This is a genomic window from Pseudomonas sp. VMV1 (assembly GCF_056790235.1).
In genome coordinates, this window is sequence record NZ_JBXGSE010000002.1 from 1 (window position 1) to 55750 (window position 55750).

The following is a 55750-nucleotide window of genomic DNA, read 5'->3' on the forward strand; positions in this document are numbered from 1 at the left end:
CGTTTGGCGGGATGCCAAGGGGCTTGGGCGGAGGGCCTGTCAGCGGAAGCCGGTAAGCCATGAGCTTGAGGCTGCCCTCACCCTAACCCTCTCCCGGGGGGAGAGGGGACTAGAAGCCGTGCAGCTGAGGTTTAAGCGGCGCTGCTGGATCAGGTGCGGCTTGAGGTCTGCAAGAGCAAAAGCAAAAACAGCCCGGCTACGCCGGGCTGTTGTGGCCCTCGCGGCCATGGCCCTGATCATATAGCTGGATGTTGGGCCTCGCTGTGCTCAGCCCAACCTACGGCGGCGTTACGAGATCAAATAAGAGAGCAATAAAAAGCCCGGCATCTGCCGGGCTTTTTGCGTTCAGGGTTTGCGGGCTATGAGGGTCGCGCGCAAGGGGGCGGGAAGGCCTTCGACGGTGCGGCTGGGATCCTCAGGATGGAGGAAGTCGGGTAGCGACTGAAAGCCCATCCACTCGGTGGAGCGCTGTTCGTCCACGGTCGTCGGGGTAAGGTCCACCAGACGGATATCACGATAGCCGGCGCGTTGCAGCCAGAGTTGTAGGGCGGCAGCGGAGGGCAGGAACCAGACATTGCGCATCTGAGCGTAACGGTCCTCGGGCACCAGAACGGTAGTGGCGTCGCCGTCGACGACCAGGGTTTCCAGGACCAACTCGCCACCGCTGTCGAGGCAGTTCTTCAGGTCCAGGAGATGGTCGATGGGCGAGCGACGGTGATAGAGCACGCCCATGGAAAAGACCGTATCGAAGCCACCTTCCAATGGTGGCAGCTCTTCCAGGGTCAGCGGCAAGTGCCAGGTGGGCAGCTCGGGTAGATAGCGGCGCAGGGTCTGGAATTGGCAGTGGAAGAGCCAGTTGGGATCGACACCTATCACCAGGCCGGCTCCGGCACCTAGCATGCGCCACTGGTAGTAGCCGTTGCCGCTGCCGACGTCCAGGACACGTTTACCCTGCAGATCCAGGTGGGGGGCGACCCGGTCCCATTTCCAGTCCGAACGCCATTCGGTATCCAGGTGCACGTCGAACAACTGGAAGGGGCCCTTGCGCCAGGGCCGCAGCTGCAGCAGCGCTTCGCGCAGCGCCTGCTGTTGCTCCATCGATGGAGTGCCATCGAGGCGCACGGCCTCATGCAGCTCGACGCCTTCCACCTTGATGTCGGGCAAGGCATCGACACCGGCTTGCCAGCGCTGGAGGTCGCCATGGCCGCGCGCGTATTTGGCGGCAAGAACGCCTTCGAGGTCTCGAGACCAGGGGGCCAGTGGCGTATCTGCCAGCGCCTGTTGCAGTGTTGCGAGATAGGCCGGTTGGGTCATGGCAGGGCGATCAGGGAGGTGAAGTTGAGGCATTGGAACCAGGGGACGACGGTGGCGAAGCCGGAGGCCTGCAGGCGCGCCCGGTGTTCGTCCAGGGTGTCGGTCAGCATGACGTTTTCCAGCGCGGTACGTTTCTGGGCGATTTCCAGTTCGCTGTAGCCATTGGCACGCTTGAAGTCCAGGTGCAGGCCATTGAGCAGCTCCTGGTTGGTCGCTTCCGGGAAACGAATCTTTTCCGACAGTAGCAGGGCGCCACCGGGCAGCAGGCTGGCACGCAGGCGGCTGAGCAGGTCCAGCCGTTGTTCCGGTGGGATGAACTGCAGGGTGAAGTTGAGCGCGATCACCGAAGCCGCTTCGAGCGGAGCCTCAAGGATGTCGGCTTCCACCACCTCAACCGGTAGCAACTCCTCATGCATGGAATCCTGGGCGCTCAGGTATTCGCGGCAGCGGGTGACCATGGCGGAGGAATTATCGATGGCTACCACGCGGGTGCCTTCGACGCGGACATGGCGGCGCAGTGCCTGGGTGACGGCGCCAAGGGAACAGCCAAGATCGTAGAGACGGCTGTTGGGCTGGGCGAAGCGCGCGGCGATGACGCCGAGGTTTTCGACGATGGTGGGGTAGCCCGGCACGGATCTCTTGATCATGTCGGGAAAGACACGCACTACATCTTCGTTGAAAGTGAAGTCGGCAGGAGGCTGCGGCGACGCGAACAGGCGGTCGGCTTCGCTCATGGGCGGTACCTGGAAAATCGAAAGGGGGCATTGTACCCCCGGCAGGTAGTAGGGGACGCGGCTTTAGCGGATTTCGATGCGGCAGTCGAAGCGCGCCTGGGGCTCGGCCTCGGCATCCCAGGGTTGGCGGGCCTGGAGTTCGAGGTGGGCGCTGCCGGCGCTCTCGGCGCGGAAACGCCAGAGGGACTGGCCGGCGCTACCGATGCCGCCCTGGTCCTGGCGTCTTTCGCGGAAGACTTCCGGGCCGAGCTGCCTGAGGTTGTCGCTGCGCTGGAGGATGGCCCAGCGGTAGCCGCTGGTAGGGTCGCTGGGCAGGGTCAGGGTCAGCTCCTGGCCGGTATGCATGGCCAGCGGCGTGCAGTCGCTGTCATCTCCGAGAACCAGGTTGCCGCTCGGCTGGGTACTACTGCAACTGGCCAGCAACAGGCAGCTGCAGAACAGGAGACGCGGGGACATGGGAACCTCCAGGGTATGACGGCAAAACGCAGAGCATACCCCAAGAGGTCGAACGGTCAGACTAGAAGAGCACCTTGGCCACGTCGGCGAAGCGGCGAGCGAAGTGCACGGTCAGGCCCTCCCTGAGATAGGCCGGCAACTCCTCGAAGTCGCCACGGTTAGGCTCCGGCAGGATCAGCTCGCTGATCTTCTGCCGCCGTGCCGCGATGACCTTTTCCCGTACCCCGCCGATGGGCAGCACCTGGCCGGTCAGGGTCAGCTCCCCGGTCATGGCCACGTTCTTCTTCGGGGCCTGGTTGCGGGCCAGTGACAGCAGGGCGGAGGCCATGGTGATACCGGCACTGGGCCCGTCCTTCGGGGTAGCGCCTTCGGGGACGTGCAGGTGAACGAAGGCCTGGTCGAAGAAGTTCGGATCGCCCTTGAAGTCCTTGAGATGCGCGGTGACATAGCTATAGGCGATCTCGGCGGACTCCTTCATGACATCACCCAGCTTACCGGTGAGCTTGAAGCCCCGATTCAGCGTATGGATGCGCGTCGCCTCGATCGGTAGGGTGGCCCCGCCCATGCTGGTCCAGGCCAGGCCGGTAATGACGCCGACGCCGGACAGCAGCTGTTCCTTGCGGAAGGGCGGCTTGCCCAGATAGTCCTCGAGGTCCGACGCGCCGATCTTGATCTTGAGCTTGGGTTCCTCGATGAGCTTGACCACCGCCTTGCGCACCAGCTTGCCCAGTTGCTTCTCCAGCTGGCGCACGCCGGCCTCGCGGGCATAGCCTTCCACCAGCGCCTTGAGGGCGCTGTCGGTCAGGGTCAGACGGTCCTTGGGTACCCCGGCCTTGTCCAGCTGCTTGGGCCAGAGATGGCGCTTGGTGATGGCCTGCTTCTCTTCGGCGATGTAGCCGGAAAGGCGGATGACCTCCATGCGATCCAGCAGGGGACCGGGGATCGAATCTAGGGTGTTGGCTGTGCAGACGAACAGCACCTTGGACAGATCCAGGCGCAGATCCAGGTAGTGGTCGAGGAAGTCGACGTTCTGTTCCGGATCCAGAGTCTCCAATAGCGCTGAGGCCGGATCGCCCTGGTAGCTCTGGCCCATCTTGTCGATCTCGTCGAGCATGATGACCGGGTTCATGACCTTGACGTCGCGCAGGGCCTGAACGAGCTTGCCGGGCATGGCGCCAATGTAGGTGCGTCGGTGACCCTTGATCTCCGCCTCGTCGCGCATGCCGCCGACACTGAAGCGATAAAAGGGGCGGCCGAGGGATTCAGCAATGGATTTGCCGATGCTGGTCTTGCCCACGCCGGGCGGGCCCACCAGCAGCACAATGGAGCCGGCTACCTCGCCCTTGAAGGCACCCACGGCGAGAAATTCGAGGATGCGGTTCTTGATGTCGTCGAGCCCGGCATGGTGGCGATCCAGCACCTTGCGTGCGTGCTTGAGATCGAGCTTGTCCTGACCATGGACGCCCCAGGGGAGGTCGGTGGCCCAGTCCAGGTAGTTGCGGGTGACACCGTATTCCGGCGAGCCGGTTTCGAGGATGGACAGCTTGTTCAGCTCGTCGTCGATACGCTTCTGCGCTGCTTCGGGCAGAAGCTTGCCTTCCAACCGTTGACGGAAGCTTTCGATATCGCTGCTGCGATCGTCCTTGGTGATGCCCAGCTCCTGCTGGATCAGCTTGAGCTGTTCCTTGAGGAAGAATTCGCGCTGGCGTTCGTTGATCTTGCGATTGACCTCGGCGGAGAGCTCCTTCTGCAGGCGAGCGACCTCGACTTCCTTGCGCAGCAGCGGCAGGACCTTTTCCATGCGTTGCAGCATGGGCACGGTATCGAGCACCTGCTGCAGTTCATCGCCCGGGGCAGTGGTGAGGGCGGCGGCGAAGTCGGTCAGCGGCGAGGGATCGTTGGGACTGAAGCGGTTGAGATAGTTCTTCAGCTCTTCGCTGTAGAGCGGATTGAGCGGCAAGAGCTCCTTGATGGCGTTGATCAGCGCCATGCCGTAGGCCTTTACCTCGTCGCTGGGATCGGGGTTGGGGCGCAGGTGTTCGACTTCCACCAGATAGGGCGGGCGCTGGCGACGGAGCCAGCCGCGGATGCGTACCCGCGACAGCCCCTGGGCGACGAACTGCAGCTTGCCGTCCTGACGAGTGGCATGGTGGATACGTACCAGGGTTCCATGCTGAGGGAGCTGGTCGGGATCGAAGCCTTCGGGATCCTCGGGCGGCTGATCCATGTAGAACAGCGCCAGGCAGTGGTGATCGGTCTTGGCCACCAGCTCCAGGGTTTCGGCCCAGGGCTCTTCGTTGACGATGACCGGCAGGACCTGTGCCGGGAAGAAGGGCCGGTTGTGGATAGGGATGACGTAGAGCTTGTCGGGAAGATTCTGGCCAGGCAGCACCAGACCGGTCTGGCCGGCTTCTTCGCTGAGGATGTCCGCTTGATTGTCCTGATCGCTCATTGGCGTACCTTGGGCTTGGATGTGAAGCCAACATGGGGCGAGGGCGCCGCTTTTTCAACGCAGGCATGGACCTGTCCTTCTTGACCGCCAGGTACCACTCGAAGTGCGACGACCGGGCAAACGAGAAGGCTCTGCCACGATAAAGATTCGTTCCTGACTGCCGCTAAAGCTGAAGTCACGCCGCGAAGCCGGCGAGAGATCCGAAGGTCACGCGGTGGAGAGCAGTGGGTGAACAAGCAACGGGTAGTGGCGGGATTGTTGGCCTTGGGGCTGGGGACCGCGCAGGCGGCAGAGATCAAGGTCCAGGTAACTGATAGCCAGGGCGCGCCCCTGGTCGATGCGGTGGTGATGCTGTCAGGGCAGGGCCTGGTACCCGAGCGACAGCCGGCGGCCATCGACCAGCAGAATCGTCGCTTCGTGCCCCATGTCCTGGCCGTGTCTGCCGGGACGGCGGTGAGCTTTCCCAATTCCGACGATATCCGTCACCAGGTCTATTCCTTTTCCTCGCCCAAGCACTTCGAGCTGCCGCTGTATCACGGCATTCCCAGCGCGCCGGTGGTATTCGACCAGCCCGGCGTGGTGGTGGTCGGCTGCAACATCCACGACTGGATGGTGGGCTATATCTATGTGACCGCTGCGGGACGTTCTGCCGTGACCGACAGTCAGGGTCAGGCGCGGCTGGAGGCGCCGGAGGGTCATTATCGGCTGGCGCTCTGGCATCCCGACCTCAGTGACAAGCAGGAAGTGGCCCAGCCCGACCTGGACGTGAAGGGCCAGCCCGTGACCCTGGCACTCCAGCTGGCGGTCCAGCCGAAGCCTCAGTCCGCGGAACCGGCAAACACGGCATTCGAGGACGCCTTCCACAAGGCGGCGCACGATGAAGCTCATCCATAGTTTCCAGACCCGCATCGCCGGCAGCCTCTTCCTGCTGATGCTGGTGGTGATCACCCTGGTCTATCTGACGGTCAAGGCCGCCACCGAGGCCAGTGCGATCCGTCAGTCCTACGATCAGCTCGACACCGGCGCCCGGGTGTTCCGCCAGGTGCTGGACGGTCGTTGCCGCCGGCTGAACGATGCCGTGCGCGTGCTCGCCGCCGACTTCGGCTTTCGCGATGCGGTGGCCAATGGCGATGTGCCAACCCTGAGGTCGGTGCTGGCCAACCATGGCGCGCGGGTCGGCGCGGGCGATACCTATCTGCTGGATATGGACGGTCGACTGATCGCCAGCACCGTTGCGGCCCATAGCGAGGGCGAGCGTTTGCCCGCGTCGGTACCGGCGGCCAATGACGGCAGCTGCGTGCTGGCAGGTACCGGCTTGCCCCAATTGCGGGTCACCGTTCCGGTGCGGGCGCCGCTGCCCATCGCCCAGGTGGTGATGAGTTTCGTCATGGATCAGGCCATGGCCCGGGAATTTCGCTCGCTGATCAACCTGGACGTGGTCTTTCTTGGCGAAGCTACGATCATGGCCAGCACGCTGCCGGACGAGCAAGGGCGGTTGCTGGTGAAGGAGCTGACGAGTTCAACCCAGGCAGGCGACACCTGGCAGATGACGCTGGGCGGTCGGCTCTATCAGGTCAAGCGCCTGACCCTGGGTACCCGCGAAAGCCCGGTCTACGTCTATCTGTTACGTTCCCTCGACGTGGCCCTGGCCGAATTCGAACCCCTGCTCAGGCAGCTTGCGCTGATCGCCTGCGGGGCGCTGCTGGCGGCCTTGCTGGGCGCGCTGTGGCTGGCTCGCAATCTGGTCCAGCCGCTGCGTCAGCTTTCCGTGGTGTCCTGGCGGATCGGCCAGGGCGACTATGGGGTCAAGGTGGATGTACAGCGGCAGGACGAGTTCGGGCGGCTGGCGCAGGTGCTCGAGGACATGCGCCAGGGGATCGCCGAGCGTGAGCAGCGACTCAAGCACAACGCCCTGCACGATCCCCTGACCGGGCTGCCCAATCGCATCCTGGCCGAGGAACGACTGCGGGTCTTCATCGCTAGCCAGTCCCAGGTGTCGCTGCTGTACCTGGGGCTGGACGGTTTCCAGGCGATCAACGAGTCCGCCGGGGTGGCCGGTGGCGACCGGATCCTCAGGATGGTAGCCGAACGGGCACAGGTCCTGCTGGCCGGTCGTGGCTGCGTGTCGCGCCCGGTGGGCGACGAGTTTCTCGTTCAGGTCTGCCGTATGGGGCTGGAGGGCGCGGTGGGGCTCGCTGAGCAGCTGCGGCTATCGCTGGCGGAGCCGATCGAGTGGGAAGGGCAGCTGTTCCGCCTCAGTTGCCGCATCGGCCTCGCCGAGTATCCGCGCCACAGTGACGACCCGACCCAGCTGATCGAGCGGGCGCGTAGCGCCATGCTCGATGCCGGCCAGATGCCGGATCGCCTGCGGGTCTATGATGAAGGTCGGGATGCGGCCCAGCAGCGACGGCTCCAGCTGGTACACGATCTGCCGCTGGCGGGCGAGCGGGGCGAATTGATGCTGGTGTTCCAGCCCAAGATTGCCCTGCATGGCAGCGGCCCCTATCAAGCCGAGGTCCTGCTGCGCTGGCGCCACGCCGAACTGGGCATGGTCTCGCCGGGCGAGTTCATTCCCCTGGCCGAGCGGAGCGGCAGCATGGCCGGTCTCACCCGCTGGGTGATCCAGGCGGCGATCCGGCAGCTGGCGCTTTGGCAGACCCAGGGACGCGAGGTAAAGGTGTCGTTGAACGTGTCCGCCGTCGACCTGGCCGATAACCGCCTGCCCGAGCGGGTGATCGGCTGGCTCGATGACGCCGGCGTCTCGGCGCGGCAACTGACCTTCGAGATCACCGAGAGCGCCATCATGGCCGATCCCGAGGCCGCCATCGCCTTGCTCACCCGGCTGTCCGTTCTGGGCATAAGGCTGTCGGTGGACGACTACGGAACCGGCCAGGCATCCCTGGCCCACCTCAAGCGACTGCCGGTGGACGAATTGAAGATCGACCAGTCCTTCGTGAAGGAATTGGCGCCGGACAACGACGATGCCGTCATCGTCCGCTCGACCATCGAGATGGGCCATAACCTGGGCCTGGAGGTGGTCGCCGAGGGCGTCGAAGAGGCGCAAGCGCTGGCTCTGCTGCGCAACTGGGGGTGCGATGTGATTCAGGGCTACTACATCAGCCGTCCGGTGCCGGCCGCGGAGTTCGAAGCCTGGATGGAGCGGCAGAGCGTACCGGCGGCGGAGCTGCTCTCGTGACCCGTGCCTGGGGCGTTGGCTTGTTGCTGCTGGCCGCAGGGGCGCAGGCCGATGGCGGCAAGTTGCTGGCCACCGGCGGGGCCAGCAGTCTAGAAGGCGCGGCGGGCGGTGGCATTACCCCCTGGGCGGTGATTGGTGGCTACGGGGAAAGCGGTCAGCCCGGCGCGACGGCCTTCGCCACTCGGGTCTGGACCGGTGACTACCGCCTGGATGTGACGGGCGCGGCGGTGGCCTACGACAATCGGGTGGAACTGTCCTACGCACGTCAGCGCCTGGAGATGCCGACCCTGCGCCGGCGCCTGAACCTTGCCGAGGACAGCCTCAGCCAGGACGTCGTTGGCGCCAAGGTGCGTCTCGCCGGTGACCTGATCTATGACCGGTTGCCACAGCTGGCGCTGGGGATCCAGTACAAGCACCAGCGCGATTTCGCCATTCCTGCCGCGGTGGGGGCCCGCCGCGACAGCGACGTCGAAGGCTACCTGGGCGCCAGCCGGCTGTTTCTGGGCGGTGCCTTCGGCTACAACCTGCTGGTCAATGCCGGACTCAGATACAGCCGCGCCAACGAGATGGGCCTGCTGGGCTTCGGTGGCGATCGCAACGATCATCGTCAGTGGCTCAAGGAAGGCTCGGCCGCGGTGTTCTTCAATCCGCGCTGGGCGGCTGGGGCGGAATATCGCCAGAAGCCGCACAATCTGTCTTTCACCGGGGAGAGCGACTGGATGGATACCTTCGTCGGTTACTTCCCTAACAAGCATCTATCGGTGGTGCTGGCCTACGCCTGGTTGGGTGAGATCGCCACCCTAGACCGTCAGCAGGGCCTCTATCTGTCGCTGCAGGGGAGTTACTGATGAAGGCGAGCCCCTTGGCGCTGCTGGCCCTGCTGCTGACGCTGCTGGGGTGCACGCCCCAGCAACCCTCAGGTGATCGGCTCTATCAGGAGCTGGGCGGCCAACCGGGCATCACTCGGATCGTCGAGGGAATGCTGCTCAATGTGGCGCGTGATGACCGAATCCGGCACTACTTCGTCCGGGTCGACATCGCCCGGCTGCGTGGCCAGCTGATCCAGAAATTCTGCGCTGACGCTGGCGGGCCCTGTCGCTATACCGGGGCAAGCATGGCGGAAAGTCATAAGGGTCTAAATCTGCAACCAGCCGACTTCAATGCGCTGGTGGAAGACCTGCAGCTGGCCATGCGGCACGAGGGTATTGCGGAGCGGGCACAGAATGCCCTGCTGGCGCGACTCGCGCCGCAGCGCGGCCAGGTGATTCGCCAGTAGCCTGCCAGTCGTCGCCGGTTTCGAACCAGGCCTGATCGGAGTCCTCCCTAGGCTATACACCCTCGGGAGGGATGCTTCTTGAGCAAGACGACTTCGGCGGCCGACCTCGGCCTGACCCTCACCGCTGACGATGAACAGGCGTTCTTCGGCTGGTTTCTGGCGAGCTATCTGTTCGGCAAGCGCATTTCCCAGAGCATCGCCGCCCAGGCGTGGTCAGTGCTCTATCGCAAATACGGCCGCGATACACCGCGCAAGCTGCTCAACCTGAGCTGGCAGCAACTGGTCAACTATCTGGGAGAAGGTCACTACCGGCGTTATGACGAGAGCACCGCGACGCGCTTGCTGGGCGCCTGCCATTGGTTGCAAGAGGAACATGGCGGCAGCTTCGCTCGGCTGCGTGATGCCAGTGCTGACCGTAAAGATTTCGAGCGACGCCTACAGACACTGAAGGGCGTAGGCCCCAAGACCTGCGAGATCTTCATGCGCGAGGCGGGCCCCTTGCTGTTTCCCGGCTGAAGGTACGCCGCCGGCACAGGGGCCGGCGGTGGTCGAGACGAGCAGGTCAGCGCTATTTTTTATCCAGGTCGGCCTTGAGTCGGCTGCCGGCATAGGCCTGGGCGTCCTTGGCCTTCTGCACGACCGCAGCGGTACCAAAGAACTCGTGGGTGACGCCTGGATAGACCTTGCGCTCCACCTGGACTCCGGCCTGGCGCAGGGCGGTTTCCAGGAAGCCACCGTCATCACGCAGGGGGTCGATCTCGGCGTTGACGATGGTGACCGGCGGCAGCCCGTTGAGATCGGCCTTGGTCAGGTCCAGGCGCGGGTCCTTGAGGTCATCGGACGACCGGGTCACCTTATCGATGAACCACAGCATCATGGGGCGATTGAGCGGCTTGGCGTCGTCGTACTGCTCGTAGGATTGGGTATGGGTGTTGGTCTGGGCCACCGGATAGACCGACAGCACGTGCTTGGGCGCGGTGAGACCGGCTTTGCGTGCGGCGACAGCGGTCGCCACCGCCAGGTTGCCGCCAGCGCTTTCGCCCGCCAGCGCCAGGCGCTGGGGATCGCCATTGAGCGAGCCGGCGTGGGTGGTCACCCAGCGATAGGCCGCCAGGGCATCATCGTGAGCGGCAGGAAACTTGTATTCCGGGGCCTGGCGATAGCCCACCGAGACCACAATGGCATTGGCCTGCTTGGCCAGGCCGCGGGCGCCAGCATCGTAGACGTTACGGTCAGCGAAGACCCAGCCGCCACCGTGGAAATAGAGGATGACCGGGAAGGGGCCTTGACCTTCAGGGGTGTAGATGCGAGCGGGCAGCACGCCAGCAGCGCCGTCCACGGCACGGTCGACGCTGGTCACGCCAGGCACCAGTGCCTCGGCCTGGGTGGGTCGGCCTTCGTCCTGCAGGACGCCTTTGACGGCATCGGCGATGGTAGGCTGTTGCCGGGCCTGCTGGGCGGTCAGCTTTTCGATCGCCTTGGGATCGAAGCTGGCGTACTTGTTCAGTACCTTCTGCATGTCGGCATCGGTACGTGCCATGCTCTTGGCATTGCTGACCGCCTCGGCACCCAGCGAACGTTTATCCGGATCACGGGCGCAGCCGGCCAGGGCGATGCCAGCGCCCACCAGGGCCAGGGCGAGGAGGGTAGGTTTGCTACGCAAGACGGAAAGCGGCATGGCGGAAATCCTGTGCGAATTCGAGAGGCTTACCTCTAAACCGACAGGGTTAGCGCGCGAGAGGTTCCGGCGGAATGCTGGCAAGACACTGGCCATCGCGCTGCTGGGACTGCTGGCGACGGACGTCCTGGCCGGGCCTGCTGCCTACTGGCGCTGGCGCAGCACCACGGACAATCAGGAATTCTGCACCCAGACCCCGCCGGGGCCGGGTTGGATCAAGGTGGCGGGGCCCTTTCGCGACCTGCAATGCCGTGAACCGGGTAGCGTGTCGCTGCGCCGTTGGGCGGAGCCACCGCAGCAGCGATTCTAGTTCGAGCTTTCCGCTGCCTTGATCAGCGAGGCGCCGATCTCAACTTCGTAGTGCTGCCAGACCGGACGCATGGCCTCGCGCCAGCGCGCCCGCTGCTCGGGGGTGAGGGTCAGGATCTCGCTGCTGCCGGCGGCGACCAGGCGCGCGCGATCACGCTGGTTTTCCGCCTCGGATTGCTTCTTCACTTCGAAGGTCACCTGGTCGATGATTTCTTCCAGGGCGCTGCGCACGGCGAAGGGCAGGGTACGCCAGCGGTCGGCCTTGACGATCAGCATGTAGTCCAGAGCACCATGGTTGCTTTCGGTGAAGTAGCGCTGCTGCTGATCGAGGCGCTGGCTCCAGTAGTTGGACCAGGTGTTCTCGGTGGCGTTGACGGTGCCGCTGGCCATTGCCTTCGGGGTCTGGTTGAAGGGCAGCTTGACCGCCGTGGCGCCGAGCGCCTCGAACTGGCTCTGCAGCACATCGGAATTCTGGATGCGGAACACCAGGCCCTTGGCGTCACCGGGTTCGCGCAGTGGCTTGCGCGCCGACAACTGCTTGAGACCGTTGGGCCAATAGGCCAGGCCAATGATGCCGCTTGGTTCCAGGCTCAGCAGCAGTTGCCGGCCGCTGGGCCGGGACTGGAAGTGGTCGAGGGCGGCACGGCTCTCGAAGAGGAAGGGCAGGTCGAACAGCTTGAGCTTGGGGCTGAGGTCGGTGAGCTTGCTGATCGCCGGTGCCAGGATGTCCACCTTGCCATCCTGCAGGGCCTGCAGTTCGTTGGCATCGGTGAAGGCGGTGCCGCTGGGCATCACTTCCAGCTGTACCTGACCGGCGAGGCGCTGCGCCACCAGCTGCTGGAACAGCAGGGCGCCCTTGCCCTTGGCGTGTCCGGCGCTACCACATGGGAAAACCTCAGGGTGATGACGTCGGCCTGAGCGGCCGTCAGGGGCAGGGCAACGGACAGCAGGGCGCAGAGGCCCAGGATAGACGACTTCATGAGAGCTCCTGGAGGCTGTTTTGGATTCCTTGTCGGGGCGTACTTTACCAGTGCGACGTCGGGTCGCAGGGCCTGTGGGAAGCCTCTGGCTGCCGTTTGGCGGATGACCGGGAGAATCGGCGGCGCGCTGACGTTCCAACAAGGCACACCCATAAGAAGGATGCGTCCATGAATACCGCTCAAACCGTTCGTTTGCCCGATGGCACTACCGTTCCGGCGCTGGGACAGGGTACCTGGCGCATGGGCGAGAACGCCGACCTGCATCGTCAGGAGGTCAGCGCCCTGCGTCAGGGCCTGGACCTGGGGCTCACCCTGATCGACACCGCTGAAATGTACGGCGAAGGCCGCGCCGAAGAACTGGTCGGCGAGGCCATTGCCGGGCGGCGTGACGAGGTCTTCCTGGTCAGCAAGTTCTATCCCAAGAACGCCACCGAGGCAGGGGTTCCGCTGGCCTGCGAGCGTAGCCTCAAGCGGCTGGGCACCGATGTCATCGATCTCTATCTGCTGCACTGGCGGGGCCAGGTGCCATTGATCGAGACGGTCATGGCGCTGGAGAAGCTGCGCGACGAAGGCAAGATCCGCCACTGGGGTGTTTCCAATCTCGATACCAGCGACATGCTGGAACTCGGCGACGACCGTTGCAGCGCCAACCAGGTGCTCTACAACCTGGAGCAGCGTGGCATCGAGCATGACCTGCTGCCCTGGTGCCAACGTCAGCAGATGCCGGTGATGGCCTACTGTCCGCTGGGGCAGGGCGGTGACCTCCTGCGCCATCCTACGTTGGCCACCCTGGCGGAGCGACACCAGGCCACGCCTGCGCAGATCGCCCTGGCCTGGGTGTTGCGCCAACCGGGGGTGATCGCCATTCCCAAAGCGGGCGATGCCGGTCACCTCGAGGAAAACGCTCGCGCCCTGGATCTGCGTCTGACTGATGACGATCTGGCGCTGCTCGATGGTGCCTTCCCGCCACCTCAGAGCAAGACGCCGCTGGCGATCATCTAGCCGCCGCGGATCAACCGACGCAGGGGAAAGCGGTTGGGGTGGCAGGCTTCGGCCACCCGCCGTGCCACGGGCAGGGGTTCGTCGTCCAGCCAGGCCGCCAGCAGTTCGGCGGCCAGTGGCGTGGTGACTAGACCGCGCGAGCCGTGGGCCAGATTGAGATAGAGGCCCGCGCGCCAGGGAGCCGCCTGCTCGGGTACCTGGCGGGCATCGTAGGCCAGCGCCTGGTATCGCTGGGCGAAAAGCGCTTCGTCCACGACCGGGCCCACCAGGGGTAGGTAGTCCGGCGACGTGCAGCGGAAAGCGACGCGGCCTTCCAGGGCGTGCGCCTCATGACTGGCCGCCAGTTCTGACGACAGCTCGGCGAGCAGTTGCAGGTTGCTGAGGTGCTCCGCCTGACTGGGCTCGGTGTCGTCGCGATCGAAGACGAAGCTGGCGCCCAGACAGTGGCGGCCTTCACGCGCCGGGGCAAGATAGCCTTCGCCACACACTACGGTTGCCAGCGCTTGACTGGCTGGGGTTTCCGGCAGATTGGACAGCTGTCCGCGAATCGCCTTGAGCGGCAGCTCGGGTAGCAGTGTTCTGGCCTGGGCGGCACTGGCCACCACGACGACCGTCGCCTGCAGGTCCGCACGAGCAGTGACTACCTGCCAACCGGTCGCGGTTTGCTGCAACGCGGTCACGACGGTCCCGGTGATCAGCTCGATGTTGGGATGCGCCAGCCAGTGCGCGCACAGCGCCGGTGGATGGACCCAGCCGCCTTCTGGAAAGAACAGGCCGCTTGCGGTCAGGCCGATCCCTGCACGGGCGCTGGCGGCGTTGCGGTCCAGCGGTTGCAGCAGATCACCGGGAAAGTGCGCCGCCAATTGGGCCTGGCGCTGGGCATCCTTGGCGGTTAGCGCCAGTTGCAATACCCCACAGGGCGACCAGGCCGCTCCCGGCGGCAGGGCCTGCAACTCACGCAGGGTCAGGCCGAACCCGTCCAGGATCAGCCGGCTGAGCGAGGTGTCATGGGCCGACAGCTTGAGGTAGAGCACGCCCTGGGGATTGCCGGAGGCCTCCTGCGCGGGCGCCCCGTGGCGCTCGATGACCCTGACCTGCCAACCGCGGCGGGCAAGGCTGGCCGCGGTGGCGCACCCGGCGAGGCCTGCGCCTATCACGATCGCCGTTCGCGGACCCTGGCACCGCGGCGGACGCCTATACCAGGGGACGCTCGCGCCGACGGCAGGACGCTCCAGCGCGCCGGCCAGCATCTCCCGCTTGTGGCCGAAACCCGGCACCTTGGCCATGGCGAAGCCCGCTTCGTTGAGGCCTCGACGGACGAAGCCGGCGCAGGTAAAGGTGGCCAGGGTGGTGCCGGGATGGGACAGGCGCACCAGCTCGCCGAACAGCGCGGGCGTCCACATTTCGGGATTCTTCGCTGGGGCGAAGCCATCCAGGAACCAGGCGTCACAACGGGCATCCAGCTCGGGCAGGCGCTCCAGCACATCGCCGATCAGCAGGGTGAGGGTGATACGGCCGTTACCCAGAATCAGGCGCTGAAAGCCTGGGTGGATGGCCTGGTACTGCTGCTGCAGCGCCGTGCTGTAGGCGGCCAGTTCCGGCCAGAGGGCCAGCGCCTGGGCGAGATCGGCGGCGGTCAGCGGAAAGCGCTCGACACTGACGAAGTGCAGGCGCGCACCCTGGGGTGCCAGGGCCTCGAACAGCTGCCAGGCGCACAGAAAGTTGAGGCCGGTGCCGAAGCCCGTCTCGCCGATGGTGAAGACGTCGCCCGGCGACAGCGCCGCGAAGCGCTCGGGCAGCCGATTCTGTTGCAGGAAGACGTAGCGGGTCTCTTCCAGGCCGCTGGCGCGGGAGAAATAGACATCGCCATAGGCGCGGGAGAGGGGTTGCCCGGAGGCATCCCAGTCGAGCTGGGCGTGCTGGAAATCGGTCATGAGCGGCGCGGCCTGGAATTCAGGGCGCGCAGTCTAATGGATCAGGGGCAGCCGGTCAGACGTTGCTGACGGATTGGCGCATCAGGCCCTGTGCGGTTTGCAACCGTTCGACATAGCGGTCGATCTGGTTGAGGGCTTCTTCGCGACTGAAGAAGGGGCCTTCCAGAGTGCCTTCGCGGGTGGTGAAGAAGAATTGACCGTTGACCACGCTGACGCGCTCGCTACGGAAATGGGTGCTGGCACCGGGGTCGTCATTGCGTTTGCCGAACATGAGAATCTCCTCCTCGTCTTGCCAACAGACCATGCCGAGCGCTGCGGGTTGCCCCGCTCGGCCGATTTCCTGTCCGTTGGTCTTCCTTAGGTGTAGCACCCTAGCGGCCGCTGCGCTTGGGTGGAAAAAGCCCGCCGAAATTGTGAGAGTGGTCACGCGGCACAGGACCTCGCCGGGTGGAGATAGCCCTGAACCAGGTGGCTTTCGCGTTATAACCACAGCGTGATCCGATCTTTCCCGCTCGCTCTGGCGAGCGGCATAGTGCCGCTATCCCTACCTGCATCAGGAGAACTGCCAATGACCATCCGTCTGGGCGATATCGCCCCCGATTTCGAACAGGATTCCAGCCTGGGCCGCATCCGCTTTCATGAGTGGCTGGGCGACAGCTGGGGCGTGCTCTTCTCCCATCCCGCCGACTTTACCCCGGTGTGCACCACCGAGCTGGGCCTCACCGCCAAGCTCAAGGACGAATTCGCCAAGCGCGACGTCAAGGTGATCGCCCTCTCGGTGGACGGCCTGGAATCGCACCAGGGCTGGATCAAGGACATCGAGGAAACCCAGGCCACCGCCGTGGGCTTTCCGATCCTGGCCGACGCCGACCGCAGCGTGTCGACCCTCTACGACATGATCCATCCCAATGCCAACGACACCCTGACGGTGCGTTCGCTGTTCATCATCGATCCGCAGAAGAAGGTGCGGCTGTCGATCACCTATCCGGCCAGCACCGGTCGCAACTTCGACGAGATCCTGCGGGTGATCGATTCCCTGCAGCTCACCGACAATCACAAGGTTGCGACCCCGGGCAACTGGAAGGATGGCGATGACGTGGTCATCGTGCCGTCGCTCAAGGACGAGGAAGAACTCAAGCGGCGCTTTCCCAAGGGCTATACCGCGGTCAAACCTTATCTACGCCTGACCCCCCAGCCCAATCGCTGACATCTCGGGTGACAAGAAAACCCCGGCTCAGGCCGGGGTTTTGTTTTTCTGGTTATAACCAAGTGCCTAAAGGATATTTTTAGGGAATAAGAAGCCCTTGCTAAGGTCCGCTCAATCCTTTTCGAGCGGCGCGACACCGCTCCTTTTTATCCTGGAGGCGGCGATGCAGGTGGTGACTTTGGCGGGCAGTCCGGGAGCGCGGTCGCGCTCCACCGGCGTGCTGGATCTGGCGGCGAACTGGCTACAAGCACGCGGCGTGGAGTTGTCGCGCTGGCGTATCCAGGACTTTCCCGCTGCCGACCTCATCGGTGCCCGCTTCGACAGCCCACCGGTGGTGGAGCTGATCGCCCAGCTGCAGGCCGCCGATGGCCTGGTGATCGCCACTCCTGTCTACAAGGCCTCCCTGGCCGGCGCCCTCAAGACCCTGCTGGACCTGCTGCCCGAGCGCGCCCTGAGCCACAAGGTGGTGCTGCCCCTCGCCACCGCCGGCTCCAGCGGTCATCTCCTGGCCATCGACTATGCGCTGAAGCCGGTGCTCTCGGCGCTCAAGGCCCAGGAAATCCTCAACGGCGTCTTCGCCGACGACAGCCAGGTCAGCTACACCGAGACCGGTGTCGCCCTGATCCCGGCGCTGGAGCAGCGTCTCTACGAATCTCTCGAACAATTCCACGCGGCCCTGGCGCGGCGTCCCCGGCCCCTGACCCCCGAGCTCCTGGCCGATCGCATCGGCCAGGCACGCTGGGGCATCTGACCCGGAGCCTCAACCATGCAGTTCTCCTTCAAGCGTTCGCTGCTCGCCGTTTCCCTGCTGACCCTGGCCACCGGCCTGGCGCAGGCGCAAGAGACGGTCCGTATCGGTTACCAGAAGTACGGCACCCTCATCACTCTCAAGGCCCGTGGCACCCTGGAGCAGCGGCTGGCCAGGGACGGCGTCAAGGTGCAATGGACCGAATTCCCCGGCGGCCCCCAGCTGCTGGAAGGCCTCAACGTCGGCAGCATCGACTTCGGCGTGACCGGCGAGACGCCACCGGTGTTCGCCCAGGCAGCCGGTGCCGATCTGGTCTATGTGGCCCATGAGCCACCGGCGCCCACCAGCGAAGCCATCCTGGTGCCCAAGGATTCGCCGATCCGCTCGCTGGCCGATCTCAAGGGCAAGAAGATCGCCCTGAACAAGGGCTCCAACGTCCACTACCTGCTGGTACAGGCACTGGCCAAGGCCGGCATTCCCTACCGCGACATCCAGCCGGTGTACCTGCCGCCGGCCGATGCCCGCGCCGCCTTCGAACGCGGAGCGGTGGACGCCTGGGTGATCTGGGATCCCTACCAGGCCGCCGCCGAGACCCAGTTGCAGGCACGCACCCTGACCGATGCCACCGGGCTGGCCGACAACCACCAGTTCTATCTGGCCACCCGCAGCTTCGCCAAGGCCCATCCCGAGCAGGTCGGCGCCATCGTCGACGAGGTGCGTTCGGTGGGCGAATGGGCCAAGGCCCACCCGGATGAGGTCGCCGCCCAGGTGGCACCGCTGCTGAACCTGCCGCTGGACACCGCCGAACGAGTGGTCAAGCGACAGGGCTATGGCGCCCAGTTCATCAGCCCCGAGGTGGCCGCGCAGCAGCAGAGGATCGCCGATGCCTTCACCGCCCTCAAGTTGATTCCCAAGCCGCTGACGATCCGCGACGTGGTGTGGACGCCACCCGCCAATCTGCAGACCGCCACTGCCCAACCCTGATCCCGCTTCCTGGAGAACGCCCCATGAGTCTCGACATCTTCTGGTTCCTGCCGACCCACGGCGATGGCCATTACCTGGGTACCGCCGAAGGTGCCCGCGCCGTCGACCACGGCTACCTGACCCAGGTCGCCCAGGCTGCCGACCGCCTGGGCTTCGGCGGGGTGCTGATCCCTACCGGACGCAGTTGCGAGGATTCCTGGCTGGTGGCCGCCTCGCTGATTCCGGTCACCCAGAAACTCAAGTTCCTGGTGGCCCTGCGGCCCGGGATCATCTCGCCCACGGTAGCGGCGCGGCAGGCAGCCACCCTGGATCGCCTGTCCGGCGGTCGGGCGCTGTTCAATTTGGTCACTGGTGGCGACCCGGACGAGCTGGCCGGTGACGGTCTGCACCTGTCCCACAGCGAGCGTTATGAGGCCTCGGTGGAATTCACCCGCATCTGGCGCCGCGTGCTGGAAGGCGAGACGGTGGACTACGAGGGCAAGCACATCCAGGTGAAGGGCGCCAAGCTGCTCTATCCGCCGCTGCAGCAACCGCGCCCACCGCTGTATTTCGGCGGCTCCTCCGACGCTGCCCAGGATCTGGCCGCCGAGCAGGTGGAGCTGTACCTGACCTGGGGCGAGCCGCTGGACGCGGTGCGCGAGAAGATCGAGGCGGTCAAGGCCAAGGCCGCCGCCCAAGGGCGCACGGTGCGCTTCGGCATCCGCCTGCACGTGATCGTCCGCGAGACCAATGAGGAAGCCTGGCGGGCGGCCGATCGGCTGATCGCCAATCTCGATGACGCCACCATCGAGAAGGCCCAGGCCGCTTTCGCCCGCTTCGACTCGGTCGGCCAGCAGCGCATGGCGGCGCTGCATGGGGGGCGTCGCGACAAGCTGGAGATCGCGCCCAATCTCTGGGCCGGTGTCGGCCTGGTGCGTGGTGGTGCCGGGACGGCGCTGGTCGGTGACGGTCCCACCGTGGCCGCGCGGGTCAAGGAATACGCCGCCCTGGGCATCGACACCTTCATCTTCTCCGGCTACCCGCACCTGGAGGAATCCTACCGGGTGGCCGAACTGCTGTTCCCGCACCTGCCGGTCAAGCGCCCGACCCGAGTGGAAGGCGCCAACTACGTGAGCCCCTTCGGCGAGATGGTGGCCAACGACATCCTGCCGCAGAAAGCGGCGCAGAGCTGAGGGAGGCCGGCATGAGCAGCACCACCGAACGCCTCTTGCAGCGGCTGGCACCCTGGCTGGTACCCGTGGCCCTGCTCGTTGCCTGGCAGCTGTCGGTCAGCAGCGGCCTGCTGTCGAGCCGCATCCTGCCGTCACCGGCGGCGGTGCTGGAAGCCGGCTGGAGCCTGGTCAAGAGCGGTGAGCTCTGGCAACACCTGGCCATCAGCGGTTGGCGCGCCGGCATTGGCTTCGCCATCGGCGGAGGCATCGGCCTGGCGCTGGGTTTCCTCACCGGGCTGTCGAAGTGGGGCGAGCGCCTCCTCGACAGCACCCTGCAGATGGTGCGCAACGTGCCGCACCTGGCACTGATCCCGCTGGTGATCCTCTGGTTCGGCATCGACGAGTCGGCCAAGCTGTTCCTAGTGGCCCTGGGGGTGTTCTTTCCCATCTACCTCAATACCTACCACGGCATCCGCAACGTCGATCCGGCGCTGGTGGAGATGGCCCGCAGCTACGGCTTGTCCGGCGCGCGGCTGTTCTGGCACGTGGTATTGCCAGGTGCCCTGCCGGCCATCCTGGTAGGGGTGCGCTTCGCCCTCGGCCTGATGTGGCTGACGCTGATCGTCGCCGAGACCATTTCCGCCAGCTCCGGCATCGGCTACCTGGCGATGAACGCCCGGGAATTCCTGCAAACCGACATCGTGGTGCTGGCCATCCTGCTCTACGCCATCCTCGGCAAGCTGGCTGATCTCGCCGCCCGCGGCCTGGAGCGCGCCTGGTTGCGCTGGCACCCGGCCTATCAGAAGGGAGCCCACGCATGACCAGTCTGCAAGCCGTTCCGCCGCTCTCCCGCGGCATCGCCCTGAAGCTGCAACAGGTGGTGAAGACCTTTGGCGAGCGCACCGTGCTCCATGGGATCGACCTGGACATCCCGGCTGGCCAGTTCGTCGCCGTGGTGGGGCGCAGTGGTTGCGGCAAGAGCACCCTGCTGCGCCTGGTGGCCGGTCTCGACCGCGCCAGCAGCGGCACCCTGCTGGGGCAGGACGAACCCCTGGCGGAGCACCGCGAGGACACCCGGCTGATGTTCCAGGACGCGCGCCTGCTGCCCTGGAAACGCATCATCGACAACGTCGGCCTGGGTCTCAAGGGCGATTGGAAACCCCGCGCCCTGGAAGCCCTGAAGGCGGTCGGCCTGGCCGACCGCGCCCAGGAGTGGCCCTCGGCGCTGTCCGGAGGCCAGAAGCAGCGCGTGGCCCTGGCCCGCGCCCTGATCCACCAGCCGCGCCTGCTGCTGCTGGACGAGCCGCTGGGCGCCCTGGATGCCCTGACCCGCATCGAGATGCAGCAACTCATCGAAGGCCTCTGGCAGCGCCACGGGTTCACCGTGCTGCTGGTCACCCATGACGTGGGCGAGGCGGTGGCCCTGGCGGACCGTGTGGTGCTCATCGAGGATGGCCATGTCGGCCTGGACCTCGACGTCAACCTGGCGCGCCCCCGGGCCGCCGGCGATGCCCAGCTGGCGCGCCTGGAGGCCGAGGTGCTGGCCCGGGTGCTGCAGCAACCGCTCAACCCTGATCTACCGGAAATCGTGCAACCCCTGCCCACGCAACTGCGCTGGGCCTACTGATCGCTCATCCAAGGAGTTCTGCCATGACCATCAAGGCCATCAACGTTCGCAACCAGTTCAAGGGCACCATCAAGGAAATCATCGAAGGCTCGGTGCTCTCCGAGATCGACGTCCAGACCGCCGCCGGCATCGTTACCTCGGTCATCACCACCCGCTCGGTCAAGGAGCTGGAGCTGGTGGTGGGCAGCGAGGTGATCGCCTTTGTCAAATCCACCGAGGTGTCCATCGCCAAGTTGTAGGGGCGGTCTGGCCGTGACGAAACCCGCCATGGTGGCGGGTTTTTTTCGTTGTACATCTTTTGCCTTCGCCAAGAGCCAAGGGTATGAGCGAGGATAGGTGTGAGGGCTGGATATCTTCTGGCCGAAAAAGGAACCGAAGGATCGGCTTCAGGTGTGACCTATGGAATGGATACTGAGCTTTCTCTGGAGTTATCTATGCGCCAGCCTCGGCTCATGGCTGCTCCGTAAACTGACCCGCGGTCGCTTTCCAGAGAAGAACGCTTGGCTATCGGATTTACCAGAGGGTGTGGGATGCCTGGCGATACTCCTGATGTTTGCGCTTCTGATTGGCGTCCTGTTGCTTTGGGTAACCATACGCGCCTCCACATGACGGCAGCAGTTGTGGGTTGGGTTGAGCGCAGCGAAGCCCGACGGGGAGGCTGATCCACGCATTGCCACGAATCTGCAACCTGCGTCGGTTCCAATGCCGCTTTTGCCTGGAGGAACAGGGGTGCGGCGACAAAGGGGCGTGGCGCTGCTGATGGCGCTCTGGGCGCTGGCGCTGGTGGCGGCCTTGTTGCCGGTGCTGCTGGCCGAAGGGCGTGCTGAACTGCAGCGGGCGCGGTTGCTGGAGCACGAGACCCTGGCACGGGCCCTGGCGGCCGGCGCGGAGCAGGTGGTCACGCAGGGGCTGGTGCAGGCCGGCGCGCGGCAGCGACCGGAGTTCTGGCAGAGCCTGAGAGGCGAGGTGCTGGCCTATGAAGTGGAGGGTGCCCAGGTCCGCGCCCAGTTACGCGATCTGTATGGCTGCTTCAACGTCAACGCCCTGGCCGGCCCGGAGCGCGATCTGGCGTTGCGGCAGCTGAAATGGTTGCTGGAGCAACGTCCTGGGGCATTGGGCGAGCCGGGGCTGACGGCCCAGGCCTTTGCCGAGCGACTCGCTGATTGGGTCGATGCCGATGGCGAGGCCCACGAATTCGGTCTGGAAACGCCGGAGGCCCTGCGCCTGGTACCGCCGGTACTGGTGCCCAATCTGCCGCTGGCCGAGATTGGCGAGCTGGATCTGATCGTGCCGGCGCGGCCCGGCCGGCATCTGCAGCTGCGCGAACTCTGTGCGCTGCCCGACACCGGTGGCTGGCGACTCAATGCCAATGCCCTGGGGATGGGTCAACTACCGCTGCTGGAGGCGCTGTTTCTCGGCGAGGTGCCGCGGGAGACGCTGCAGCTGCTGATCACCGCGCGGCCTGCGCAGGGGTACGCCAACGTCGAAGCCTTGCGTGAGGCCCTGCCCGGAGTAGGGGAGGAGACCTTCACCTTGTTGACCCAGCGTCTGATGCTCAACAGTGGGGATTTTCTGCTCGGGGTGGAGGTGCGACGCGATGGTCAGGTCTTTCGCCAGGTACGGCAGCTGGCGGCCCAGGGCGTGAGTCGCTGGCACGCGGCGGTACCGGCACAACGGGTGCGCTGGCTGGCGACCCGGGACACCACACTTTGGGTGCCTGGGCCGGGTGGGTCGGAGGCGTTGCAGTAGGTTGAGGGTGGCGGCTATCAGGGCGGCGGTCTGGCGCTGAAACCTCCTGTAGGAGCGGCCCGTGGCCGTGATCACCTGACGATCGATTCGGGCACCGGTGGCAAAGGCCGCACGGTGTTGCACGCTACGACCGAGAAACCAGCGCAGGCTTTTCCACAGGTGACTCCGTTGCACGGGGCATGCCCTCACCCCAACCCTCTCCCAAGGGGAGAGGGGACTGTCGGAGCAGGTGATTGTCTCCATCAGCTCCAGCCGGATCACGATCAGCGGTTATAACCTCGCCCGCAGGAGCGCCGTGTTGGCGGACTGGCATCGCCGTGATTGGCGGATGACCGATTCGGGCAGAAGTGGAAGACGCTGCGCGCTTTTCCCCGCTACGGACGAGAGTCCGGCGTAGGGCGGAAAACGGCGCAGCCTTTTCCGCGGGTGACTCCGTTGCGCGGGGCATGCCCTCACCACAACCCTCTTCCAGGGGGAGAAGGGCTGTTGGAGCAGGCGATCATCTCTAGCTTCTGTGGCTGGATCGCGATGAGCCGTTATGGCTGTGCTTGTAGGCGCGGCCGCAGCGGCGGACCGCCATGGCTGCGATTCCCAGGGCTTGGTGGAAAACGCTGCGCGGTTTTCCACGCTACGGACGAGCGTCTGGTGTAGGGCGGAAAACGGTACAGCCTTTCCCGCGCGCAGCCAGAAGAGGCGGGTGCTGTTTGCCAATCTACGCGACGGATTTCGCATCCGCGGGAAAGCAAAAAGCTCCCGCGATCGTTACCGACCGGGGAGCCTGGCTATCGCCGACTCGATCAGACGCCGATGGGGCCGCCGTCGAGCTTCTGGATCACCACAGTGGAGGCGCGGGGGCGCACCTTGGTGCCAGCCGGGGTGCCCTCGGTGGCGACTTCGCTGTAGGGCCAGTTGTCCGGATGCTGGACGTTGATGAACATGGTCGTGAGGTCCGGCGTCCAGGTGATGCCGGTGATCTCGCAGCCGTTGGGGCCGACCAGGAAGCGGCGCAGGGCGGTCTGGTTGGTGGCCGAGATGGCGACCTGCTTGCCGCTGCCATCCACCACCTGGGCCGGGATGACCGCCAGCAACTGGTCGTTGGTGTACTCGGCCACGGCGTTGTCGCTGTTGTCGGTCTCGATCCAGAGGATGCCGCGGCTGTCGAAGGCCAGGCCGTCGGGGCTGGCGAACTGGTTGAGTTCGGTCAGGCCTGAGCGGTTGATGTCGGGTGCAGCGCCAGCGTCCGCACCAAAGACGAAGATGTCCCAGGTGAAGTCGGTCTGGTTGCTGTTGTCCTTCCAGCGCACGATGTGGCCGTTGACGTTGGGTACCCGCGGGTTGGCGGCATTGGCGGCGGTACGTGCGGAGTTGTTGGTGAGGGTGACGTAGACCTCGCCGGTGAACGGATTGACGGTGGTCCACTCGGGGCGGTCCATCGGGGTCGCGCCCACGGCGTCGGCGGCGCCACGGGTGTTGAGGATGATGCCGGCCAGGTCGCCGTAGAGGGCGCCCAGGGTACGGCCATCCTTGGTCGGTGCATTGACCGTCAGCGGTAGCCACTTGCCGTTGCCGCCGTCGTCGAAACGGGCCACGTAGAGGGTGCCGTTGTCCAGGTACTTGGCGCCGATGGCCAGGCGGTTGGCCGAGTTGGCATCGGCAGGATCCCAGGCGGCGGCGGAGACGAACTTGTAGATGTATTCGTTGCGCGAGTCGTCGCCCATGTAGAACGCCAGCGGCTGACCGGCCACTGGAATGCCGTAGGCCGAGCCTTCGTGGCGGAAGCGACCCATGGCCGTGCGCTTGGTGGCTGGCGCCGCGCTGTCGTAGGGGTCGATCTCGACGATGTAGCCGTAGCCGCTGGCTTCGTTGCGGAAGTCCTGAGTCGCGCTAGCGCCGGTGGGGGTCAGGTCGAAGCGGCGGAATTCGTTGTCCACCTCGCTGGCGTCACCCGCTGCCGTCTCCCAGCCGTAGTTGCTCTTGCTGGTGATGCCGATGCGCTTCTGATCCACCGGCAGGGTGCCTTTGTTGACGAAGATGCCCGGCCAGTTTTCCTCGCAGGTGAGGTAGGTGCCCCAAGGGGTGAAGCCGTTGCCGCAGTTGTTGTTGGTGCCGCGGGTACGGGTGCCATCGGGCGAGAAGGGCGTGACCAGGTTGGCGTTGCCGCGCAGCGGACCGGCGATCTCCATGGGCGTGGCGCTGGTGAAGCGACGGTTGAGCGCATCGTTGGTGACGACCTGCCAGTTGCCGTCGACCTTGCGGATATGGATCACCGCCGCGCCATGGGCGTTGATCTCCTTGCGCACTTCCTCGGCGGGGCGCTTGCCGTTGGTGGTGGTCGGGCCGTTGGGGTGCAGCACCTTCTGGTCGATGTATTCGTAGTTGATGGCCAGCAGGCCGTCGCTGCTGGAGTTGTTCAGCGGGAAGAAGTGCATGCCGTCGTGGTGCATGCCGGCCGCATTGGCCTGGTCGGTGGAGGTATTGCTGCCATCGCTGCGCCAGGCATTGGCCAGGTTGTTCAGTGGGGTACCCCAGGGCGCCAGGATGCGAGCGCTGTAACCGGCGGCCAGGACGATGGCGTCGAGATGGGCACCGCGAATGGATTCGAAACCAAGCTTGAGCTGCGGCGTCGGGCTGGGCTGGCTGGGCGCCGGATCGTCATGGGAGCCGCCACCGCCGTCGAAGCAGGCAGTCAGGCTACCGCCAGCGATCATCGCGATGGCGGCGCCCAGGCCGCCTTTCATGACACTGCGGCGCGACAGGTAACGGTCGACGACGGCGTCCAGCGGTTCGTTGCCGCTTTCGTTGCGGTTACGGTCGTCGCTCGTGAAAGTGCTCATGCGCAAAGCTTCCTTGGTTGATCACGGGAGCCGGCGACTTTAGGAAGCCTCTGTGATGGTCTGGTGACTGAAAGGTTACAAGAGGATATTTACCCCCAGCCGAGCTGTAACAGTTTGTAACCTTCTGTTTTGTCATGAATTTGTAGCTTTTCGCCGCCTAGGATGCCGCCCTCTCTAGCGCGCAAGGCAGACATCGGATGGGCAACTGGGCACGACGCCAGGTCTTGGGTTGGCTCGCGGCGGGCGCCACGGCGCCGCTGCTGGGCGGCTGTGCCCAAGGCTTTTCCAGCCGCCCGGTGGATGCCGATCTGCAACTGCTCTATGTCGCCGATACCCTGGATGCTCGCGAGCCCGGCTGGCCGGTGGTGCCCCGGGTCCGCCTGGGACCGGCTGGCCGCATCGGCGCCGCGCCCTGGCGCACCGGTGCCGATGCGGCGCGTCTTGCGCCTGGGCTCGCGCCCCTGCTCGATGCCAGTCGTGGCGACGGCCAGCGCTACGGTGGCTATGCCGCCCTGGCCGCCCAGTTGGCCCACCTGCGTGCTCGCCAGGGCGCGACCCGCAGCCTGACCCTGGAGAACGGCCAGTGCTGGAACGGCAGCGGCCTGACGCAATTGACCCGCGGCGAGGCTGGAGTCGATGGCAGCCAGTTGCTGGGCAGCGAGGCCCGGGTCAGCAGTGACGAGCGTCTGCTCTGGCCCAAGCGCAGCGCCGCCCTCTATCGCCGCTACGGTCGTCCGGTACTGGGCGCCACCCTCACCGAGGAACAGCGCAGCGCCCTGGGCGTCGCTCCTTTCACCCTGACCGAGCGCGACGGCGTGCGCATCGCCCTGGTCGGGGTGACCGATCCCTATGCCAGCGACCAGCAGGCGCCGCTGGCCGACTGGTATGCCCGGCTGCGCCCGGTGCTGGCCGAGGCACGCGGTCAGGCCGATCTGCTGGTGGTGCTGGCCGATGTCGGCACTGGCCCGGGGCTGTGGCTGGCCGAGCGCCTGGAGGAGGCGGACCTTCTGCTGTGCGCCCGCGGCCAGGATCTCTGGCCGGAGCTGATTCCGGTGATGCGCGGCAGTGGTCGTCCGCTGCCGGTTTGCCTGCCGGGCACCCGAGGCGTCGGTATCTTCGAGATCCGCTGCCGGGGCGGTCGCGATGGCTGGCGCCTGGACGCCGTCTTTCATCCGGTGCAGGCCGAACGCGTGCTCGACCGCACCCTGCTGGAAAACTACCAACGGCAGCTGGCGGTGGCCCGGGCGCCCCACGCGGGCTGGCTCGACCAGCGCCTGGCGCGCGCGCCGGTGGATCTCTGGCGCCGTGATCTGCTCGGCGGCAGCTGGGACGCCCTGATCGCTGCGGCCCTGGGGGGCAGCGAGGCTCAGCCGGTGCTGCTGCCTGGCCTGAGATACGACCTGCCGCTGCAGCGGGGCGACTGGATCACCCGTGAACACCTGATCGCCCTCTGTGGTGGCCATGACGCCACGGTGCTGGAGTTGCCTACCACGGCCGATGGCCTGCGCACGCTCCTGGAAGAGGCTGCCGACAACCGCTTCGGCGAGCCTCTGCTACTGGACAACAGCCAGGACCTGCCGCGGTTGGTAGGTGCTCCGTGGAGCTGTCGCTATGGCGCCCCCCGTGGCCAGCGTATCCCGCCCCTGCAGGTGCCCCTGGGCGCCGCCTTCACCTGTCGCACCTTTGCCCTGGGGCCTGACCTCGGCACCGGCGAGGCGCTCTGGCAACGTCTGGAAGCCTATCTGCGCGCCCGGCCCGCCGACTGGGGCCTGGCGCCGTTGCCGGTGCCACGCCTGGAGTTCGTCGAAGGCCATCCGGGCTGGCATCCGCTGGCCGCCTTGCGCCGCCGTCTGGAGTCTCTGGCCTGATGGCGCGCCTGCTCATCCATCCCCTGGCGTTGCGGCTGCTGACCCTGCTGTGGCTGGGCATCGCCGCCTGGCTGGCGGCGCGGGTGGTCTGCGATCTGCGCCTGCTGTGGCTGCCGACGCCCGTACCCAGTGTCCAGGTCGAGGCGTCTCCCGCCACCGATCTGCTCGCCGGCCATTGGCGCACCGCTAGCCAGGCGGCGCCCAGCACCCTGCCGATCCAGTGGGTCGGGGCGATCAAGGCGGTGCCCATCGACGGCTCGGTGGTGGTCCTGCGCCATGGCGATCGCCAGCGGTCCCTGGTCCTGGGCGACAGCCTGGTGCCCGGCCTGGTGCTGACCGCCATCGACGCCCAGGGCCTGGTCTTCAGCCGCGCCGGCCGCGAAGAGCGGTTGCCCTGGCCGCCGCCGCGTGAGCTGGTGGGCCTCGCGGCCAGCGGTACGGCCAAGCCGACAGCCGTCAAGGCGCCGCCCACGCCGGTGGCGGAGGAGGGCGATCTCGCCAGCCTGCTGCGCCGCATTCGCGCCACCCCGGTCCGCGAGCATGGCGAACTGACCGGCTACCGCCTGCAACCCGGGGCCGAGCCGGCCTTCTTCAGCGGCCTCGGACTTGAGCCCGGGGACGTGCTGCGCCGGGTGGATGCCGTCCCCGTGGCCGATACCCGGGCGCTGCTGCAACGCCTGCCGCACTGGCGCGCCACCGGCGCCCTGACCCTGGAACTGGAACGTCAGGGCCACGCCCTGGCCCTACCCGTGAGACTGTCCCTGTGAAGAAACGCAGCTATTGCGGCCTGCTCCTCGCCTTCTGGCTGCTCGGTGCCCAGGCCGAACAACGCTTCGAGGTCAATTTCGAGAACACCGAGATCGATCTGTTCATCGAGAGCGTGGGACGCATCACCGGCACCAACTTCGTCATCGACCCGCGAGTGCGTGGCACCCTGACGGTGCGCAGCGCCCAGCCCCTGGCCGCCGACGACGTCTATGCCCTGGCCCTGGCCCAGCTGCGCGCGAATGGCTATGCCGCGGTGGAGCTGGAAGACGGCAGCGTGAAGATCCTGCCCGACCAGGCGGCCCGGACCGAGCCGCTGCCGGTGGAGGTGGACGATGGTGCTCCGGCCAAGCCCGGCGCCGGGGATACCGTGGCCACCCGGGTATTCGCCGTGCGCGGTGGCAATCTCGACCAGTTGCTGGGCATCGTCCGCCCGCTGATGGACGCCCGGGTCGGGGTGGCCACGCCCTATCCCGCCAGCAACCTGCTGGTAGTGACCGACTGGCGCAGCAACCTCAGCCGCATTGGCCAGCTGCTGGCGCGGCTGGATCGCGGTCGCGACGAACCGGTGGAAATGATCGTTCTGCGCCATGCCCAGGCGCGCGACACCGCGCCCCTGGTGGAGCGCCTGCTGGCCAGCCGCGGCCAGGCCGGCGGCGGGGTCCAGGTGCTGGCCGACGCCCGCAGCAATGCCCTCATGGTGCGCGGCGACGAAGCCGTCCGCCGCCAGGTACGCCGTCTGGTCGCCGAGCTGGACGTCTCCCGCGACGCGGCCAGCGATACCGAGGTGGTCTATCTGCACCATGCCAAGGCCGGCGAGGTGGTCAAGGTGCTGCGCGGGCTCAGCGGCGAGGTCACCCAGGACGCGCGGATGGAGATTCCCGTGGCAGCAGCGCCCATGGTTAATACCACCCCTGTTGAAGGTGGTGGGGAGGGGGAGGCTCCTCCTGCCAAGGGCGGTGGTGGGACGTTGGCGCCCGGCGCGCCTGGCATTCGCCTGGAAGCGGACATGGGTACCAACTCCATCGTGCTGATCGGCCCGCCGCGAGAGCTGGCCGCCTACAAGCGCATCATCAGCCAGTTGGACATCCGCCGTGCCCAGGTGGTAGTGGAGGCGATCATCGCCGAGATCACCGACACCAAGGCCAACCAGCTCGGCGTCCAGTGGCTGTTCCTCGATCGCAACGGCAACCTGCCGGCAGGCGGCGTCAACTTCACCAACGGCACGCCCATCAACGGTATCGCCGCCGCCGCGGCCAACCAGGACACCAGTGCCCTGGGCAGTCTGCTCTCGGGCATGCAGGGCATCTCCGCCGGGGTCGGTCGCATCGGTGGCAGCGGGCTGAACTTCGTCACCCTGTTGCAGGCCATGCGCAGCGAGAGCGGCTTCAACCTGCTGTCGACACCGACCTTGCTGACCCTGGACAACGCCGAGGCCTCCATCATGGTTGGCCAGGAGGTGCCCTTCGTCACCGGCTCGGTCACCAGCAACAACGCCAATCCCTACCAGACCATCGAGCGTCGCGAAGTGGGGGTGAAGCTGCGGCTCAAGCCGCAGATCAACGAGGGCGACACGGTGCGCATGGAGATCGTCCAGGAGGTCTCGTCGCTGGCCGACAACGTGCGCGCCAGCGACGTGGTCACCAACAAGCGCGAGATCAAGACCACGGTGATGGTGGAGGACAATGGCCTCATCGTCCTCGGCGGCCTGATCAGCAACGAGGGCAACGACAGCGACCAGCGCGTGCCGCTGCTGGGCGACGTGCCGGTGCTGGGCAATCTCTTCAAGTCGCGTACCCGCTCCAGCACCAAGCAGAATCTGGTGGTGTTCATCCGCCCGCGCATCTTGCGCGATCCGGCGCTGGTGCAGCAGATCAGCGAGGACAAGTACCGCGGCATGCGCGCCGCCGCCCCAGCCGCGGCCTTGCCGGCCACGCCGCCGGGTACGCGCGGCGCGCCCACCCTGCAGAGTCTCTATCCCTCGGCGCGGGCGCGCCTGGACGGCCTCTGATGACGCCGACGCTGCCCTATCGCCTGGCCCGCCAGGCCGGCATCGCCCTGGCCGCCGTGCCCGACGGCTATCGGCTGCTGTGCCGCCTGGATGCGGACCTGGCGTTGCTGCAGGAGGTGCAGCGTCGCCACGGTCCCCCGCAAGGCTGCGAATGGCTCCCGCGCGAGGTCTTCGAGCAGCGCCTGGGCCCGCTCTATGAAGCCGGGCAGGCCAGCACCGAGGCGCTGGTGGAGGGCCTCGGCGAGACCGTCGACCTGGCTGGGCTGATGGAGGAATTGCCACGGGTCGAGGACCTGCTCGACAGCGCTGGCGAGGCGCCGGTGATCCGGCTAATCAACGCCCTGTTCGCCGAGGCGCTGCGCCTCGACGCCTCCGACCTGCACGTGGAGACCTTCGAGCAGGCGCTGGTGGTACGGGTGCGAGTGGATGGGGTGCTGCGCGAGCTGCTGCGCCCGCCGCGGGCGCTGTCGGCCATGCTGGTGTCGCGGATCAAGGTCATGGCGCGGCTGGACATCGCCGAGAAGCGCCAGCCCCAGGATGGCCGCATCACCCTCAGAGCCAGCGGTCGCGACGTCGACATCCGCGTCTCGACCCTGCCCGGCGTCCATGGCGAGCGGGTGGTCATGCGCATCCTCGACAAGCAGGCCAGCCTGCTGGAGCTCTCGCGCCTCGGCCTGCCACCAGCCATCGATGCCGGCCTGCGCGGTGCCCTGGCCCAGCCCAATGGCATCCTGCTGGTCACCGGCCCCACCGGGTCGGGCAAGACCACCACCCTCTATGCCAGCCTGGGGCTGCTCAACGAAGGCAGCCGCAGCATCCTCACCGTGGAAGACCCGGTGGAATACGCCTTGCCCGGCATCGGCCAGACGCCGGTCAACCCCCGTGCCGGCCTGACCTTCGCCAGCGGCCTGAGGGCCATCCTGCGCCAGGATCCGGACGTCATCATGATCGGCGAGATCCGCGACGTGGAGACCGCCGGCATCGCCGTGCAGGCCAGTCTCACCGGCCATCTGGTGCTCTCCACCCTGCACACCAACAGCGCCCTGGGCGCTATCACCCGCCTGCGCGACATGGGCGTGGAGCCCTTCCTGCTGGCGTCGAGCCTCAAGGGCGTGCTGGCCCAACGGCTGGTACGACGGTTGTGCAGCTGCGCGGCCTGGCGTCCACTGCGGGCGGCCGAACAGACGCTGCTGCCAGGGCTGGCCGGGCTCGAACGGCTGCGCGAGCCCGAGGGGTGCCCAAGCTGCAATGGCAGTGGCTATCGCGGTCGCCTGGGTCTCTACGAATTCGTCGCCCTAGACGCCGAACTGGCCGAACTCATCTATCGCGGCGCCGGGGAGGGCGAGATGGCCCGGCTGCTGGAGGGCCGCCGCGCCAGCCTGGCCGAGAGTGCCCTGGAGCGCCTGACGGCGGGCGAGACCAGCCTCGCGGAGGTGCTGCGTGCGGTGCACCAGTAGTACCAGCGGCGGAGCGTTGCGCTGATGCCGGCCTACCGCTACCTGGCGCTGGACGGCGAGGGGCGTCGCCAGCGCGATGTCATCCAGGCCGAGAGCGAGCGCCATGCCCGCCAGCTATTGCGCGAGCGCGGCCTCTTTCCCCGCACCTTGCAGGCGGCGGGTCCGGCGCGGGGCGCGCGCAGCCGCGCCGGACGGCTGGATGCCAACAGCCGCACCGACTTCACCCGCCAGCTGGCGACCCTGGTGGGCGCCGCCATTCCCCTGGCCGACGCCCTGCGGATGCTGGAGCGCCAGAGTCGCCAGGCGGCGCTCAAGGCGCTGCTGCTGGATCTGCTGGGCCAGGTCCGCGAGGGCTATACCCTGGCCGACAGCCTGGGGCGTCATCCGGGCACCTTCGACCCGCTGTACCTGACCCTGGTGGCCGCTGGCGAACGGGCCGGACGCCTGGGCCAGGTGCTGGAACGCCTGGCCGACTATCTCGAACGGGTGCAGCGCCAGCGCCACAAGGCGCGCACCGCGCTCATCTATCCGCTGGCGTTGGCCCTGGTGTCGGTCGCCGTGGTGGCGGGGCTGATGACCTTCGTGGTGCCCAAGCTCACCGAGCAGTTCATCCACAGCGGCCTGCAACTGCCCTGGATCACCCGCGCCCTGGTGGCCGTCAGTGACGGCCTGCTGGTCTTCGGGCCCTGGTTGCTGGGCCTGCTATTGCTGGCCGGCTTAGGTCTGCAGCGCCTGTTGCGCCAGGTCGAGTGGCGGCGACGCTGGCACCGGCAGCTGCTGCGCCTGCCGCGCCTGGGCGAGTTGCTGCGCACCCTCGACAGCGCCCGCCTGACCCGCAGCCTGGCGATCCTGGTCGGCAGCGGCATCCCGGTGCTCGAAGGCCTGCAGGTCAGCCGCGCCACCCTGGGCAATCAGGTGCTGCGCGATGCCCTGGAGGCGGCCATCGAACAGGTCACCTCCGGTACCGGCCTCGGCCGGGCCCTGGACCGCAGCGGCGTCTTTCCCCCCTTGCTGGTGAACATGGTTGCCAGCGGCGAGGCCAGCGGCACCCTCGACGCCATGCTCGAGCGGGTCGCCGATGCCCAGGAGCGGGATTTCAACCAACAGGTGGACCTGGCCCTGGCGCTGTTCGAGCCGGTACTGATCCTCGTACTCGGCGGGGTGGTACTGGCCATCGTGCTCGCCATCCTGCTACCCATCATGCAGCTCAACCAGGCGCTCAACCTCTGATGCGCCCCAAGGAGACTTTCGCGATGCGTTCCCATGCCGTAGCCGCCCGCCAGGCCGGTTTCACCCTCATCGAGATCATGGTGGTGATCTTCATCATCGGCCTGCTGGTGGCCATCGTCGCGCCCAATGTACTGGACAACCAGGACAAGGCCATGCAGCAGAAGGCCCGCGCCGATCTCGCCAGCCTGGAGCAGGCGCTGGACATGTACCGCCTGGATAACCTGCGCTATCCCACCGCCGAGCAGGGCCTCGCCGCCCTGGTGAGCAAGCCGACCCAGGCCCCCGAGCCGCGCAACTATCGCGCCGACGGCTATATCCGCCGCCTGCCGGAGGACCCTTGGGGCGCCGCCTACCGCTATCGCATTCCGGGCGAACACGGCCGGGTGGACCTCTATACCCTCGGCGCCGACGGCCGCGAAGGCGGCGAGGGCAGCGATGCCGACATCGGCAACTGGACGCTCTGAATTCCCATGCCGGGGCGCCAGGGCGGTTTCACCCTGCTGGAGCTGATGGTCGTGCTGCTGATCGTCGGCCTGCTGACCGCCGTAGGCGTGGCGCGCCTCGGCGGTGGCAGTCCGGCCGGACAGTGGCGGCTGGAAAGCCTGGCGAGCGACTTCCAGCTGGCACGGGACACCGCCCGCCACAGCGGCCGCATCCTCGGCTGGCAGGTCGACGCCACCGGCTTTCGCTATCTGCAGCTGGTGGGTGACGCCCGTGGCCCACGCTGGCAGCCCCTGGCCAGCGCCGATCTGCCTGACGGGCACTGGCCGGCGGGACTGCACCTGGCCGAACCGGCCAGCGCTCAGCCGCGCCTGATCTGGTGGCCGAACGGCGATACCCGTGCTCAGCGCCTCGCCTTCGCCGAAGAGGAAAGGCAGTGGCTGCTGGTGGTGGACGCGCACGGTCGCGCCTCGGTGGAACAGCCATGAGGCAGACCGGCTTCACTCTGCTTGAGGTGCTGGTGGCCCTGGCCATCGTCGCCTTCATGGCCGTGGGCGTCAGCCAGGTGATCGGTCAGCGGCTGGACATCGCCGGCGTCGCCCAATCCCGCGAACTGGCCCAGCTCTGCGCTCGCGAACTCAATGCCCGCTGGCAGGTGGAGGGCCTGGCCGCGGGGCAGGGCGAATTGAGCCAGGGCGGCGACCGCTGCTACTGGCGTCTTGAAGCCGCCGGCGGAGCCCTGGGCGCGCAACGGCTCTCGCTCTATGCCGACGCCGCCTTTAGTCGCGCGCTGGGTGACTGGCCGCTCTATGCCGGAGCGCGTCCATGAGCCGCCAGCAGGGCATGACCCTGATCGAGGTGCTCCTGGCCATGGCGCTCACGGCGCTGCTCGCCGTGCTGCTCGGTAGCCTGGTCAACCTCTGGCTCGATGCCCGTGGCCGGCTGGCCGCCCGGGAGTCGACCAATGCGCGGGTGCTGGACGTCTGCGGCCTGCTGGATCGGCGCCTTGCCGGACTGGTCTGGCGACCGCTGCAGGAACAGCGCCGGCCGCTGCACAACGCCGTGCTGGACTGGCACCCCGCCGAGAACCGGCTGGACTGGGTCGCCCTGGATGCCTTGCCGCTGGGCGCGGACCAGGGGGCCGGGCGCTTGCGCCGCCAGCGTCTGGAGTGGAACGCCAGCACCGACCGCTTGCGGCTGAGCCGTAGCGCCGAGCTGGACGCGGTGGATGCTCCCGCCTGGCAGCAGGTCCTCGATCAGCCAGGCGTCGAGCGCCTGAATTTGGAATTCCATGGCGGCGGGCGCTGGCTCGCCTATCCGCCGCTGGCCGAACCCGCCAATGGGGTGCGGCTGACCTTTACCCTCCAGGGCGACGGCTATGTCTGCACCTTTGCCCTGCCTCAGACCGGTTGACGCCATGCACGCCTCCTCGACGCTCGGACGCCTCCTGCCCCTGATCCGCCGCGACTTCAGCCCGGCTCGTACCGGCAATCGCCTGCTGCTGCGCACGCGTCATCCCGGCCCGCCCGGCCCGGACAATCCGGTAATGGCCGCGCATCTGCAGGATGACCAGCTCCAGGCCATGGCCGTGCTGCCGGCGGCGGCCCAGCCGGTCACCCTGCTGCTGCACGGCGAAGACTGCAGCCTGTTCGATGTGGCCGCGCCCAAGGGACTGCGCCCGCACGAGTGGGGGCTCCTGCTGGAGGATCAGTTGCTGGAGGATGCCAGCGGCCAGCACCTGGTCTGCCTGGGTCGCGCGCCCGGACGGCTGCGCCTGCTGGCCCTGGACCAGGCGCTGCTGGACGCCTGGCGCGAACACTGCGCCGCCGTTGGCTGGTCAGTGGCCGCCTGCTGGGTCGACTTCCAGTTCCTGCCTGAGCCATCGGCCGGGGGTGGGATCGGCCTGCGTCTGGGCGACAGCCTGAGATTCAAGACTCGCACCGATGACCGCGAGGTCTGGCTGACCTGGCCAGCCGCGCTCGAAGGCGATCTGCCGCCGGCCCTGGCGGCCCTGATCGACGCGGGACCCGCGGCGTCCGCTGAGCGGCTCTGGCCCGATGCGGTCGCTGGCTCGACGTCCCAGGACCTCTGGCCGCGGCAGGGCCAGCGCCGTCGCCGGCCGTCCCTGGGGCTGCCCCGACCCCTGCTGCTGGGCATGGCTGCGGCGGCCGGGCTGGCGCTGCTGCATCTGGGCGTGCAACAGGTCCAGCACGGGCGCCTGGCGCGGCTCGACCGGGACGTTGTCGCCCAGCGCCTGGGCCTGGCCAGTGACCGTCTCGATGGCGGTCGCGCCGAGCGCGAACTCCAGCTGGCCAGCCGGGCCCAGCGGCAGCTGGAAGGGCAGTGGCGCCTCTGGCAGCGCCTCAGCGGTCCGCTGGGCGCTGCGCTCGGCGCCCAGCCCGGCTGGCGGCTGGTGGAATGGGCGCTGGACGAGCAAGGCATCCGCGTGGTGCTGGACGGCCCCGCCAGCCTGGACAAGGCCCTGCGCACCCGGCTCGGCCAGGAATTCGATACCCTGCAGTGGCAGCGTCAGGCCGGGCGCCTGACCCTGCGCCTGGCTAGCCCCGTGGAGAAGCGACCATGAGCACCATCCTTCAGCACTGGCAGCGCCTGCCCGCCGAGCGCCAGCGGCTGGCCCTTGGCGGGCTGGTCATCCTGGTGCTGGCCGCCATCCTGCTGTTGCGCGCCACCCCGGGTAGCCGCCCAGCCACCACCGATTGGGTGCGCCTCGCCGAAGAGGCCCGGGCGCTGCTCGTCGCCCAGCCGCTGCAGGAGGCGGACTGGCGCGGGGCGGTCGACGGCGTGACCTTCAGCGCCCTGACCCTGGCCGAACCGGTCTGGCAGGTGCGTGGCGAGGCGCTCGACGTGGGCGCCGTGGAACGGTTGCAGGCCTGGGCGCGGGCGCGGGGTTGGCTACCCCGGACCCTGAGAATTCGCAGCCAGCCGACGAGCGTGGCCTTCGAACTGGAAGTCCTGGCGGTACTGGTGGAGCGTGCGCCATGACTCGCTGGCTCGTGCGCCTGGCGTTCACCCTGTTCGCCTGCCTGATCTTCGTCCTGGGCTGCCTGCTCTACTGGCCGGCCGCGGACTGGCTGCCGCGCCTGCTGCCGCCCCAGGTCACGCCGGTCGGCTTGCAGGGCTCCCTGCTCGGCGGCGGCATGCAGCGCCTCGCCTGGCCGGGTGGTGGTGCCGGGCCCTGGCAGTGGCACCTGCGCTGGCCAGGCAAGCTGCAGGTCACGGTAGGCGAGCCCGAGGGCGCGCCCTGGGGAATGAACCTGAGTGGCTGGCCCTGGCAGTGGCAGGCCGATCTCGCCGGCGGCGATCTGCGCTGGCTGCAGGCCCCGGACAGCGCCCTGCTGGCCGGCCGGTTGACGGGCGAGGTACGGCTGGCAGGCAGCTGGCGCCGGTGCCAGGCCGCCAGTGGCAGCTGGCAAGGCGATGCCTTGCAGGTCCTGGTGCCCCGCCGCCTGGCCCTGGGTGAGGCCCGGTTACAGGTGGATTGCCAGACGGCGCCCTGGCTGCAGGGCGTCTTCGAACGCGGGACCCAGCATCATCTGGAGATCCGCCTGAGCCTGGCCAACTGGCGGGGGCAGGTGCAGGGTACGGCGCAGCCCGGCAGCGAGATCGCCCCGGCGCTGCAGAGCATCGGCTGGCTCAAGGCCGGCCAGACCCAGGTCATGGGACGTTTCTGACCTCCGAGCGCCGCTCAGGCGACCCGGAGGCCCTGGGCGGCCCCCAACTTGGCCAGGTGCAGCAGACCTTCTTCCCACTGCCGATGCCCGGAGCGGGTATTGATATGGCCCGCGCCTGGCAGGATGTCCAGGTCGCTGCCCCAGTCGCGTGCCAGGGCTTCGGCCCGGGCGAGGCTGATGGCGTGGTCGTTGTCCGAGGTCACCATCCGTGTCGGGAAGGGCAGCGGTTGGCGCGGCAGCGGCGCGAACCCCACCAGTTCCACCGGGCAGCCGGGTCGCTCCACATCGGCCGGAGCGACCAGCAAGGCGGCGAGTACCCGCTGCCGTCGGGCCACCGGGGCGCTGGCGGCCCAACGCGCGACGGTCACGCAGCCCAGGCTATGGGCTATCACCACTACCGGGGTGCTGGCTTGCCCAATGGCCCGGTCGAGCGCCGCTACCCAGCGCTGTGGGTCGGGACGCTGCCAGTCGTCCTGCTCGACGCGGCGGGCGTCAGGCAGCAGTCGCTGCCAGTGGGTCTGCCAATGGTCGGGACCGGAGCCCTGCCAGCCGGGCAGGATGAGATAGCGGGTCATGGCGGATCTCCGCGGACAAAAGGGGAGAGCCGATAGTGACGGCGGATGTTCTGGAGGAGAAAGAATAAAAGGCGCTTTGGTTATGCCGATGGATTCAGGGGCGGGGTGTGATCGCGGCCATGGGCCGCTCCTACCGGTAGCACCGCGTAGGAGGGGCCGTATCGGTGAACCGCCATGGCCGCGAAAAACCGTAGGTTGAGCTGAGACGGCTCTACCGTCGAAGCCCAACACTGCCGGTATCAAGGCCTCCGCTCCGTTGGGCTTCGCTGGCGCTCAACCCAACCTACCAAGGCCGTTGGGTGGACTACTCGTTCCGCCCCAGCCGTTCCACTTCCTGCAGCCAGCGCAGCCGCTGCTCCTCGTCGGCCGCCCGCACCGGCGAATACTCGTGCACCTGCAGCACCTGGATGCCACAGGCTTCGAGGCCTTCCTGGATGACCTGGCGATGGGGCGCCTGGTTGCGCAGGCGCTGCCAGGGGGAGGGCGGGGTATCGGAGGTGACCAGCAGTTCGGCGCTGCGCCCGGTCAGCAGGGGTTCGCCGCCCCAGGTCTGGTCGCGCTGGGCGAAGGCGAAGCCCGGCTGCAGCACCCGTTCGAGAAAGCCCGCCAGTACCGCTGGCAGGCCGTTCCACCACACCGGGTAGATGAACACCAGGTGCTCGGCCCAATGGATCTGCCGCTGAGCTTCCAGCAGATCCGGCTCCAGGGTCTGGGAGAGGTCATAGCCCTCGCGCAGCACCGGGTCGAACTGCGCGTCGGCCAGCTTGAGCTGACGCACCACCTGGCCGCTGGCCTGGGCGCCCTGGACATAGGCGTCGGCCAGCGACTGGCAGAAGCTGGTGCTCTTGGGATTGCCCTGGATGACCAGCAGGCGCCGGCCATCCCCTTCCAGCGGCGTGGCGCCGCGAGCCTCAGCCACGGCCACCGGCTTCCAGCATGGTCTCCGGGCGTACCCACTGATCGAACTGCTCGTCGGTCAGGTAGCCAAGCTCCAGCGCGGCAGCGCGCAGGGTCTTGTTCTCGGCATAGGCCTTCTTGGCGATCTCGGCGGCCTTGTCGTAGCCAATGTGCGGATTGAGCGCCGTCACCAGCATCAACCCCTGCTCCAGGTGCTCGGCCATCTTGTGCTCATCCGGCTCCATGCCGGTAACGCAATGGGTGTTGAAATTGCGGCTGCCATCGGCCAGCAGGCGGATGGATTCCAGGACATTATGGGCGATCACCGGCTTGTAGACATTGAGCTGCAGATGACCCTGGCTGGCGGCGAAACCGACGGTGACGTCGTTGCCGATCACCTGGCAGGCCAGCATCGACAGCGCCTCGCACTGGGTCGGGTTGACCTTGCCCGGCATGATGGAACTGCCCGGTTCGTTGGCCGGCAACCTGACCTCGGCGAAGCCCGCGCGCGGACCGGAGCCCAGCAGACGCAGGTCGTTGGCGATCTTCATCAGCGCCACGGCCAGGGTCTTGAGGCCGCCGTGCAGGGCTACCAGCGGCTCATGGCCGGCGAGGGCGGCGAACTTGTTCGGTGCGGTGACGAAGGGCAGGCCGGTGAGTTCGGCGATTTCCTTGGCGATGGCTTCGTCGAAGCCCTTGGGCGCATTCAGGCCGGTGCCGACCGCGGTACCGCCCTGGGCCAGCTCCATGACCGCCGGCAGGGCGTTGCGGATGGCGCGCTCGGCCAGGTCCAGCTGGGCGACGAAGGCCGACAGTTCCTGGCCGAAGGTCACCGGGGTGGCATCCATCATGTGGGTGCGACCGGTCTTGACCAGGTTCTGGTAGCGTGCCGACTGCAGCGCCAGGCCGCCGGACAGCTCGGCGATGGCCGGTAGCAGGTCGTTCTGGACCGCCAGGGCAGTGGCGATGTGCATGGCGGTGGGGAAGCAGTCGTTGGAGCTCTGGCCGCGGTTGACGTGGTCGTTGGGATGGACCGGCTGCTTGCCGCCCATGCCATTGCCGGCCAGTTCGTTGCTGCGGCCGGCGATGACCTCGTTGACGTTCATGTTGCTCTGGGTGCCGCTGCCGGTCTGCCAGACCACCAGGGGAAACTGGTCGTCATGGAAGCCATCGAGGATCTCGCTGCTCGCCTTTTCGATGAGGGTGGCGACATCTTCCGGCAATTCGCCGAGGCGCAGATTGACCCGGGCGGCGGCCTTTTTCACCGTCGCCAGGGCATGCACCACCGCCAGCGGCATCTGCTGGTTGCCGATGGCGAAGTTCTCCAGCGACCTTTGGGTCTGGGCGCCCCAGTAGACATCGTCGGCCACTTCGATGGGGCCGATGCTATCGGTTTCGGTACGGCTCATGGCGGTCTCCGCTTAGGAATGGGTGGGTCCAGCTAAGTTGGGCAGCAGCTTAGCGCCAGGGTTCCCAAATGGGAAGTATTCTCAATTGTGCGAGGTGTCGTGAGCAGTTCAGCTGGCATTCAGCCCATCTCTGCCAGACTTCCCGTCCATTTTTCGCATCCCCAAGGACGCCCATGAAAAAGACTCTCCGTACGCTCGGTGCCCTCGTCCTGCTGTCCAGCGCGAGTGGTCTGGCCCTGGCCGACGCCAAAAGCCACGCAGCCGACGCAGAGCGCTTTCTCAAGCTGGCCAACGCCGACAAGCTGACCACGCCGGTCTACGCCCAGGTACAGCAGCTCTTCGCCCAGCACTTCGAGCAGGCCAAGGCGCCGGCCAAGAAGGCCGTGCTGGAAAGCTATACCGCCCGCGCCAATCAGGCGCTGGACAGCACCATCGGCTGGGAAAAGATCAAGCCCGAGATGGTCAAGCTGTACACCGACAACTTCACCGAAGACGAGCTGGAAGGCCTGATCAAGTTCTACCAGTCGGATCTGGGCAAGAAGATGATCGCCACGCTGCCGCGCCTGTCGGCCCAGTCCGCGCAGATGACCCAGGCCAAGCTGGAGCAGGCGGTGCCCAAGGTCAATGGCATCCTCGCCGAGATGGACAAGGAGCTGGGCGTCAAGCCGCCGGCCGGGGCCGGCAACGCCACCCCGCCCGCCAAGCGCTGATTCAGCCTTGCCGCAAAGCCCGGACCCGTTCCGGGCTTTGTCGTTTCCGGGCGGCGCCCAGGCTCGCTAGAATGACGGTTCTCACAGTCGAGGTATCCCCATGAGCATGCGCGAACGTATCCAGTCCAGCCTGGGCCTGTTGCAACCCGAGTACCTGGAGGTGCAGGACGAAAGCCACATGCACAGTCGCGGCCAGGAGACCCACTACAAGGCGGTGGTGGTCAGCGAACACTTCGCCGGCCTCAACTCGGTGAAGCGCCACCAGAAGGTCTACGGCACCCTGGGCGAGCTCATGGGCCAGTTCCATGCGCTGGCGCTGCACACCTATACCCCGGAGGAGTGGGCGGCCCGGGGTCAGGCGCCGGATTCGCCCACCTGCCGTGGCGGCAGCAAGCACGACCTGGCGGGTTGAGTTCAGGGCGCCATTGTTCGGTGCCCTGCTAATTGGTTAAAATTTGACCGGCGCCGGCATCCTTGCCGGCGTTTTCGTCTAACCGGTCCGCCCTTTGCGAGGGCGACCTCTGGGAACCCGAAGATGACCGACAAGATTGTCGTGGCGGCCTTGTACAAGTTCGTCACCCTGGACGACTACGTCCAATTGCGTGAACCCCTGCTGCAGACCCTGCTGGTGAACGACGTCAAGGGCACCCTGCTGCTGGCCGAGGAAGGCATCAACGGCACCGTCTCCGGCAGCCGCGAAGGCATCGACGCCGTGCTCGCCTGGCTGCGCGCCGATGCGCGTCTGGTCGACATCGACCACAAGGAATCCTACTGCGCCGAGCAGCCCTTCTATCGCACCAAGGTCAAGCTGAAAAAGGAGATCGTCACCCTGGGCGTGCCCGGCGTCGATCCCAACCAGCGCGTGGGCACCTATGTCGAACCCCAGGACTGGAACGCCCTGGTCGACGATCCCGAGGTACTGGTGATCGACACCCGCAACGACTACGAGGTGGACATCGGCAGCTTCAGGGGCGCCATCGACCCCAAGACCAAGAGTTTCCGCGATTTCCCAGCCTATATCCGCGAGCACTTCGATCCGGCCCGGCACAAGAAGGTCGCCATGTTCTGCACCGGTGGCATCCGCTGCGAGAAGGCCTCCAGCTTCATGCTGCAGGAGGGCTTTCCCGAGGTCTTCCACCTCAAGGGCGGCATCCTCAAGTACCTCGAAGAAGTCCCGGCGGCCGAGTCGCGTTGGGAGGGCGAGTGCTTCGTCTTCGACAACCGCGTGACCGTGACCCACGAGCTGGCCGAAGGGGTCTACGACCAGTGCCACGCCTGTCGCCATCCGGTTTCGCCCGAGGACATGCAGTCGCCGCACTACAGCCCCGGCATCAGTTGCCCGCACTGCTGGGATTCGCTCTCGGAAAAGACCCGTGCCGGTGCCCGCGAGCGGCAAAAGCAGATCGAACTGGCCCGCCTGCGTAACGAACCCCATCCCATCGGCCGCGATCCGCGGTTGAACGCCACGCCCAGCTTAGAGGAGGTCTAGGATGCCCGGTCGCCTGCTCTATGTGATGGACCCCATGTGCTCCTGGTGCTGGGGCTTCGCCCCGGTGGTGGAGCGCCTGGCCGAGCGGGCGGCTGCCCAGGGCATCTCCCTGCGCCTGGTGGTCGGCGGTCTGCGTCGCGAGCGGGCGGCCCAGGACACCGCCAGCCGGGTGCGCACCCTGGCCTACTGGCAGGCGGTACAGGAGACCACCGGCCAGCCCTTCGCCCTGGACCAGGGCCCGCCGGAAGGCCTGGTGTACGACACCGAGCCGGCGTGCCGCGCTCTGGTCGCCGTCCGCCAGCTTGATGAAGACGCGGTCTGGCCGCTGGCCAAACGCATCCAGCAGGCCTTCTATGTCGAGGCTCGCGACGTCACCCAGCCGGCGCTGCTAGTGGAGCTGGCCGAGGCCTGTGGCCTGCCGCGCATCGAGTTCGCTCCGTTGTTCGATGGCGAACCCGCGCACCAGGCCACTCAGGCGGATTTCGACTGGGCCCTGAATCTGGGTATCGCCGGCTTCCCGACCCTGCTGGCCGAGCGTGCGGGCCAACTGGCTCTGATCACCAACGGCTACCAGCCGCTGGAAGAGCTGGAGCCGTTGCTGGACGCCTGGCTGATCCGCGGCGCGCACCCAGCGTGAGCCTGGTCATCGATGAGCGCCTGACGCTGCCGGAGCAGGAAGTCCAGCTCGTGGCGGTACGTGCCCAGGGCGCGGGCGGCCAGAACGTCAACAAGGTTTCCAGCGCCGTCCACCTGAGATTCGACATCCAGGCCTCTTCGCTGCCGGAAGCGCTCAAGGAGCGCCTGCTGGGTCTGCGCGACCAGCGCATCAGTCGCGAGGGCGTGGTGGTGATCAAGGCACAGCAGTACCGCACCCAGGAACAGAACCGGGCCGACGCCCTGGAACGCCTGGCCGCGCTGATCGCTGCGGCCAACGTTCCGGAAAAGCCACGTCGCCCGACGAAGCCCACCTACGGTTCCAAGCAGCGCCGCCTGGAGGGCAAGTCCCGCCGCAGCGGCGTCAAGGCCAATCGCGGGCGGGTGGATTTCTAGGGTGTGGTCGATCCGGCTTTAACGCACCACGATCAGCGCGCTGCCAGCGGTCTCCAGCATGTTGCGGGTGTTGCTGCCCATGAAGAAGTGGCGCAGGCGGGAGTGGCCGAATGCGCCCATCACCACCAGCTCCAGGCCGTGCTGCTTGCGATAGCGCTCCAGGCCCAGTTCCACGTCGCCATCGGTGATGGCGGTGATGACCTGACGGCCCTGGGCCTGGAGTTCGTCGGCGGCACGGGTGAGGGCAGCACGGCGCTCTTCGCGGTCGCGGCCGACGGTTACCAGGTGGCAGACGAGGCCATCGAACAGGCTGCAGTTGGCCACCCAGGTCACTGCCTTGCGGGCGCTGCTGCTGTCGTCATAGGCCAGCAGCACGCCGCTGGGTTTGACGAACAGGTGGCCGGCTACCAGCAGGGGGCGATGCAGGAGGCGGATGGCACTTTCCAGATGGCGGCCGATCAGTCGCTTGGGTGGACTGTCCTCGCCCTGGCGACCCAGCACGATGAGGTCGAAGTCCTCCTGCAGACTCTCCAGCGAAGTCATCAGATCGCCATGCTGCAATACGGCGCCAGCGCAACGCGCCCGCTGCTCTTCCACCCGCAGCTGGGCGGCGTCGAGCAATAGCCGGCCTTGATCTTCCGCCAGATCGCCGCGCCGGACGTCGAGGGCCGCAAGGTCGGTGAGCAGTTGCTCGCGATTGCCCAGCAGGGGCGCCGGGACGCCGTTGCCGGGGCGGGGAAAGCGGCGCTGATCCAGGACGTGGAGCAGGGTGATCGGGACGTCCAGGGCGATCCCGGCCCAGGCGGCGAAGTCGCAGACGGCGGCGCTCACGGCGGAGCCGTCGAGGCAGGCGAGGATCTTGGACATGGCCGCGGGTCTCCGAAAGCAGGACATTGCTGGGAGAGACCCGAAGGCGCCGTCAGGGGTTCAATCGCCGAGGGCGAGGTCGTCCGTCACGCCGCCACGACGCAGCAGCTGCTTGCAGCGAGCGGACAGGTGCAATACGCGCACCCGCTTGCCGGCCTTGGCATAGCGCTCGTGCAGGGTACGCAGTGCCGCCACGGCGGAGTAATCGACGAAGCTCAGGTGGCTGCAGTCCACCACCACCTTGGGCGGATCGCCGGCCGGATCGAACTGGTTGAGAAAGGTGGCGGTGGAAGCGAAGAACAGGGTCCCGTGCACCTGGTACTTCCTGCTGCCATCGGCTTCCAGATGGCTGTCGGCATAGAGGCGTCGGGCGTGCTGCCAGGCGAAGTTGAGCGCGGCCAGGACGATGCCGCAGAGCACCGCGGTGGCGAGGTCGGCGAACACCGTGATCACGGTGACGGCGATGATCATCAGGGTGTCGCTGCGCGGCACCCGGTGCAGTACGCGCAACGAGGCCCAGGCAAAGGTCTGCTGGGCGACCACGAACATGGTGCCGACCAGCGCCGCCAGCGGAATGCGCTCGATCAGCGGCGACAGGAACAGCACGAAGAGCAGCATCAGGATCCCCGCGACCAGACCCGATAGCCTGCCGCGGCCGCCCGAACTCAGGTTGATCATGGTCTGGCCGATCATGGCGCAGCCGCCCATGCCGCCGAACAGGCCGGATGCCATATTGGCCGCGCCGAGGGCTACGCACTCACGATTGGGCAAGCCGCGGCTCTCGGTGATCTCGTCGGTGAGATTCAGCGTCAGCAGGGTTTCCAGGAGACCGACCAGGGCCATCAGCACCGCATAGGGCAGGATGATCTGCAGCGTTTCGAGCGTCCAGGGGATGTCGGGCAGGGCCAGCTGCGGCAACCCGCCGGCGATGTGGGCCATGTCGCCCAGGGTGCGGGTCGGCAGGTCGAGGAAATACACCGCCAGCCCCACGCCAAGGATGGCCGCCAGCGCTGGCGGCACGGCACGGGTCAGGCGCGGCAGGAGCCAGATGATGGCCATGGTCGCCAGGGTCAGGCCGATCATCAGATACAGCGGGGCGCCGCTGAGCCAGGTGTCGCCCTGCTTGAAGTGTTCCAGCTGGGCCAGGGCGATGACGATGGCCAGGCCGTTGACGAAGCCCAGCATGACCGGGTGCGGCACCATGCGGATCAGCTTGCCCAGACGCAGCAGGCCGAAGGCGATCATCAGCAGGCCGCCCAGCACCACCGTGGCCAGCAGGTACTGCACGCCGTGCTGGACCACCAAGGCGACGATCACCACCGCCATGGAGCCGGCGGCGCCGGAGATCATGCCGGGCCGTCCACCGAAGAGCGCGGTGAGGGTGCAGATGAAGAAGGCGCCATAGAGCCCCATCAGCGGATTGAGATGGGCGACCAGGGCGAACGCGATGCACTCGGGCACCAGCGCGAAGGACGTGGTGAGACCGGCCAGGATGTCGGCGCGGGGAGAAACACTTTTCATGGCGTATCCAGAACAGGCGACGGCACGAGGGGTACGGTCGCGGAGAAACCACAGGGCGGAACGGAAAGGTCACGCGCCGCAGGCGCGGCTACCAGGCAGGATGGTAGCGCGCTCGACTATGGCGGCGTCGGCAGGCGATTGGACATGGCGGAGGGTCCGTAGGTATCGCGAGGAAAGTTAGCGAGCTTAGCATGACTTGCCGATACTGCCGAATCAGCGAGATTGGTGACCGTTTCGTTGGCAGCAAATCGCCATCAGTCAGATCGTTCAAGCTATTGAATTATAAGTATATTGTTCCGGTAGCCTCTGTTCGATCCAGGGCTTGAAGACGCGTTGCGCGACCGGGTGCGCAGCCAACCTTGCAGCGGTTACCGTGCCGCCTGCTTGCCAGGGCTGTCTCGGCATTCCTGGCGCGCCCCGCTCATCCAGAGTGGCGCCACGCCAGTGATCTTGCCGGCATCCCCGAGATCGGCGCCGAACGCGACACCTGCCTGGTCAAGAACAGGCTGTTCCATACCGCCAACGACTGCTCTATCGAGCGGGAAGACGTGGTGCGGCGCCAGGAGCCTTTCCTCCTGATGCTCGACGACCTCAAGCCGCACTATCCGTAACGGGTGACCCTGGATCCCGAGGCGATCACCTGCGATGCCCAGCGCCGCCATTCCGCGCTGGACGGAACGCCGCTGTATCAGGACGGCAACCACCTCAATGTCAGCGGCTCGCGACTGGTTGGCGAACGGCTACTGGAACGGGGCGACAATCTCCTGCAGGCAGACAGCGCGCCGGCTGAACGGGAGGCCAAGGCCATTCGTCAGGCAGCGTCGGGTTAGGGGACAAAAGGATGACTTCCATTGATCGGCGACAAGGGCGGAGCGCTCAATAAGCCAAACGATTGAGTTACTCTTGCCTCAGGGCCTGGCTATGCACCAGGCCTAGCCTGAACGAGGACAAGAAAACGTGGATATGAACCGTCGGCAATTCTTCAAGGTCGCTGGAGTCGGCCTTGCGGGATCCAGCCTGGCGGCGTTAGGCATGGCTCCCACAGCCGCCTTTGCCGACCAGGTGCGCCATTTCAAACTGGCGCACACCGTGGAAACCCGCAACACCTGTCCCTACTGCTCGGTCGGCTGCGGCCTGATCATGTACAGCATGGGTGACCGGGCCAAGAACGTGGCCCAGAACATCATTCACATCGAGGGCGACGCCGACCATCCGGTCAACCGTGGCACCCTCTGCCCGAAAGGCGCCGGCCTGCTGGATTTCATCCACAGCCCCAATCGCCTCAAGTATCCCGAGGTGCGCAAGCCTGGCAGCAACGAGTGGACCCGCATCAGCTGGGACGAGGCGCTCGACCGCATCGCTACCCTGATGAAGGAAGACCGCGATGCCAACTTCATCGCCACCAACGACAAGGGCCAGACGGTCAATCGCTGGCTGACCACGGGCTTCCTGGCCGCCTCGGCGTCCTCCAATGAAACCGGTTATTTGACGCACAAGATCGCGCGGAATCTGGGCCTGTTGGCCTTCGATAACCAAGCGCGCGTCTGACACGGCCCGACGGTGGCAGGTCTTGCCCCGACGTTTGGCCGTGGCGCCATGACAAATCACTGGAGCGACATCAAGAACGCTAACCTCGTCTTGATCATGGGCGGCAATGCCGCTGAAGCGCACCCGTGTGGTTTCAAGTGGGTCACCGAGGCCAAGGCGCACAACAACGCCCGGCTAATCGTGGTCGATCCGCGCTATACCCGTTCTGCCTCGGTTGCGGACTACTACGCCCCCATCCGGACCGGCAGCGACATTGCCTTCCTGGGCGGGTTGATCAATTACCTGATCACTCACGACAAGATCCAGCACGAATACGTCCGTAACTACACCGACGTAGGCTTTATCGTGAAGGAAGGCTTCTCCTTCGAAGACGGCCTGTATACCGGCTACGACGCTGAAAAACGTACCTATACCGACAAGACTCAATGGGGCTACGAGATCGGCGACGACGGCTTCGTCAAGATCGATGCAACGCTTGAGCACCCGCGTTGCGTCTTCCAGTTGATGAAGCAGCACTACAGCCGCTACACCCTGGAAGTGGCCAGTCAGGTATGTGGTACGCCCGTTGAGGCGATCCAGAAGGTCTGGGCCGAGATTGCCGAGACGTCGGCGCCCGGTCGCACGATGACCATCCTCTATGCCCTAGGTTGGACTCAGCACTCCATTGGCGCCCAGATCATTCGTGCCGGCGCCATGGTGCAGCTGCTGCTTGGCAACATCGGTATGCCCGGTGGCGGGATGAACGCCCTGCGCGGTCACTCCAACATCCAAGGCCTTACCGACCTGGGTCTCTTGTCGATCCAGCTGCCGGGCTACCTGACCATCGGCGCCGACGGCGAGCAGGACTACCACGCCTTCATCGACCGACGCGCCAGCAAGCCGTTGCGCCCGGGACAGATGAGCTACTGGCAGAACTACGGCAAGTTTCACGTCAGCTTGATGAAGGCGTGGTACGGCGACAATGCCACCAAGGACAACGACTGGTGCTACCACTGGTTGCCCAAGGTCGATGTCACGGGTGCTGGCTACGATGTGCTGCGCTACTTCGACATGATGGGCAAGGGTCAGGTCAACGGCTATTTCTGCCAGGGTTTCAACCCCATCGCCGCCTTCCCCAACAAGGCCAAGGTGATGCGCGGGCTGTCCAAGCTCAAGTGGCTGGTGATCATGGATCCGCTGGCCACCGAGACCTCCGAGTTCTGGCGCAACCACGGCGATCACAACGATGTGAATACCGCGGAAATCCAGACCGAGGTGTTCCGCCTGCCCACCACCTGCTTCGCCGAGGAAGACGGCTCCCTGGTGAACTCCAGCCGCTGGCTGCAGTGGCACTTCAAGGGTGCCGAAGCGCCTGCCGAGGGCCGAAGCGACATCGTCATCATGTCCGAACTGTTCCTCAGATTGCGCGAGGCCTATCGCCAGGACGGCGGTGCCTTTCCTGATCCAATCCTGGGCCTTTCCTGGCCCTATGCCAAACCAGGAGAGCCTTCGGCGGAGGAGTTGGCCAAGGAGTTCAACGGCTACGCTGTGACCGACGTGCTCGATGCCAAGGGCGCCGTTTCGGCCAAGGCTGGCCAGCAACTTGCCGGTTTCGGCCAGTTGATGGACGACGGCAGTACCGCCTCGGGCTGCTGGATCTATTGCGGCGCCTGGACCGAGCAGGGCAACCAGATGGCGCGGCGCGACAACAGCGATCCGTTCCATATGGGGCAGACCCTGGGCTGGGCCTGGTCGTGGCCGAACAACCGCCGCATTCTCTACAACCGTGCCTCCTCGGATCTTAGCGGCAAGCCGTGGGACCCGAGCAAGAAGCTGGTCTGGTGGAACGACAAGGCGCAGAAGTGGGGCGGTACCGACGTGCCGGACTTCAAGATCGACGGCAAGCCTGGCGACGGGATGAGTCCGTTCATCATGAACCCGGAAGGGGTAGCGCGCTTCTTCTCGCTGGACAAGATGGCCGAGGGGCCCTTCCCGGAGCACTACGAGCCGTTCGAAACGCCCATCGGCGTCAACCCGCTGCACCCCAACAACCGCAAGGCGCTGAACAGCCCGGCGGCGCGGGTGTTCAAGGACGACTGGGCAGACTTCGGCGATCGCAAGGACTTCCCCTATGCGGCCACCACCTACCGCCTGACCGAGCACTTCCACTACTGGAGCAAGCACTGCCGCCTCAACGCCATCATCCAGCCCGAGCAGTTCGTCGAGATCGGCGAGGTGCTGGCCAAGCAGAAGGGCATCGCCGCGGGTGATCTCGTACGGGTCAGCTCCAAGCGCGGCCACATCGTCTGCAAGGCGGTGGTGACCAAGCGGATCCGTCCGCTGCAGGTCAATGGCGAGACGGTGCACCATGTCGGCATCCCCATCCACTGGGGCTTCTCCGGCGTGGCGCGGATGGGTTATCTGGCCAACACCCTGACTCCCTTCGTGGGTGACGGGAACACCCAGACGCCCGAGTTCAAGTCGTTCCTGGTCAACGTGGAGAAAGCGTGATGGCAAGCCAAGATATCTACGCCCGCTCCGCGACGACTACGGCTTATCCGTCCGTGCGCAATCAGGCGGAAGTGGCCAAGCTGATCGATGTGTCCAAGTGCATCGGCTGCAAGGCCTGCCAGGTCGCCTGTTCGGAATGGAACGAGCTGCGCGACGAGGTGGGCCATACCCACGGCACCTATGACAACCCGGCGGACCTCACCGCGGACTCCTGGACGCTGATGCGTTTCACCGAGCACGAGGACGAGGCCGGCAAGCTGGAGTGGCTGATCCGCAAGGACGGCTGCATGCACTGCGCCGAGCCGGGCTGCCTGAAGGCCTGTCCGAGTCCGGGGGCCATCGTGAAGTACGCCAACGGCATCGTCGACTTCAACCAGGACCACTGCATCGGGTGCGGCTACTGCATCGCCGGTTGCCCCTTCGACATCCCGCGGATCTCGAAGAAGGACAACAAGGCCTACAAGTGCTCCCTCTGCTCGGACCGGGTCGGGGTCGGCCTGGAGCCCGCCTGCGTCAAGACCTGCCCGACCGGCGCCATCGTGTTCGGCACCAAGGACGAGATGAAGGAGCATGCCGCCGAGCGCATCGTCGATCTCAAGAGCCGCGGCTACGAGAACGCCGGTCTGTACGACCCGGTTGGGGTAGGGGGCACCCACGTCATGTACGTGCTGCACCATGCCGACCAGCCGCAGCTGTACAACCACCTGCCCAAGGATCCGACCATCAGCCCCACCGTGGGGCTGTGGAAGGGCTTCACCAAACCCCTGGCGCTGTTCGCCATGGGCGCGGCGGTGCTGGCCGGGTTCTTCCACTACGTGCGCGTCGGTCCCAACCGGACCGATGACGACGACGAAGTGGTCGAGGCGCCGCCCCGTCACGAGGGCGATGCGCCCAAGGGCGAGGTTAAGCAGCTGAGTCCGTCCGTGCAGATCTTCGATCCGCACGACAAGCAGCCCTAGCAGGTGTACGCCCCCGGTTAGCCGGGGGCGTCCTGGGAGATCGAGATGAAACCTGAAATCCAGCGTTACAACGCCAACGAGCGGACCAACCACTGGATCGTGGCGATCCTGTTCTTCATGGCCGGGCTGTCGGGACTGGCGCTGTTCCACCCCGCGCTGTTTCCGTTGTCGAGCCTGTTCGGCGGCGGCACCTGGACGCGCATCCTGCATCCCTTCATGGGTGTGGCGATGTTCCTGTTCTTCGCCTTTCTGGTGATCCGCTTCTGGCGGCACAACAAGATCGGCCGCGAAGACGCCCAGTGGCTCAAGCAGATCAACGACGTGCTGAACAACCGCGAGGAGAAGCTGCCGCCGATCGACAAGTACAACCCCGGGCAGAAAATCCTGTTCTGGGTGCTACTGGCCTGCATGCTGATCCTGCTGGTCAGCGGCGTGGTCATCTGGCGGCAGTACTTCGCCCACCTGTTCCCCATCCCGGTGATCCGCCTGGGCGCCCTGGCCCACGCCGTCGCCGCCTTCGTGCTGGTGCTGTCGATCATCGTGCACATCTATGCGGGGATCTGGATCAAGGGCTCGGTGACCGCGATGATGACCGGTTGGGTCAGTCGCGCCTGGGCCAAGAAGCACCATTCGCTGTGGTACGAGAAGGTCACCCGCGAGAAGAAGTGAGCCTGTTGTTGGGCTTCGCTGCGCTCAACCCAACCTACGGATTAGGAGCGCGGGATTTCTCCTGCGCACCGATCTGACCCCCTCTCCCTCCGGGAGAGGGTTGGGGTGAGGGCAGCAGAGCCCAACATCCCGACCCGCCCGCTATCCTGAATCCTCTATCTTCCACCGTTTTCCTAAGGAGCCCTGCCATGGCGGGCCAGATCCTCGAGCCCGGCGAAATCGAAGCCGCGGCCGTCAACCCCGATTTCATCCTCCTGCCTGGTGGCGAGCTGTTCGGCTATCGCGCCGACCGCCTGCGACTGCTGGCCACTGGCAATGCGCTGAGTGACTACCTGCTGCTGATGGCCGACCTGTGCGAGGCCCAGCAAGGGGTCTTCGACCAGCTCACGCCCCTGCCATTGGACGAGGCCCGCAGCGCCCAGAGCCTGGCGCACGGTCTGCCACCCCTGGGTTACGACACCCTGGTCCGCGAAGGTGACTGGTTGCCCGCGCTGGATGCGCTGCTGGAGGCCTTCACGGTCGAGCAGGCGCCGGTACGGGCCGCCCTCGACGCCTTGCGCCAGGCCGATGCCGGCCAGCGCAAGGCCTGGGCCATCGCCCTGCTGGCCGGCAGCTATGAGCTGGTGCCCGCCGGCGTGGTGCCCTTCCTCGGCGCCGCCCTGCAGGTAGCCTGGACCCACTGGCTGCAGCGCAGTGACTTCAGTGCCCTGCGCGAACAGGGCAGCCAGACCCTCTGCCCCTGCTGCGGCGCGCCGCCCATGGCCGGCATCATCCATCACCTGGGCAAGGCCAATGGCCTGAGGTATCTCACCTGCTCGCTGTGCGCCTGCGAGTGGCACTTCGTACGGGTCAAGTGCAGCCACTGCGAGACTGGCAAGGGCCTGGGCTACTACTCCCTGAGCACCGACGACGCCAACGCCCAGAAGGCGCCGCTACGCGCCGAGACCTGCGCCCACTGCAAGACCTACCTCAAGCACCTCTACCGCGACTACGACGCTCGCAGCGAACCCCTGTCCGCGGACCTTGCCAGCCTGGCGCTGGACGTACGCCTGGCGGAAGAGGGCTACGAACGCCACGCGCCCAACCTGCTGTTCGCCCCCGGCTAGGCCGAACGCCACGGCCGCCCGGGGCAGGGCGGTCGTCCTGGCGAACCTTCTTCTACCGGTAGCGGCGGCTACCAGGCACGCTCCTCCGGCAACCGCGGCGGCCCGGCAGTCCTGACGCCAGGCCGCAAATCTTTGCAGGGCCATTGCACGCCGCTCCCATCGCTGGGAACGGGCTATCACGCCGCTGTCACCCGCAGGTCATCTTGCAGAGCCAGTCTATCGACGAGCACAAAACCTTCTATCACGCGGCGCAGGGAAGGCGTCTAGTATGGAGATTGCGCCGCTTCGTCGGCGTGCCCATCTGATGAGGGGATAACAATGACCGCAACGTCCGTTTTGCCCGTGGTAGGGCTCCCGCCACAGCCGACGCCAGCCTGGCCGTCGGGCCGCTAGGCCACTCTGGCCGGAACCACCACTGTGACAGGCCGCGATCTCGTCGCGGCTGACAACCGGATGAACAAGACCCTGAGGTGCCAAGAAGATGTCGACCGAATCCAAGTGCCCGTTCAATCATGCCGCCGGCGGTGGTACCACAAACAAGGATTGGTGGCCGAATCAGCTCAATCTCAACTTCCTGCACCAGCACTCGTCCCTGTCCGATCCCATGGGCGAGGACTTCGACTACGCCACCGAATTCAAGAGCCTCGATCTGGAAGCGGTGAAGGCTGACCTGCGCGCCGTGATGACCGATTCCCAGGACTGGTGGCCGGCCGACTTCGGTCACTATGGTCCGCTGTTCGTGCGCATGGCCTGGCACAGCGCCGGTACCTATCGGGTCGGTGACGGCCGCGGCGGCGCCGGTCAGGGCCAGCAGCGCTTCGCACCCCTGAACAGCTGGCCGGACAACGTCAGCCTGGACAAGGCACGCCGGCTGATCTGGCCGGTCAAGCAGAAGTACGGGCGCAAGATCTCCTGGGCCGACCTCATCGTCCTCACCGGCAACGTCGCCCTGGAATCCATGGGCTTCAAGACCTTCGGCTTCTCCGGCGGTCGCCAGGACGTCTGGGAACCGGACGATGCGGTGTTCTGGGGTTCGGAAACCGTCTGGCTGGGTGGCGACGTGCGCTATGGCGCGCACAAGAAGATGGAGCAGCCCGGTGACGGTGTGCTGACCGCACAGCCCGAGCAGCATCCGGTGGAGCACAGTCGCAACGATAACCCTCAGCGCACCCTGGAAAATCCCCTGGGCGCGGTGCAGATGGGTCTGATCTACGTGAACCCGGAAGGCCCGGAGGGCAACCCCGATCCGGTGGCTTCGGCCCATGACATCCGCGAGACCTTTGGCCGCATGGCCATGAACGACGAGGAAACCGTCGCCCTCATCGCTGGCGGTCACGCCTTCGGCAAGACCCACGGCGCAGGTCCCGCCACCAGCGTCGGTGCCGAGCCGGAAGCGGCCGATCTGGAGCAGCAGGGCCTTGGCTGGAAGAACAGCTATGGCACCGGCAAGGGCGCCGATACCATCACCAGCGGCCTCGAAGTGACCTGGACCTCCACGCCCACCCGCTGGAGCAACGAGTACTTCGAGAACATGTTCAAGTTCGAGTGGGAGCTGTTCAAGAGTCCCGCCGGTGCCCACCAGTGGCGACCGAAGGACGGCGCCGGCGCCAATGCCGTGCCCGATGCCCATGATCCCAACAAGCGTCACCAGCCGACCATGCTCACCTCGGACCTGGCGCTGCGCTTCGATCCGGCCTACGAAAAGATCTCCCGCCGCTTCCTGGAAAACCCGGACCAACTGGCCGACGCCTTCGCCCGTGCCTGGTTCAAGCTGACCCACAGGGACATGGGGCCCCTGGCCCGCTACCTGGGCCCGGAAACCCCCACCGAAGAACTGCTGTGGCAGGACCCGCTGCCCAAGGCCGAAGGCGCGCCCCTGGGCGAGGCCGAGGTCAAGGCGCTCAAGGACAAGCTGGCCGCGTCCGGCCTGAGCGTGTCCGAACTGGTCGGCACCGCCTGGGCGGCTGCCTCCACCTTCCGCGGTTCCGACAAGCGCGGTGGGGCCAACGGTGGCCGTCTGCGCCTGGCGCCGCAAAAGGACTGGGAGGTCAACCAGCCGGCGCAACTGGCCAAGGTGCTGGGCGTGCTGGAAGGCATCCAGCGTGATTTCCACGGGGAGGGCAAGCAGGTCTCCATCGCCGACCTGATCGTGCTGGCCGGTAGCGTCGGGGTGGAAAAGGCCGCCCAGGCGGCGGGTCATTCGATCAGCGTGCCCTTCACCCCGGGTCGCGTGGATGCCTCCCAGGAGCAGACCGACGTCCACTCCTTCGGGCATCTGGAGCCCTGGGCCGATGGCTTCCGCAACTATGTGGGCGGGGAGTTCAAGGTCAAGCCGGAATTCCTGCTGGTAGACAAGGCGCACCTGCTGAACCTGACCGCGCCCGAATTGACGGTACTGCTGGGCGGCCTGCGCGTGCTGGACATCAACGTGAACGGTGCCAAGCATGGCGTCTTCACCCAGCGACCGCAGACCCTGACCAACGACTTCTTCGTCAACCTGTTGGACATGGCCACCGAATGGAAGGCTACTGGTCCGGACAAGGCCACCTTCGAAGGTCGTGATCGCCAGAGCGGCGAGCTGAAGTGGACCGGTACCCGGGTCGACCTGGTGTTCGGTTCCCATGCCCAGCTGCGTGCCCTGAGCGAGGTCTATGGCAGTGCCGACGCCCAGGAGAAGTTCGTCAAGGACTTCGTCAAGGTATGGACCAAGGTGATGGAGCTGGACCGTTTCGATCTGCGTTGATCGCCGCGTGGTAACCAGAAACGCCTCCTCCGGGAGGCGTTTTTTTGTCCGCGCAACCGACCCGCCACTCATCGCCGATCAATGGAAAGTCGCCTTGAAGGCGCATTACAGAGCCTTCCTTGCGTGTGATACGCCACGTCCGACCCGCCTTAAGCAAACCCTAAGCGCCCCTTAAGGAGCGCATAACCGAGGGAATACAGACTGCGCTAAACACCCAGAGGCTGTCCCCATGGAAGCGCTTGCCGAACTCTCCCTCAGTCTGGTCGAAGGCCCCATCCGCCCCGACCTGTGCCGCGATGAAGTCCTCGCCGATCTGTTCGAGGCCACCGCGACGCGGGCGCCGGAGCGGCCCGCCCTGCTCGAAGGCGAGCGCAGCCTGAGCTACGGCGAGCTGGACGCCTGGGCCGATCGCGCCGCCTCGCGGCTGCTGGCGGCTGGCGCCGGGCCTGGCCGCGTGGTCGGCCTCTGGCTGCCGCGCGGCATCGAGTTGCTGGTGATGCAACTGGCCATCGCCAAGACCGGCGCCGCCTGGCTGCCCTGCGATGCCGAGACCCCGGCCGACCGCGTGGCCCTCTGCCTGGAGGACGCCCAGGCGGTCGGTGTCATCACTGGAGCGCCCTTC

General features: G+C 66.4%; 53 protein-coding genes and 1 pseudogene (1 of these 54 cut by a window edge). 40 read left to right on the plus strand and 14 right to left on the minus strand.

Going from position 1 to position 55750, the window contains the following annotated elements; all coding sequences use genetic code 11:
- Positions 1-345: 345 nt before the first annotated feature.
- The 4 genes from cmoB to lon all read right to left on the minus strand — a co-directional run bounded on the left by cmoB (position 346) and on the right by lon (position 4956).
- Positions 346-1314, minus strand: coding sequence for a tRNA 5-methoxyuridine(34)/uridine 5-oxyacetic acid(34) synthase CmoB (gene cmoB, locus ACUCV0_RS05500; protein WP_482212255.1), 969 nt, complete (start codon positions 1312-1314; stop codon positions 346-348).
- Positions 1311-2048 (minus strand): carboxy-S-adenosyl-L-methionine synthase CmoA, encoded by a 738-nt coding sequence (gene cmoA, locus ACUCV0_RS05505; protein ID WP_482212256.1) that lies wholly within the window; start codon positions 2046-2048, stop codon positions 1311-1313. Before cmoA ends, cmoB begins: the two co-directional genes overlap by 4 nt.
- 63 nt (positions 2049-2111) lie before the next feature.
- The gene (locus ACUCV0_RS05510) at positions 2112-2504 is read right to left on the minus strand and encodes a protease inhibitor I42 family protein (protein WP_313649970.1); all 393 of its coding nucleotides are present in this window, start codon (positions 2502-2504) and stop codon (positions 2112-2114) included.
- 61 nt (positions 2505-2565) lie between these two features.
- Positions 2566-4956, minus strand: coding sequence for an endopeptidase La (gene lon / locus ACUCV0_RS05515; protein WP_313649968.1), 2391 nt, complete (start codon positions 4954-4956; stop codon positions 2566-2568).
- 228 nt (positions 4957-5184) lie between these two features.
- Between lon and ACUCV0_RS05520 the strand changes: the two genes are divergently transcribed.
- The 5 genes from ACUCV0_RS05520 to ACUCV0_RS05540 all read left to right on the plus strand — a co-directional run bounded on the left by ACUCV0_RS05520 (position 5185) and on the right by ACUCV0_RS05540 (position 9944).
- Positions 5185-5850, plus strand: coding sequence for a methylamine utilization protein (locus tag ACUCV0_RS05520; RefSeq protein WP_271655748.1), 666 nt, complete (start codon positions 5185-5187; stop codon positions 5848-5850).
- Positions 5834-8152 (plus strand): putative bifunctional diguanylate cyclase/phosphodiesterase, encoded by a 2319-nt coding sequence (locus tag ACUCV0_RS05525; protein ID WP_482212257.1) that lies wholly within the window; start codon positions 5834-5836, stop codon positions 8150-8152. Before ACUCV0_RS05520 ends, ACUCV0_RS05525 begins: the two co-directional genes overlap by 17 nt.
- A complete protein-coding gene (locus ACUCV0_RS05530; RefSeq protein WP_482212258.1) occupies positions 8149-9000 on the plus strand; it encodes a DUF3034 family protein in 852 nt (283 codons plus the stop codon). Before ACUCV0_RS05525 ends, ACUCV0_RS05530 begins: the two co-directional genes overlap by 4 nt.
- On the plus strand, positions 9000-9428 hold the full coding sequence (locus ACUCV0_RS05535; RefSeq protein WP_434774866.1) for a group I truncated hemoglobin: 429 nt from the start codon (positions 9000-9002) through the stop codon (positions 9426-9428). Before ACUCV0_RS05530 ends, ACUCV0_RS05535 begins: the two co-directional genes overlap by 1 nt.
- 78 nt (positions 9429-9506) lie before the next feature.
- Positions 9507-9944 carry an HhH-GDP family DNA glycosylase gene (locus ACUCV0_RS05540; protein WP_482212259.1) on the plus strand — a complete coding sequence of 146 codons (438 nt, stop codon included), beginning with the start codon at positions 9507-9509 and terminating at the stop codon, positions 9942-9944.
- Positions 9945-9996: 52 nt separating this feature from the next.
- On the opposite strand, the gene ACUCV0_RS05545 is transcribed toward ACUCV0_RS05540, so the two are convergent.
- Complete coding sequence (locus ACUCV0_RS05545; RefSeq protein WP_482212260.1) at positions 9997-11106, minus strand: alpha/beta hydrolase; 1110 nt, start codon at positions 11104-11106, stop codon at positions 9997-9999.
- Between ACUCV0_RS05545 and ACUCV0_RS05550 the strand changes: the two genes are divergently transcribed.
- Entirely contained in the window at positions 11105-11416 is a 312-nt protein-coding gene (locus ACUCV0_RS05550) for a hypothetical protein (RefSeq protein ID WP_313649129.1), read from the plus strand. The two genes, ACUCV0_RS05545 and ACUCV0_RS05550, sit on opposite strands and share 2 nt — an antisense overlap.
- Here the strand turns inward: ACUCV0_RS05550 and ACUCV0_RS05555 are convergent.
- Positions 11413-12395: pseudogene (locus ACUCV0_RS05555) on the minus strand (DctP family TRAP transporter solute-binding subunit). The gene ACUCV0_RS05550 and the pseudogene ACUCV0_RS05555 overlap by 4 nt on opposite strands.
- 168 nt (positions 12396-12563) lie before the next feature.
- On the opposite strand from ACUCV0_RS05555, the gene ACUCV0_RS05560 reads away from it, so the two are divergent.
- On the plus strand, positions 12564-13397 hold the full coding sequence (locus ACUCV0_RS05560) for an aldo/keto reductase (protein WP_059315914.1): 834 nt from the start codon (positions 12564-12566) through the stop codon (positions 13395-13397).
- Here ACUCV0_RS05560 and mnmC read toward each other — a convergent pair.
- Positions 13394-15331 (minus strand): bifunctional tRNA (5-methylaminomethyl-2-thiouridine)(34)-methyltransferase MnmC2/FAD-dependent 5-carboxymethylaminomethyl-2-thiouridine(34) oxidoreductase MnmC1, encoded by a 1938-nt coding sequence (gene mnmC, locus ACUCV0_RS05565; RefSeq protein WP_482212261.1) that lies wholly within the window; start codon positions 15329-15331, stop codon positions 13394-13396. The genes ACUCV0_RS05560 and mnmC overlap by 4 nt on opposite strands.
- Positions 15332-15386: 55 nt before the next feature.
- A complete protein-coding gene (locus tag ACUCV0_RS05570) occupies positions 15387-15602 on the minus strand; it encodes a DUF6316 family protein (RefSeq protein WP_059315913.1) in 216 nt (71 codons plus the stop codon).
- A 297-nt stretch (positions 15603-15899) separates the two neighbouring features.
- On the opposite strand from ACUCV0_RS05570, the gene ACUCV0_RS05575 reads away from it, so the two are divergent.
- The 8 genes from ACUCV0_RS05575 to gspK all read left to right on the plus strand — a co-directional run bounded on the left by ACUCV0_RS05575 (position 15900) and on the right by gspK (position 22797).
- Positions 15900-16538, plus strand: coding sequence for a peroxiredoxin (locus ACUCV0_RS05575; protein WP_059315912.1), 639 nt, complete (start codon positions 15900-15902; stop codon positions 16536-16538).
- A gap of 163 nt (positions 16539-16701) precedes the next feature.
- A complete protein-coding gene (gene ssuE / locus ACUCV0_RS05580) occupies positions 16702-17289 on the plus strand; it encodes an NADPH-dependent FMN reductase (protein ID WP_482212262.1) in 588 nt (195 codons plus the stop codon).
- A gap of 15 nt (positions 17290-17304) precedes the next feature.
- A complete protein-coding gene (locus ACUCV0_RS05585) occupies positions 17305-18270 on the plus strand; it encodes a sulfonate ABC transporter substrate-binding protein (protein ID WP_482212263.1) in 966 nt (321 codons plus the stop codon).
- A gap of 23 nt (positions 18271-18293) precedes the next feature.
- The gene (gene ssuD / locus ACUCV0_RS05590; RefSeq protein ID WP_313649121.1) at positions 18294-19442 is read left to right on the plus strand and encodes an FMNH2-dependent alkanesulfonate monooxygenase; all 1149 of its coding nucleotides are present in this window, start codon (positions 18294-18296) and stop codon (positions 19440-19442) included.
- Positions 19443-19453: 11 nt separating this feature from the next.
- Positions 19454-20242 (plus strand): aliphatic sulfonate ABC transporter permease SsuC, encoded by a 789-nt coding sequence (gene ssuC / locus ACUCV0_RS05595; protein WP_059315908.1) that lies wholly within the window; start codon positions 19454-19456, stop codon positions 20240-20242.
- Positions 20239-21048, plus strand: a complete 810-nt coding sequence (gene ssuB / locus ACUCV0_RS05600; RefSeq protein WP_482212264.1) for an aliphatic sulfonates ABC transporter ATP-binding protein — start codon at positions 20239-20241, stop codon at positions 21046-21048. The genes ssuC and ssuB overlap by 4 nt, the downstream gene beginning before the upstream one ends.
- Before the next feature lie 23 nt (positions 21049-21071).
- On the plus strand, positions 21072-21287 hold the full coding sequence (locus ACUCV0_RS05605) for a TOBE domain-containing protein (protein WP_010795839.1): 216 nt from the start codon (positions 21072-21074) through the stop codon (positions 21285-21287).
- Between the two features lie 490 nt (positions 21288-21777).
- Positions 21778-22797 carry a type II secretion system minor pseudopilin GspK gene (gene gspK / locus ACUCV0_RS05610; protein ID WP_482212265.1) on the plus strand — a complete coding sequence of 340 codons (1020 nt, stop codon included), beginning with the start codon at positions 21778-21780 and terminating at the stop codon, positions 22795-22797.
- Between the two features lie 797 nt (positions 22798-23594).
- Here the strand turns inward: gspK and ACUCV0_RS05615 are convergent.
- Positions 23595-25631 (minus strand): PhoX family protein, encoded by a 2037-nt coding sequence (locus ACUCV0_RS05615; protein ID WP_482212266.1) that lies wholly within the window; start codon positions 25629-25631, stop codon positions 23595-23597.
- A 197-nt stretch (positions 25632-25828) separates the two neighbouring features.
- Between ACUCV0_RS05615 and ACUCV0_RS05620 the strand changes: the two genes are divergently transcribed.
- The 12 genes from ACUCV0_RS05620 to ACUCV0_RS05675 are packed head-to-tail and all read left to right on the plus strand — an operon-like array spanning position 25829 to position 37095.
- The gene (locus ACUCV0_RS05620; protein WP_482212267.1) at positions 25829-27499 is read left to right on the plus strand and encodes a bifunctional UDP-sugar hydrolase/5'-nucleotidase; all 1671 of its coding nucleotides are present in this window, start codon (positions 25829-25831) and stop codon (positions 27497-27499) included.
- Complete coding sequence (locus ACUCV0_RS05625; protein ID WP_482212268.1) at positions 27499-28266, plus strand: hypothetical protein; 768 nt, start codon at positions 27499-27501, stop codon at positions 28264-28266. Before ACUCV0_RS05620 ends, ACUCV0_RS05625 begins: the two co-directional genes overlap by 1 nt.
- Entirely contained in the window at positions 28263-30275 is a 2013-nt protein-coding gene (gene gspD, locus ACUCV0_RS05630) for a type II secretion system secretin GspD (protein WP_482212269.1), read from the plus strand. The genes ACUCV0_RS05625 and gspD overlap by 4 nt, the downstream gene beginning before the upstream one ends.
- The gene (locus tag ACUCV0_RS05635; RefSeq protein WP_482212270.1) at positions 30275-31732 is read left to right on the plus strand and encodes a GspE/PulE family protein; all 1458 of its coding nucleotides are present in this window, start codon (positions 30275-30277) and stop codon (positions 31730-31732) included. Before gspD ends, ACUCV0_RS05635 begins: the two co-directional genes overlap by 1 nt.
- 24 nt (positions 31733-31756) lie before the next feature.
- Complete coding sequence (gene gspF / locus ACUCV0_RS05640) at positions 31757-32962, plus strand: type II secretion system inner membrane protein GspF (RefSeq protein WP_482212271.1); 1206 nt, start codon at positions 31757-31759, stop codon at positions 32960-32962.
- A gap of 23 nt (positions 32963-32985) precedes the next feature.
- Positions 32986-33426 (plus strand): type II secretion system major pseudopilin GspG, encoded by a 441-nt coding sequence (gspG, locus tag ACUCV0_RS05645; protein WP_271655728.1) that lies wholly within the window; start codon positions 32986-32988, stop codon positions 33424-33426.
- Between the two features lie 6 nt (positions 33427-33432).
- Positions 33433-33891: a GspH/FimT family pseudopilin gene (locus ACUCV0_RS05650; protein WP_482212272.1), complete on the plus strand. Its 459-nt coding sequence runs from the start codon at positions 33433-33435 to the stop codon at positions 33889-33891.
- Positions 33888-34232, plus strand: coding sequence for a type II secretion system protein (locus tag ACUCV0_RS05655; RefSeq protein WP_271655726.1), 345 nt, complete (start codon positions 33888-33890; stop codon positions 34230-34232). The genes ACUCV0_RS05650 and ACUCV0_RS05655 overlap by 4 nt, the downstream gene beginning before the upstream one ends.
- On the plus strand, positions 34229-34816 hold the full coding sequence (locus ACUCV0_RS05660; RefSeq protein ID WP_482212273.1) for a prepilin-type N-terminal cleavage/methylation domain-containing protein: 588 nt from the start codon (positions 34229-34231) through the stop codon (positions 34814-34816). Before ACUCV0_RS05655 ends, ACUCV0_RS05660 begins: the two co-directional genes overlap by 4 nt.
- 4 nt (positions 34817-34820) lie before the next feature.
- On the plus strand, positions 34821-35987 hold the full coding sequence (locus tag ACUCV0_RS05665; protein ID WP_482212274.1) for a hypothetical protein: 1167 nt from the start codon (positions 34821-34823) through the stop codon (positions 35985-35987).
- Positions 35984-36406 (plus strand): hypothetical protein, encoded by a 423-nt coding sequence (locus ACUCV0_RS05670; RefSeq protein ID WP_482212275.1) that lies wholly within the window; start codon positions 35984-35986, stop codon positions 36404-36406. Before ACUCV0_RS05665 ends, ACUCV0_RS05670 begins: the two co-directional genes overlap by 4 nt.
- Positions 36403-37095, plus strand: coding sequence for a hypothetical protein (locus tag ACUCV0_RS05675; protein WP_482212276.1), 693 nt, complete (start codon positions 36403-36405; stop codon positions 37093-37095). Before ACUCV0_RS05670 ends, ACUCV0_RS05675 begins: the two co-directional genes overlap by 4 nt.
- Before the next feature lie 14 nt (positions 37096-37109).
- Here ACUCV0_RS05675 and ACUCV0_RS05680 read toward each other — a convergent pair whose 3' ends face one another.
- From ACUCV0_RS05680 to ACUCV0_RS05690, 3 genes are all read right to left on the minus strand, one after another.
- Complete coding sequence (locus tag ACUCV0_RS05680) at positions 37110-37670, minus strand: RBBP9/YdeN family alpha/beta hydrolase (protein ID WP_271655721.1); 561 nt, start codon at positions 37668-37670, stop codon at positions 37110-37112.
- A 304-nt stretch (positions 37671-37974) separates the two neighbouring features.
- Entirely contained in the window at positions 37975-38595 is a 621-nt protein-coding gene (locus ACUCV0_RS05685; protein WP_059315891.1) for an NAD(P)H-dependent oxidoreductase, read from the minus strand.
- Positions 38582-39976: a class II fumarate hydratase gene (locus ACUCV0_RS05690; RefSeq protein ID WP_059315890.1), complete on the minus strand. Its 1395-nt coding sequence runs from the start codon at positions 39974-39976 to the stop codon at positions 38582-38584. The genes ACUCV0_RS05685 and ACUCV0_RS05690 overlap by 14 nt, the downstream gene beginning before the upstream one ends.
- 173 nt (positions 39977-40149) lie before the next feature.
- Here ACUCV0_RS05690 and ACUCV0_RS05695 point away from each other — a divergent pair, with 173 nt between their 5' ends.
- The 5 genes from ACUCV0_RS05695 to arfB all read left to right on the plus strand — a co-directional run bounded on the left by ACUCV0_RS05695 (position 40150) and on the right by arfB (position 43225).
- The gene (locus tag ACUCV0_RS05695; RefSeq protein ID WP_059315889.1) at positions 40150-40686 is read left to right on the plus strand and encodes a DUF2059 domain-containing protein; all 537 of its coding nucleotides are present in this window, start codon (positions 40150-40152) and stop codon (positions 40684-40686) included.
- 100 nt (positions 40687-40786) lie between these two features.
- A complete protein-coding gene (locus ACUCV0_RS05700) occupies positions 40787-41098 on the plus strand; it encodes a BolA family protein (RefSeq protein ID WP_271655720.1) in 312 nt (103 codons plus the stop codon).
- Positions 41099-41221: 123 nt separating this feature from the next.
- A complete protein-coding gene (trhO, locus tag ACUCV0_RS05705; RefSeq protein ID WP_323149525.1) occupies positions 41222-42175 on the plus strand; it encodes an oxygen-dependent tRNA uridine(34) hydroxylase TrhO in 954 nt (317 codons plus the stop codon).
- Position 42176: 1 nt separating this feature from the next.
- Positions 42177-42812: a DsbA family protein gene (locus ACUCV0_RS05710; protein ID WP_482212277.1), complete on the plus strand. Its 636-nt coding sequence runs from the start codon at positions 42177-42179 to the stop codon at positions 42810-42812.
- Positions 42809-43225: an alternative ribosome rescue aminoacyl-tRNA hydrolase ArfB gene (arfB, locus tag ACUCV0_RS05715; RefSeq protein ID WP_323149527.1), complete on the plus strand. Its 417-nt coding sequence runs from the start codon at positions 42809-42811 to the stop codon at positions 43223-43225. Before ACUCV0_RS05710 ends, arfB begins: the two co-directional genes overlap by 4 nt.
- 18 nt (positions 43226-43243) lie before the next feature.
- Here arfB and ACUCV0_RS05720 read toward each other — a convergent pair whose 3' ends face one another.
- Together ACUCV0_RS05720 and ACUCV0_RS05725 are read right to left on the minus strand one after the other, a co-directional pair.
- On the minus strand, positions 43244-44092 hold the full coding sequence (locus ACUCV0_RS05720) for a universal stress protein (RefSeq protein WP_313649406.1): 849 nt from the start codon (positions 44090-44092) through the stop codon (positions 43244-43246).
- 60 nt (positions 44093-44152) lie between these two features.
- A complete protein-coding gene (locus tag ACUCV0_RS05725) occupies positions 44153-45613 on the minus strand; it encodes a SulP family inorganic anion transporter (RefSeq protein WP_482212278.1) in 1461 nt (486 codons plus the stop codon).
- A gap of 359 nt (positions 45614-45972) precedes the next feature.
- Between ACUCV0_RS05725 and ACUCV0_RS05730 the strand changes: the two genes are divergently transcribed.
- The 8 genes from ACUCV0_RS05730 to ACUCV0_RS05765 form a co-directional block, all read left to right on the plus strand.
- Positions 45973-46224 carry a hypothetical protein gene (locus tag ACUCV0_RS05730; RefSeq protein WP_482212279.1) on the plus strand — a complete coding sequence of 84 codons (252 nt, stop codon included), beginning with the start codon at positions 45973-45975 and terminating at the stop codon, positions 46222-46224.
- A 3-nt stretch (positions 46225-46227) separates the two neighbouring features.
- The gene (locus ACUCV0_RS05735; protein WP_059315882.1) at positions 46228-46443 is read left to right on the plus strand and encodes an SGNH hydrolase domain-containing protein; all 216 of its coding nucleotides are present in this window, start codon (positions 46228-46230) and stop codon (positions 46441-46443) included.
- 127 nt (positions 46444-46570) lie between these two features.
- Positions 46571-49651, plus strand: a complete 3081-nt coding sequence (gene fdnG / locus ACUCV0_RS05740; RefSeq protein ID WP_323149531.1) for a formate dehydrogenase-N subunit alpha — start codon at positions 46571-46573, stop codon at positions 49649-49651.
- On the plus strand, positions 49651-50610 hold the full coding sequence (fdxH, locus tag ACUCV0_RS05745; RefSeq protein ID WP_160923247.1) for a formate dehydrogenase subunit beta: 960 nt from the start codon (positions 49651-49653) through the stop codon (positions 50608-50610). The genes fdnG and fdxH overlap by 1 nt, the downstream gene beginning before the upstream one ends.
- Positions 50611-50655: 45 nt before the next feature.
- Entirely contained in the window at positions 50656-51279 is a 624-nt protein-coding gene (locus ACUCV0_RS05750) for a formate dehydrogenase subunit gamma (RefSeq protein WP_059315878.1), read from the plus strand.
- A 188-nt stretch (positions 51280-51467) separates the two neighbouring features.
- Positions 51468-52385, plus strand: a complete 918-nt coding sequence (fdhE, locus tag ACUCV0_RS05755; protein ID WP_482212280.1) for a formate dehydrogenase accessory protein FdhE — start codon at positions 51468-51470, stop codon at positions 52383-52385.
- Positions 52386-52866: 481 nt separating this feature from the next.
- Entirely contained in the window at positions 52867-55128 is a 2262-nt protein-coding gene (gene katG / locus ACUCV0_RS05760; RefSeq protein WP_482212281.1) for a catalase/peroxidase HPI, read from the plus strand.
- 229 nt (positions 55129-55357) lie between these two features.
- Positions 55358-55750, plus strand: the 5' end (the start) of a protein-coding gene (locus ACUCV0_RS05765) for a Pls/PosA family non-ribosomal peptide synthetase (protein WP_482212282.1). 3603 nt of this gene lie beyond the right edge of the window; only the first 393 of its 3996 coding nucleotides appear in the window; the start codon lies at positions 55358-55360; the stop codon falls past the right edge of the window.

Bases quoted from the DNA above. Each gene is read 5' to 3' on its own strand.
- cmoB (WP_482212255.1), bottom strand. From the start codon at position 1,314: ATGACCCAACCGGCCTATCTCGCAACACTGCAACAGGCGCTGGCAGAT.
- cmoA (WP_482212256.1), bottom strand. From the start codon at position 2,048: ATGAGCGAAGCCGACCGCCTGTTCGCGTCGCCGCAGCCTCCTGCCGAC.
- ACUCV0_RS05510 (WP_313649970.1), bottom strand. From the start codon at position 2,504: ATGTCCCCGCGTCTCCTGTTCTGCAGCTGCCTGTTGCTGGCCAGTTGC.
- lon (WP_313649968.1), bottom strand. From the start codon at position 4,956: ATGAGCGATCAGGACAATCAAGCGGACATCCTCAGCGAAGAAGCCGGC.
- ACUCV0_RS05525 (WP_482212257.1), top strand. From the start codon at position 5,834: ATGAAGCTCATCCATAGTTTCCAGACCCGCATCGCCGGCAGCCTCTTC.
- ACUCV0_RS05535 (WP_434774866.1), top strand. From the start codon at position 9,000: ATGAAGGCGAGCCCCTTGGCGCTGCTGGCCCTGCTGCTGACGCTGCTG.
- ACUCV0_RS05550 (WP_313649129.1), top strand. From the start codon at position 11,105: ATGGCGGAAATCCTGTGCGAATTCGAGAGGCTTACCTCTAAACCGACA.
- ACUCV0_RS05545 (WP_482212260.1), bottom strand. From the start codon at position 11,106: ATGCCGCTTTCCGTCTTGCGTAGCAAACCTACCCTCCTCGCCCTGGCC.
- ACUCV0_RS05560 (WP_059315914.1), top strand. From the start codon at position 12,564: ATGAATACCGCTCAAACCGTTCGTTTGCCCGATGGCACTACCGTTCCG.
- mnmC (WP_482212261.1), bottom strand. From the start codon at position 15,331: ATGACCGATTTCCAGCACGCCCAGCTCGACTGGGATGCCTCCGGGCAA.
- ACUCV0_RS05570 (WP_059315913.1), bottom strand. From the start codon at position 15,602: ATGTTCGGCAAACGCAATGACGACCCCGGTGCCAGCACCCATTTCCGT.
- ACUCV0_RS05575 (WP_059315912.1), top strand. From the start codon at position 15,900: ATGACCATCCGTCTGGGCGATATCGCCCCCGATTTCGAACAGGATTCC.
- ssuE (WP_482212262.1), top strand. From the start codon at position 16,702: ATGCAGGTGGTGACTTTGGCGGGCAGTCCGGGAGCGCGGTCGCGCTCC.
- ACUCV0_RS05585 (WP_482212263.1), top strand. From the start codon at position 17,305: ATGCAGTTCTCCTTCAAGCGTTCGCTGCTCGCCGTTTCCCTGCTGACC.
- ssuD (WP_313649121.1), top strand. From the start codon at position 18,294: ATGAGTCTCGACATCTTCTGGTTCCTGCCGACCCACGGCGATGGCCAT.
- ssuC (WP_059315908.1), top strand. From the start codon at position 19,454: ATGAGCAGCACCACCGAACGCCTCTTGCAGCGGCTGGCACCCTGGCTG.
- ssuB (WP_482212264.1), top strand. From the start codon at position 20,239: ATGACCAGTCTGCAAGCCGTTCCGCCGCTCTCCCGCGGCATCGCCCTG.
- ACUCV0_RS05605 (WP_010795839.1), top strand. From the start codon at position 21,072: ATGACCATCAAGGCCATCAACGTTCGCAACCAGTTCAAGGGCACCATC.
- ACUCV0_RS05615 (WP_482212266.1), bottom strand. From the start codon at position 25,631: ATGAGCACTTTCACGAGCGACGACCGTAACCGCAACGAAAGCGGCAAC.
- ACUCV0_RS05620 (WP_482212267.1), top strand. From the start codon at position 25,829: ATGGGCAACTGGGCACGACGCCAGGTCTTGGGTTGGCTCGCGGCGGGC.
- ACUCV0_RS05625 (WP_482212268.1), top strand. From the start codon at position 27,499: ATGGCGCGCCTGCTCATCCATCCCCTGGCGTTGCGGCTGCTGACCCTG.
- ACUCV0_RS05635 (WP_482212270.1), top strand. From the start codon at position 30,275: ATGACGCCGACGCTGCCCTATCGCCTGGCCCGCCAGGCCGGCATCGCC.
- gspF (WP_482212271.1), top strand. From the start codon at position 31,757: ATGCCGGCCTACCGCTACCTGGCGCTGGACGGCGAGGGGCGTCGCCAG.
- gspG (WP_271655728.1), top strand. From the start codon at position 32,986: ATGCGTTCCCATGCCGTAGCCGCCCGCCAGGCCGGTTTCACCCTCATC.
- ACUCV0_RS05650 (WP_482212272.1), top strand. From the start codon at position 33,433: ATGCCGGGGCGCCAGGGCGGTTTCACCCTGCTGGAGCTGATGGTCGTG.
- ACUCV0_RS05655 (WP_271655726.1), top strand. From the start codon at position 33,888: ATGAGGCAGACCGGCTTCACTCTGCTTGAGGTGCTGGTGGCCCTGGCC.
- ACUCV0_RS05660 (WP_482212273.1), top strand. From the start codon at position 34,229: ATGAGCCGCCAGCAGGGCATGACCCTGATCGAGGTGCTCCTGGCCATG.
- ACUCV0_RS05665 (WP_482212274.1), top strand. From the start codon at position 34,821: ATGCACGCCTCCTCGACGCTCGGACGCCTCCTGCCCCTGATCCGCCGC.
- ACUCV0_RS05670 (WP_482212275.1), top strand. From the start codon at position 35,984: ATGAGCACCATCCTTCAGCACTGGCAGCGCCTGCCCGCCGAGCGCCAG.
- ACUCV0_RS05675 (WP_482212276.1), top strand. From the start codon at position 36,403: ATGACTCGCTGGCTCGTGCGCCTGGCGTTCACCCTGTTCGCCTGCCTG.
- ACUCV0_RS05680 (WP_271655721.1), bottom strand. From the start codon at position 37,670: ATGACCCGCTATCTCATCCTGCCCGGCTGGCAGGGCTCCGGTCCCGAC.
- ACUCV0_RS05690 (WP_059315890.1), bottom strand. From the start codon at position 39,976: ATGAGCCGTACCGAAACCGATAGCATCGGCCCCATCGAAGTGGCCGAC.
- ACUCV0_RS05695 (WP_059315889.1), top strand. From the start codon at position 40,150: ATGAAAAAGACTCTCCGTACGCTCGGTGCCCTCGTCCTGCTGTCCAGC.
- ACUCV0_RS05700 (WP_271655720.1), top strand. From the start codon at position 40,787: ATGAGCATGCGCGAACGTATCCAGTCCAGCCTGGGCCTGTTGCAACCC.
- trhO (WP_323149525.1), top strand. From the start codon at position 41,222: ATGACCGACAAGATTGTCGTGGCGGCCTTGTACAAGTTCGTCACCCTG.
- ACUCV0_RS05710 (WP_482212277.1), top strand. From the start codon at position 42,177: ATGCCCGGTCGCCTGCTCTATGTGATGGACCCCATGTGCTCCTGGTGC.
- ACUCV0_RS05720 (WP_313649406.1), bottom strand. From the start codon at position 44,092: ATGTCCAAGATCCTCGCCTGCCTCGACGGCTCCGCCGTGAGCGCCGCC.
- ACUCV0_RS05725 (WP_482212278.1), bottom strand. From the start codon at position 45,613: ATGAAAAGTGTTTCTCCCCGCGCCGACATCCTGGCCGGTCTCACCACG.
- fdxH (WP_160923247.1), top strand. From the start codon at position 49,651: ATGGCAAGCCAAGATATCTACGCCCGCTCCGCGACGACTACGGCTTAT.
- ACUCV0_RS05750 (WP_059315878.1), top strand. From the start codon at position 50,656: ATGAAACCTGAAATCCAGCGTTACAACGCCAACGAGCGGACCAACCAC.
- fdhE (WP_482212280.1), top strand. From the start codon at position 51,468: ATGGCGGGCCAGATCCTCGAGCCCGGCGAAATCGAAGCCGCGGCCGTC.
- katG (WP_482212281.1), top strand. From the start codon at position 52,867: ATGTCGACCGAATCCAAGTGCCCGTTCAATCATGCCGCCGGCGGTGGT.